A 56,976-nucleotide genomic window follows, 5' to 3' on the forward strand; every position below is an offset into this window, starting at 1 on the left:
ATCGTGCGCCTTCCGTCTTGTTGATCATGTCGTTCAGGGTGGCGACCCATGCGCCGTGCTCGGCCGCGCGGTCGGAGCGGAAGCCGGAGTCGATCAGCTTGTCGCCGTGCGCCCAGGTCACCACCAGCAGTCCGCCCTCGGTGAGGACCTTGCCCGCGATGCCCTTGTCGAGCCGGGCCTCGCGCAGCGCGGCGGCGGGGACGAAGAAGTCGGCCGCTCCGGGGCGTACGACGTCCAGTCCGGCGTCCGTCAGGGTCAGCTCGACCCGGCTGCGGGTGCCGAGGCCGTGCGCCACGATGCGGTCGAGCCACTGACCGGCGGTGGTGGAGCCGTGGTAGCGGCCCTCCATGGTCAGTCTCGCCTCGCCGGGCGTCTCCGGCGCGCTGGGCAGCTCCGGCAGGTCGCCCTGGAGGGTGCCGCGCCACTTCCAGCCCTCGCGCATCAGCCAGTAGACGAGCGCGACGAACAGTGCGAGACCGATGACCCAGCCGATCCGCGCGGCCCAGTCGGTCACTTCCGCCGATTCCTTCTCGGCGGCCAGCAGGATTACGGATGTCACGTGAGCTTCCCGTCGACGAGGGTGGCCTTGCCCCGCAGCCAGGTGTGCGTGACACGGCCCGGCAGCTCACGCCCCTCGTACGGGGTGTTGCGGCTGCGCGAGGCGAAGCCCGCGGGGTCCACGGAGCCACGGTATTCCGTGTCGACGAGGGTGAGGTTGGCGGGCTCACCTGCCGAGACGGGACGGCCGTGGCCCGTGGCCTGACCGATCCGGGCGGGCTTGAAGGACATCCGGTCGGCCACCCCGGCCCAGTCCAGCAGGCCCGTCTCCACCATCGTCTCCTGGACCACTGACAACGCGGTCTCCAGGCCGACCATGCCCATGGCGGCCGCGGCCCACTCGCAGTCCTTGTCCTCGTGCGGGTGCGGGGCGTGGTCGGTGGCGACGATGTCGATCGTGCCGTCGGCGAGGGCCTCGCGCAGCGCCAGCACGTCCCGCTCGGTGCGCAGCGGCGGGTTCACCTTGTAGACGGGGTTGTAGCTGCGGACCATCTCCTCCGTGAGGAGGAGGTGGTGCGGGGTGACCTCGGCGGTGACGTCGATGCCGCGCGACTTGGCCCAGCGCACGATCTCCACGGACCCGGCGGTCGACAGGTGGCAGATGTGCACGCGCGAGCCGACGTGCTCGGCGAGCAGCACGTCGCGCGCGATGATCGACTCCTCGGCGACGGCGGGCCAGCCGCCGAGCCCGAGTTCGGCGGAGACGACACCCTCGTTCATCTCGGCGCCCTCGGTGAGCCGGGGCTCCTGCGCGTGCTGGGCGACGACACCGCCGAAGGCCTTCACGTACTCCAGCGCCCGGCGCATGATCACGGCGTCGTGGACGCACTTGCCGTCGTCGGAGAAGACGGTGACCCCGGCCGCCGACTCGTGCATGGCGCCCAGCTCGGCGAGCTTCCTGCCGTCCAGGCCGACGGTGACGGCGCCGATGGGCTGCACGTCGCAGTAGCCGTGCTCCTGGCCGAGCCGGTAGACCTGCTCGACGACTCCGGCGGTGTCCGCGACGGGGAAGGTGTTGGCCATGGCGAACACGGCGGTGTAGCCACCGGAGGCGGCGGCACGGGTGCCGGTGAGGACGGTCTCGGAGTCCTCGCGGCCGGGCTCGCGCAGATGGGTGTGCAGGTCGACCAGGCCCGGCAGCAGCACCTTGCCGTCGGCGTCGATGACCTGATCGGCCTCCGCCTTCGGGATCACGCCGACCTCGGCGATGGTCTCGCCGTCGATCAGGACGTCCTGCGCCTCGCCGCCGAGCACCTTCGCACCACGGATCAGGATCTTGCTCATGGGTCTTACTTCTCCTCGTTGGTGCGGGCGTGGGTGACGGCGGGCTCGTTGCCGCCCAGCAGCAGGTAGAGCACGGCCATGCGGATGGAGACGCCGTTGGCGACCTGCTCGACGACGGTGCAGCGGTCGGAGTCGGCGACCTCGGCGGTGATCTCCATGCCGCGGACCATCGGGCCGGGGTGCATCACGATGGCGTGCTCGGGCATCCGCGCCATGCGGTCGCCGTCGAGGCCGTAGCGGCGGGAGTACTCGCGCTCGGTGGGGAAGAACGCGGCGTTCATCCGTTCGCGCTGGACGCGCAGCATCATCACGGCGTCGGACTTGGTGAGCGTGGAGTCGAGGTCGTAGGAGACCTCGCAGGGCCAGGTCTCCACGCCGACCGGCACCAGGGTGGGCGGGGCGACGAGGGTGACCTCGGCGCCGAGGGTGTGCAGCAGGTCGACGTTGGAGCGGGCGACGCGGCTGTGCAGGACGTCGCCGACGATGGTGATCCGGCGCCCGGACAGGTCCTGCCCGATCCCGGCGTCCCGGCCGACCAGGCGGCGGCGCATGGTGAACGCGTCCAGCAGGGCCTGGGTGGGGTGCTGGTGGGTGCCGTCCCCGGCGTTGATGACTGCGGCGTCGATCCAGCCGGAGTTGGCCAGCCGGTACGGCGCCCCCGAGGCCCCGTGCCGGATGACCACGGCGTCGACGCCCATGGCCTCCAGCGTCTGGGCGGTGTCCTTCAGGGACTCGCCCTTGGAGACGCTGGAGCCCTTGGCGGTGAAGTTGATGACGTCCGCGGAGAGCCGCTTCTCGGCGGCCTCGAAGGAGATCCGGGTGCGGGTGGAGTCCTCGAAGAAGAGGTTGACCACGGTGCGGCCGCGCAGGGTCGGCAGCTTCTTGATGGGCCGGTCCGCGACCCGGGCCATCTCCTCGGCGGTGTCGAGGATCAGGACGGCGTCGTCGCGGGTGAGGTCGGCGGCCGAGATGAGATGACGCTGCATCTGTCAGGCTCCGTAAGGCAGTTCGTTCGGGAGAACGGGAGATTTCGGGGCAGACGGGCGCGCCTCGGGGCGCACCGGGGCAGGCGTACGGCGGTGGCGTACGCCTCGGCTGCTACTGGGGGTCCGGCTTGGCGCCGAGCAGCACGGTGTCGCGACCGTCCTCCTCGGCGAGCTGGACCTTGACCGTCTCCCGCAGCGACGTGGGGAGGTTCTTGCCGACGTAGTCGGCGCGGATGGGCAGTTCGCGGTGGCCGCGGTCGACGAGGACCGCGAGCTGCACGGCGCGCGGGCGCCCGATGTCGTTCAGCGCGTCGAGGGCGGCGCGGATGGTGCGGCCGGAGAACAGCACGTCGTCGACGAGGACCACGAGACGGCCGTCGATGCCGTCACCGGGGATCTCGGTGCGGGCCAGGGCGCGCGGCGGGTGCATGCGCAGGTCGTCGCGGTACATGGTGATGTCCAGCGAGCCGCAGGGCACCTTGCGCTCGGTGATCTGCTCCAGCTTGGCGGCGAGCCGCTGGGCGAGGAAGACGCCCCGGGTCGGGATGCCGAGGAGCACCACGTCGTCGGCGCCCTTGGCGCGTTCGACGATCTCGTGGGCGATGCGGGTCAGCACCCGCGCGATGTCGGGGCCTTCGAGAACGGGCCGGGCGTCGGACGACGGCTGCGCGTCCTGCTGCCTGCCCTGCTCTTCCTGCTTGTCCATACGAAACGGACCTCCTTCTCCGCCTCACGGGACGGACCTTAAAGGACGTCGGGATTGCGCCATCCACGGTAGCAGGCCACCACGACACCCCTGACAGCGCCCCGGATCACCCCCTCGACCGCCCCAGAACCACCCGTTCGGCCCAACCGGCGACCGATACCACGGAAGCGTCGGTGCGGACCATTCGGCTTGACGCGAGAGAGTAACGCTGCGTAACCTCACAGTGAGTTACCAACTGCGCGGCATGGAAGACGGCCAGGCCGCGTCGACACAGTGTCCGGGGAGCTATATGTCCAGCGAATACGCCAAACAGCTCGGGGCCAAGCTCCGGGCCATCCGCACCCAGCAGGGCCTTTCCCTCCACGGTGTCGAGGAGAAGTCCCAGGGACGCTGGAAGGCGGTCGTGGTCGGTTCGTACGAGCGTGGCGACCGCGCCGTGACCGTGCAGCGCCTTGCGGAGCTGGCGGATTTCTACGGCGTTCCGGTGCAGGAACTGCTGCCGGGCACCACCCCGGGCGGTGCCGCCGAGCCGCCGCCGAAGCTGGTCCTCGACCTGGAGCGGCTGGCCACGGTCCCGGCCGAGAAGGCGGGCCCGCTCCAGCGTTACGCGGCGACGATCCAGTCCCAGCGCGGTGACTACAACGGCAAGGTGCTGTCGATCCGCCAGGACGACCTGCGCACACTCGCCGTCATCTACGACCAGTCCCCCTCGGTCCTCACCGAGCAGCTGATCAGCTGGGGCGTGCTGGACGCGGACGCCCGCCGCGCGGTCTCCCACGAGGAGGCCTGACCGCTCAGGTCGGCGCCCGGAGCACGCAGAAACGTACCGCCGGGGTGCTCGGCGGCCACGAGAACGCCGAAGGGGCCACAGCAGCACGCTGTGGCCCCTTCGGCGTCTTGTCTTCGGCTCGCGGCCGGCCCCGACCGGCCTGGATCAGTCCCCGGTGCGCCGCAGCGAGGGCTTGAGGTCCTTCAGCCGGCCCAGCAGACCGTTGACGAACGACGGCGACTCGTCCGTGGAGAACTCCTTGGCGAGCTGCACCATCTCGTCCAGCACGACCGCGTCCGGGGTCTCGTCGACCCAGATCAGCTCGTACGCGCCGAGCCGCAGGATGTTGCGGTCGACCACCGGCATCCGGTCGAGCGTCCAGCCGACGGCGTACTGGGCGATCAGTTCGTCGATCCGGGTCGCGTGCTCCGCGTAGCCCTCGACCAGCTGCATCGTGTACTCGCTCACCGGCGGCTGCCGGGTGTCGGTCCGGGACAGCCGGATCCAGTCCGCGAGGACCGTCAGGACGTCGGCACCGCGCTGGTCGCCCTCGAAGAGAATCTGGAAGGCGCGCTTGCGGGCCGTGTTGCGGGCAGCCACGGTTAGCTGTTCACCCGGCCGAGGTAGTCGCTCGTACGCGTGTCGACCTTGATCTTCTCACCGGTGGTGATGAAGAGCGGGACCTGGATCTGGTGGTCGGTCTCCAGGGTGGCGGGCTTGGTGCCGCCGGTGGAGCGGTCGCCCTGCACGCCCGGCTCGGTCTCCTTGACGGTCAGCTCGACGGCGGCGGGCAGCTCGACGAAGAGCACCTCGCCCTCGTGCTGCGCGACGGTCGCGGTGAAGCCCTCGACCAGGAAGTTGGCGGCGTCGCCGACGGCCTTGCGGTCGACCATGAGCTGGTCGTAGGTCTCCATGTCCATGAAGACGAAGTAGTCGCCGTCCATGTAGGAGAACTGCATGTCGCGCTTGTCGACAGTGGCCGTCTCGACCTTGACGCCGGCGTTGAAGGTCTTGTCGACCACCTTGCCCGAGAGCACGTTCTTGAGCTTGGTGCGCACGAAGGCGGGGCCCTTGCCGGGCTTGACGTGCTGGAACTCGACGACGGACCAGAGCTGGCCGCCTTCGAGCTTGAGCACCATGCCGTTCTTGAGGTCGTTCGTGGAAGCCACGGTTGCGGAATCTCCTGGACTGACGTGGACGACCAGAAGACACGCGCTACAGCGCGAGCAGCTCCTTGGTCGTGATGGTGAGTAGCTCGGGTCCGCCGTCCGCCTCGGGGCGTACGACGAGCGTGTCATCGATCCGGACACCGCCCCGGCCCGGGAGGTGGACCCCCGGTTCGACGGTGACCGGCACGCAAGCGTCCAGTTTACCCATGGCCGTGGGGGCCAACTGAGGGTCCTCGTCGATTTCGAGCCCCACACCGTGCCCGGTGAGCGGTTGGAGCCGCTCGGCGTGCCCGGCGGAGTCCAGCACCTGACGCGCGGCACGGTCCACGTCACGGAAGGCGGCGCCCGGCGCCAGCGCCTCACGTCCGGCGCGCTGGGCCGCGAAGACCAGGTCGTACAGCTCGATCTGCCAGTCCGCAGGGCTGGTGCCGATCACGAAGGTGCGGCCGATCTCGCAGCGGTAGCCGCGGTAGGCGGCGCCCAGGCAGACGGAGAGGAAGTCACCCTCCTCCACCCGCCGGTCGGTGGGCCGGTGGCCCCGGTGCCCGGCGTGCGGTCCGGTGGCGACGGAGGTCGGGAACGCGGGACCGTCGGCGCCGTGGTCGACCAGGCGCCGCTCCAGCTCCAGGGCGAGATGCCGCTCGGTGCGGCCCACCAGGATGGACTCGAGGAGTTCGCCCAGCGCCTGGTCGGCGATCTCGGCGCCGATCCGCAGGCAGGAGATCTCCTCCTCGTCCTTCACCACCCTGAGCTGCTCGACCGCGCCGCCCAGGTCGGCCAGGCGCAGCCGGGGCGCGACCGAGCCGATGGCACGGTGCCGGGCGACGGTGAGGTGGTGCTCCTCCACCGCGAGCGAGTCGGCGCCCTGGGCGGTGGCGAGGTCGGCGGCGGCGACGGCCGCGTCACCTCCGGGGCCGGGCAGGGCGTGCACCCGCAGCGCCTCGTCCGGTCGCCCCTGTGTGGGGCGGTCGTCCGGCGGGCCGACGCACACCAGCAGATCCTCGCGCTTGCCCAGCAGCAGGACGGCGTTCTTGGGCGCCGCGCCCGCGAGGTAGCGCACATTGGCGGGCCGGGTGACCAGCGCCGCCGCGCTGCCACCCGCGTTGCACCGGTCCCTCAGCCGTGTCCGGCGAGCCGCGTACACCTCTGACATGACCCGAGCGTAAGAGCTGAACGGTGCGGGCGCCGGTCGGGAACGGCCGAGTGGGGGGCACCCGGGGTGCCCGGGGCGGCTGGCGCCGCGTGGGACCCTGGGTGCGGCCCGGTCACCACTGCGGCGGGCTCGCGATCGACCTCGCCAGTACGTCGTCCAGCATCCGCGCGGTCGCCGGTATGTCGAGCTGGGAGTTGTCGATGATCGGCAGCCCCGAGCCGTACCAGCCCGCCATCCGGCCGTGGATGCGGGCCACCTCCTCGTCGCCGAGGCGGCGGTTGCCGGACCGTTCGGCGTTGCGCTCCAGGACGATGTCGAGTCCGGGCAGCAGCACCACGGGCAGCAGCCCGGGGCCGACGTGCCGCTTCCAGCCGCCGAGGCCGACGACCGGGCGGTCCGGGAAGACGGCGTCGTCGAGGATGCAGGAGATGCCGTTGGCGAGGAAGTTGCGCGCGGCGAAGCCGCAGGTGCGGCGGGCCAGGCGGTACTGCGCCTCGGAGTGCTCGTTCCACCCGGACTGGGGGTCGGCGAAGCCGGAGCGGACCCATTCGCGTACGTCGTCGAGGCTGATGTGGGCGGTGGGGACCCGGCGGTGGTCCGCCCAGTACTTGGCGACGCTGGTCTTCCCGGCGCCCGCGGGCCCGATCAGCAGCACCGCGAGGGTGGTGGTGACCGGGTCGGGCGCGGCCATGGCGGGCGGGGCGCTCGGCATGCCGACGGGACCGCCGGGCGGCAGCGGCACATGGCCGGTGGTGTCCGGGGTCGGCGGGCCCGGGAGCGGGGCCTGATGGGGTGGCGCCGCCGGGTGCGGTGGCCCCGGTGGGTGGGCCCCGGGCGGCGGCACGGGCGGCACCGGGTGGTGCGAGGCCGGGTGGTGGGGCGCGGGGTGGTGCGGTACGGGCGGGATCGGGGCCGTGGGCGCTCCGCTGAAGCCGGGGTCATGGGGCCCCGGGTGGTGCCCGGGGGGCGGTCCGGCCGGGGACCAGCCGACGGCTGGTCCGTGCCCCGGCTGGTGGGGCGGCGGCAGCTCGGACCCCGCTGCGTGCTGCATCCGCTCCCACTCCGTCTCGTGCACGTTCTCGTGCGGGTCAACTGGCGCCGATGGCGGGGTTGTGCTTCCGCGGTCCCGCTTCCTACCGAACGGTACCTTCCCCGGCCGTCCTTTGGTGAACGGCCGGGGCCGGACCGAAGTGCCCGACCCGGCGACCCGGTTGGGGCGGGACGGACACGGGCGGACCTACTCGGCGACTTCCCCGTACGCGGCCAGCAACACGGCCGGGTCCGGGCCCTCCAGGACGGTCGGCCTGGCGAGGCCGTCCAGGACGATGAAGCGCAACAGGTCGCCCCGGGACTTCTTGTCGACCTTCATGGTCTCCAGCAGCTTGGGCCACTGGTCGTAGCGGTAGCTCAGCGGCAGCCCGACGGCCTGAAGGACCGTACGGTGCCGGTCGGCGGTCGCGTCGTCCAGACGGCCCGCCAGACGGCCCAGTTCGGCGGCGAAGTGCATACCGACCGAGACCGCCGCGCCGTGCCGCCACTTGTAGCGCTCGTTCTTCTCGATGGCGTGCGCGAGGGTGTGGCCGTAGTTGAGGATCTCCCGCAGCCCCGACTCCTTCAGGTCGGAGGAGACGACCTCGGCCTTCACCCGGATCGAGCGCTCGATCAACTCGGCGGTGTGCGGCCCCGCCGGGGTGCGCGCGGCCTGCGGGTCGGCCTCGATCAGCTCCAGGATCGCCGGGTCGGCGATGAAACCGGCCTTGATGATCTCCGCGAGCCCGGAGACGTAGTCGTTGACCGGCAGCGAGTCCAGCGCCGCGAGGTCGCAGAGCACACCCGCGGGCGGGTGGAAGGAGCCCACCAGGTTCTTGCCCTCGGCGGTGTTGATGCCGGTCTTGCCGCCGACGGCCGCGTCCACCATGGCCAGCACGGTCGTCGGGACCGCGATCCAGCGCACCCCGCGCAGCCAGGTCGCCGCCACGAAACCGGCCAGGTCCGTGGTCGCGCCGCCGCCCACCCCGACGACGACGTCGCTGCGGGTGAACCCGGACTGACCGAGCGCCTTCCAGCAGTAGGCGGCGACCTCGGCGGTCTTGGCCTCTTCGGCGTTGGGCACCTGGATGGCGACCGCCTCGAAGCCCTGCTCGGCCAGGTCGGCCCGCAGCGCCTCACCGGTCTCGGCCAGCGCCTCCGGGTGGACGACCGCGACCCGCTTGGCCTTCTCGCCGATCAGCGCGCCGAGTTCACCGAGCAGCTGACGGCCCACCAGGACCTCGTAGGGGTCACTGCCCGCGGTGCCGCCGACCTGGATCCGGGTGACTGCCTCGCTCATGCTTCCTTCAACTCCACGGCGTTCAGGACCTCCTGGGTGACCTCTTCGGGCGTACGCCCGTCGGTCGGGACGACCGCGACGGCGATCTGCTCGTACAGATGCCGCCTGGCCTCCATCAGTTCCCGCCACTGCTTGCGCGGGTTGACCGCGAGCAGCGGCCGGGCGGCGTTCAGGCCGGTGCGCTTGACCGCCTCCTCGACGTCCATCGAGAGGTAGACGACCCGCGCCCCCGCCAGCAGCGCCCGGGTGTCGGCGTCCAGGATGGCGCCGCCGCCCAGTGCCAGTACGCCGTCGTGCTCGGCGAGCGCGGTGCGCACCGCCCGCTTCTCGACCGCCCGGAAGGCCGCCTCGCCCTCGTCGACGAAGATCTCCGCGATCGACCGGCCCTCGGCGGCGACGATGTCCTCGTCCGTGTCCCGGAAGCCGACGCCCAGGTGCTCCGCGAGCAGGAGCCCGACGGTGGACTTGCCCACGCCCATCGGCCCGACGAGGACGACCAGCGGCCCGGTCACCGGATCGCCAGGTTGTCGAGGTAGCCGCGGACGTTGCGGCGGGTCTCGGGGACGCTGTCGCCGCCGAACTTCTCGGCGACCGCGTCGGCCAGCACCAGCGCCACCATCGCCTCGGCGACGATCCCGGCCGCGGGTACGGCGCACACGTCGGAGCGCTGGTGATGGGCGGCGGCGGGCTCGCCGGTGGCGACGTCCACGGTCTTCAGGGCGCGCGGCACGGTCGCGATGGGCTTCATCGCCGCCCGCACCCGCAGCAGCTCGCCGGTGGTCAGACCGCCCTCGGTGCCGCCGGAGCGGCCGGTGGCGCGCCGGATGCCGTCGTCGGTGGTGACGATCTCGTCGTGCGCCTGGGAGCCCGGCACCCGGGCCAGGTCGAAGCCGTCGCCGACCTCCACGCCCTTGATCGCCTGGATGCCCATCAGCGCCGCCGCGAGCCGGGCGTCGAGCCTCCGGTCCCAGTGCACATGGGAGCCGAGACCGACGGGGACGCCGTAGGCCAGCACCTCGACCACGCCACCGAGGGTGTCGCCGTCCTTGTGGGCCTGGTCGATCTCCGCGACCATCGCCTTCGACGCGTCGGCGTCCAGGCAGCGCACCGGGTCGGCGTCGAGCCGCTCCACGTCGGCGGGGGTCGGGTAGACGCCGTACGGCGCCTTGGCCGAGGCCAGCTCGACGACGTGCGAGACGATCTCGATCCCGGCGGTCTCCTTCAGGTACGAGCGGGCCACCGCGCCCAGCGCCACCCGTGCCGCCGTCTCCCTTGCCGAGGCACGCTCCAGGATCGGCCGGGCCTCGTCGAAGCCGTACTTCTGCATGCCCGCGAGGTCGGCGTGGCCGGGGCGGGGGCGGGTCAGCGGCGCGTTGCGGGCCAGCTCGGCCAGCTCGTCCGGGTCCACCGGGTCGGCGGCCATGACCTTCTCCCACTTGGGCCACTCGGTGTTGCCGACCATGACCGCGACCGGCGAGCCCAGGGTCAGTCCGTGCCGGACGCCACCGATGAAGGTGACCTCGTCCCGCTCGAACTTCATCCGCGCACCGCGTCCATAGCCCAGCCGCCGCCTCGCCAGGTGGTCCGCCACCATCTCCGTGGTGATCGGCACGCCGGCGGGAAGGCCCTCCAGCGTCGCGACGAGTGCGGGACCGTGGGACTCCCCCGCGGTCAGCCAGCGCAACCTGCTCAACGGTGCTCCTCAGTGCTCGCGCCCTGGTACTGCCTCACGCACGCGCGTCCTCGCGTACGCCGCGGCGCGACCTGGGTGCGCGGCCCTGGCCCGCCACCTCCGATCCTCCCACGTCCGGACCCGTGTCCCGGCCGCCGGTCCATCAGGCGGGACGGGCCGGGCCCCGGCCGGACCCGCCGGACCGCCGCCACGGCGCGTCCGTCCCGGGGAAGTCTCCCCGCGGGTACCGCCCTAGCGCTCGGCGAGCGCGTGTTCGCCCGCCTTCCGCATCGCCTCCACCGGGGCCGGGCCGCGGCCGGTCATCTGCTCCACCTGGAGCACCGCCTGGTGGACCAGCAGGTCGAGGCCGCTGACGACGGCACCGCCGTGCGCCGACCAGCGCGCCGCGAGCGCGGTGGGCCAGGGGTCGTAGAGGACGTCGAAGAGGGTGGTGGGCGCCTCCGGTACGGCGGCGGCGAGCGCGTCGGTCGTACCGGCCGGGGTGGTGGCGACGACCAGCGGGGCGCGCAGCGCCCGGGCCGCGTCGGACCAGTCGGCGGTGCGGACCTCGACGCCGAGCCGTTCGCCCCACTGCCGCATCTCGGCGGCCCGGGCCGCGCTGCGGACATAGACGGTGACCGGGCCGGTGCAGATCCGGGACAGCGCGGCGAGCGCGGAGGACGCGGTGGCGCCCGCGCCGAGCACGGCCGCGGTGCCGACCTGTTCGATGCCGTGCTCGCGGAGCGCGGCGACCATGCCGGGGATGTCGGTGTTGTCGCCGAGACGTCGGCCGTCCTCGGTGAAGACGACGGTGTTGACCGCCTCGACCGAGGCCGCCGTCTCGCTGATCTCGTCCACCAGCGGGATCACCGCACGTTTCAGCGGCATAGTCAGCGACAGCCCCGCCCACTCGGGGCCGAGCGTGTCGAAGAAGCCCGGCAGCGCCGCCTCGTCGACGTCGAAACGGTCGTACGTCCAGCCGCTCAGCCCCAGCTCGTCGTATGCGGCGCGGTGCAGCACCGGCGAGAGCGAGTGGGCGATCGGCGATCCGAGCACGGCGGCCCGGCGGGCGGCTGGGGCCCCAATTGTCATGACCTGTCCTTGGCCGTTGTTCTCTAGCGCGAGGCGTTGAACTGCTCGACGAGCTTCTCGTGCTCGGCGAGCGTCTTGGTGAACTTGCTGGTCTTGCCGTCCAGCGAGATGAAGTAGTACCAGCCGTCGTCCGTCGGGTTGAGCGCGCCCCTGAGCGCTTCCTCGCCCGGGTTGTCGATGGGACCGGGCGGGAGTCCCTTGACGAAGTACGTGTTGTACGGGTTGTCGAACTGCTTGAGCTCCGCGATCGTCAGGTCGATCTTGCTCTGGTTCTTGATGTAGTTGTACGTGGAGTCGAACTCCAGAGAGCCGTAGGTCTCGGGGTTCCCGGCGTCGAGGCGGTTGTAGACGACCTCGGCCATCTTGCGGAAGTCGTCGTGGCTGGTGCCCTCGGCCTGCGCCAGGCTGGCCACGGTGAGCAGCTGCCAGGGGTCGTCGAGGCCCAGGCCCTTCGCCTTCTTCTCCAGGCCCAGTTCCTCGTACTTGTCGCTCGCGCGGCCGACCATCTCCCTCAGGACGGCCTCCGGCTTCTGCCCCTTGCTGGCGGCGTAGCTGGACGGGTAGAGGAATCCTTCCAGCGGATCCTTCACATCGGGGTGGTTCAGGGCCCAGTCGGGCAGCCCGAGGTTCTTGTACTCCTGCTTCGCGACCTTCGCCGTGGTGCCCTCGGACAGCTCCAAGCGCTCGTCGATCATCTTGTAGACCGCGACGTTGCGCGTGCCCTCGGGGACGACCAGGTTGTTCTGGCTCTTGGGGTCGAGCATCATGTCGACGGCGCTCGCCGCGGACATCTCCTTGCGCAGCAGATAGGCGCCCGCTTGGATGGAGTCGCCGTCCGCGTTCTGTGACTGCGCGGCGACGAAGGCGTCCACGCTCTTGACGACGCCCGCCGCCTTCAGCCGACGGCCGATCTCGTAGCCGGTCGCACCCTTGGGAATCTCGACGGCCACCTGCTCGTCCGTACCGTCCCCCGCGAAGTCCGGGGCCGAGCCGAAACGATCCTGGTAGAACTGGTAGCCGAAGTACGTGACCCCGGCGAGCCCTCCGCCGAACACAAGGGCGACCACCAGACAGGCGCAGCCGCTGCGGCTCTTCTTGTCCTTGCCGCCCCGCCCGCGCCGCTCCCCGCGCCCACGCCGCCCGCCGGACCCGTCGTCGGGGCCGTCACGGTCGTCGGCGTCGTCGTCCTCGTCGTCACCGCCGGCGAAGAAGGCGTGCTCGCCCTGGTCGGGACCCGGGTCCCAGTCGGTCTCCGGCTCCGGCTCGGCGCGCCGTCGGCTCGGCGGCTCCGGCGGCGGATAGGCGTCCGGCGTGTTGTAGAAGTCGGGCTGCTCACCGTTGTAGGCCGCGCTCTGCTGGGCGTACGGGTCGGCCGGGTCGCCGGGGTAGGGGGTCTGCGGGTGTGCGCCGGTGGACCAGCCGCCGTTGTCGTACTGCTGCTGCTGGTCCTGGCCGCCGTAGTACTGCTGGTTGTACTGGTCGTACTGCTGGTTGCCCTGCTGGTGGTGCTGCTGGTTGCCCTGCTGGTCGTACTGGTGCCCGTACTGCTGCGGGTACTGCTGCTGCGGCTGGGCGTAAGGATCCTGCGCGCCCTGGCCCCAGTCGCCGTACTGCGACTGCTGCGACTGCTGCGACTGCTGCGACTGCGGCTGCTGCGGGTAGTGCTGCGGCTGGCCGCCGTAGGTGGACTGCTGGCCCTGGTGAGCCTGCTGTCCGCCCCATCCGCCGTCCCCGTACAACGGGTCCTCCGGATCCCACGGTTCGGAGCCTTGGCCCCGGCCATACTCAGTCATCGATCCCCTAGAGCCGCGAGGCGGCGGTCACGCGGCTCCGGGTCCGGTGTCCGTCCCGCCTCTCCTGTGCGGCAGCTGTTCGAATGCCACCGCATCGCGCGGAACGTTACCGTATCGCGATCAGATGACCACTTCGACGCCCTCGCCCGGGGCTTTGCCTGACACCCGTTCGGATTCCAGTGCCTGCTGAAGGATGATCACAGCGGCGGCCTGGTCGATGACCGAGCGTCCCTTCTTCGACTTCACCCCCGAGGCACGCAGTCCCTGGCTGGCCGTGACGGTGGTCATCCGTTCGTCGACGAGCCGGACCGGGACCGGCCGGATGCCCCTGGCCAGCTCCTGGGCGAAGACCCGGACCTTGGCCGCGGCCGGGCCCTCGCCCCCCTTGAGGGAGCGCGGGAGCCCGACCACGACCTCGATCGGTTCGTACTCCTGCACGAGCTGGCGAAGCCTCCGGTGCGCGGCCGGGACGTCCCGGCCGGGCACCGTCTCCACCGGTGTGGCGAGGATCCCGTCGGGGTCGCAGGAGGCGACCCCGATCCGGGCGTCCCCGACGTCGATCGCGAGGCGACGGCCGCGGCGCATCCCGTGGCCGGTCCCGCCCGTCGGTCCGTCGGTGCTCACTTGGCCGTCTCGCCCACGAGCCGCTCGACCGCGTCGACGGCGTCACCGACGGCGGCCGGGTTCTGGCCGCCGCCCTGGGCGACGTCCGGCTTGCCGCCACCGCCGCCGCCGAGCGTCTTGGCGGCCGTACGAACCAGGTCACCGGCCTTCAGACCGCGCTCGCGGGCGGCCTCGTTGGTGGCGATGACCATCAGCGGCTTGCCGTTCACCACGGTGAACAGGGCGACCACGGCGGCCCGGCCGCCCTGGATACGGCCGCGCACGTCCAGGACCAGCTTGCGCAGGTCGTCGGCGGTGGTGCCGTCCGGCACCTGCCCGGTGACCAGGGCGATGCCCCGGACGTCCTTGGCGGACTCGGCGAGTCCGGCGGCGGCCTGGAGCACCTTCTCGGCGCGGAACTTCTCGATCTCCTTCTCGGCGTCCTTCAGCCTGCCGAGCATGGCGGACACCTTCTCCGGCAGTTCCTCCGAGCGGCCCTTGAGCAGCTCGGTGAGCTGGTTGACCACCGTGTGCTCACGGGCCAGGAAGTTGTAGGCGTCGACACCGACCAGGGCCTCGATACGGCGCACACCGGAGCCGATCGACGACTCGCCGAGCAGCTTCACCAGGCCGAGCTGGGCGGTGTTGTGCACATGCGTGCCGCCGCACAGCTCCTTGGAGAAGTCGCCGATGGTGACCACGCGGACCCGCTCGCCGTACTTCTCGCCGAACTCGGCGATGGCGCCCTGCCGCTTGGCCTCGTCGATGCCCATGACGTCGGCGCGGACGTCCAGGTCACGGGCGAGCACCTCGTTGATCTTCTGCTCGACGTCGAGCATGACCGTCTGCGGTACGGCGGACGGGGAGCCGAAGTCGAAGCGGAAGCGGCCGGGCTGGTTCTCGGAGCCGGCCTGGGCGGCCGTGGGGCCGAGGGCGTCGCGCAGGGCCTGGTGGGTGAGGTGGGTGGCGGAGTGGGCGCGGGCGATGGCCTTGCGCCGCCGGTCGTCGATCGAGGCGTGGGCCTTGGCGCCGACCGTGACCTCGCCGACCTGGACGACGCCCTTGTGGACGTAGACGCCGGGCACCGGCTTCTGGCAGTCACGGATCTCGATCACGGCACCGGAGTCCACCTTGATCCGGCCGGTGTCGCCGATCTGGCCGCCGCCCTCGGCGTAGAACGGGGTGCGGTCGAGGACGATCTCGACCTCGTCGCCCTCGGTGGCGGCCGGGGAGGACAGCCCGTCGACGAGGATGCCGACGACCGTGGACTCGCCCTCGGTGTCGGTGTACCCGATGAACTCGGTGGCACCGGCGGAGTCGGCGATCTCACGGTAGGCACCCATGTCGGCGTGGCCGGTCTTCTTGGCCTGGGCGTCGGCCTTGGCGCGCTCCCGCTGCTCCTTCATCAGGCGCCGGAAGCCGTCCTCGTCCACGGACAGGCCCTGCTCTGCGGCCATCTCCAGGGTGAGGTCGATCGGGAAGCCCCAGGTGTCGTGGAGCAGGAAGGCCTTGTCGCCGGGGAGCACGGTGGCACCGGCGGCCTTGGTCTCGCTGACGGCGGTGTCGAGGATGTTGGTGCCCGCCTTCAGCGTCTTCAGGAAGGCGTTCTCCTCGGCGAGGGCGACCTTCTCGATCCGCTCGCGGTCGGTGATCAGCTCGGGGTACTGCTGGCCCATCATGCCGATCACGACGTCGATGAGGTCCTTGACGACCGGCCCGGTGGCACCGAGGAGGCGCATGTTGCGGATGGCGCGGCGCATGATCCGGCGCAGCACGTAGCCGCGGCCCTCGTTGCCCGGGGTGACGCCGTCGCCGATGAGCATGGTGGCGGTGCGCATGTGGTCGGTGACCACGCGCAGGGAGACGTCGGAGGCGTGGGCGTCGCCGTAGCGGACGCCGGTCAGCTCGGTGGCCTTGTTGATGACGGCCATCGAGGTGTCGATCTCGTACATGTTCTGCACGCCCTGGAGAATCATGGCGAGCCGTTCGAGACCGAGTCCGGTGTCGATGTTCTTGCTCGGCAGTTCGCCGAGGATCTCGAAGTTGTCCTTGCCGGTGCCCTCGCCGCGCTCGTACTGCATGAAGACGAGGTTCCAGATCTCCACGTACCGCTCGTCGTTGACGGCGGGGCCGCCCTCGGCGCCGAACTCGGGGCCGCGGTCGTAGTTGATCTCGGAGCAGGGGCCGCAGGGGCCGGGGACGCCCATGGACCAGTAGTTGTCCTTCATGCCGAGGCGCTGGATGCGCTCCTTCGGCACGCCGACGACGTCGTGCCAGATGCGCTCGGCCTCGTCGTCGTCCTTGTAGACGGTGATCCAGAGCTTCTCCGGCTCCAGGCCGTAACCGCCCTTGTCCTGGGGGCTGGTGAGCAGCTCCCAGGCGAGCTTGATGGCGCCTTCCTTGAAGTAGTCGCCGAAGGAGAAGTTGCCGCACATCTGGAAGAACGTGCCGTGCCGGGTGGTCTTGCCGACCTCTTCGATGTCGGGGGTGCGCACACACTTCTGCACGCTGGTGGCGCGGTCGAAGGGCGGCTTGACCTCACCCAGGAAGTAGGGCTTGAAGGGCACCATGCCGGCGGGGACGAGGAGCAGAGTCGGGTCGTCCGCGATGAGCGACGCCGAAGGGACGACGGTGTGCCCGCGCTCCTCGAAGAAGCTCAGCCAGCGGCGGCGGATCTCAGCCGACTCCATCAGTGGTCCTCATTCCGGTTGTACGAGTACGTCGTCCGGTCGATGACGTACGTCTTCGTCTTGTTGCTGTTCTCGATGGCGGGGTACCGCCGGGCGGCCGGGAGTTGGGGGTCGACGGGCGCGTTCAGGCCGAGCGCCTCGCCGAGTTCGGCCTCCCGCTCGGCCATGTTGTGGCGGACGTCCAGCGCGAAGCCGACCGCGCGGTCCTTGAGGCGGTGACCGGCCTCGATCGCCTTGTTCGCCGCGCTGGCGGCGAGGCTCTCGGGGGTCAGCTGCCGCAGCTTGCGGTTGACCTTGGTGGTGGCCCACACCCCGGCTGCGACGCCGGTGCTGAACCAGAAGGTACGGCGGAACACTCGCTCTCAGTCCTTCTTTCCGCGCTGGTTGCGCCTGCCCCACCGCGCGGCCGGGACCGTACGGCCCACGATCACCGTACGACGGGCCGTCCGCTCGGGCGCGTCCTGCCGGCCGCCGCCGAGGGCCCGGCGCACGCCGTAGCCGAACGCCGCGACCTTGACCAGCGGGCCGCCGAAGGTGGAGGCGACGGTCGTCGACAGCGCGGACGCGTTCGACGTGACCTCCTGGACGTCCGAGGCGATCGCGTCGACCCGGTCGATCTGGGTCTGCGCGGAGCGCACCGCCGCGGAGGCGTCGGCCAGCAGCGGAACGGCCTGGTCGGTCACGTCCGCCACGAGCTTGGTGGTCGCCCTGAGCGTCTGGGCCAGCCTCGCCAGGGCCACGGCGAGGAAGGACACCAGGATCGCCCAGAAGACGGCCACCAGGATCCCGGCCACCTCTCCACCGGACACTGCGCACCCGCTCCCTGAAACGTACTGGGCATCTGCCTGAGCATCGAAAAAGTCGTGCACCGAGCCTATCGCGCCAGGGCTGCGCCTCCGTACCGGATTAGGTGGGGCGCGCGGGGCGGAGTCGCGCAAGCCGATTGTACGGACTGAATACGGTTCAGTACGCTCCGTGTTCCATGCGGGATCATCAGCGTGCCGAGGGCCCGAGGCCCGGCAACCTCCCCCTGGAGCTGGACGCGTTCGTGGGCCGGGCGGCCGAACTCACCGCGCTGGACCGGGCGCTCGACGCTTCCCGGCTGGTGACGGTGACCGGCCCCGGCGGGGTCGGCAAGTCCCGGCTCGCCGCCCGCGCGGGCGCCCGCCGCACTCCGCGCGACGGCGTCTGGCGCGCGGAGCTGTCCACGCTCAGGGATCCGGAGTTCGTCGCGTACGCCGTCGTGGAGGCCCTGGCCCTCACCGACCACACCGCGCGCCCGCCGCGTGAGACGCTCCACGACCATCTCGCGGACCGTGAACTCCTGCTGGTCCTCGACGGGTTCGAGCACCTGGTGGACGCCTGCGCCGCACTGGCCGCCGAACTGCTGCGCCGGGCACCCGGCCTCAAGGTGCTCGCGGTCGGCCGCCGGCCGCTGGGCGTGGCCGGAGAGCAGCTGTTCCCGCTGGCCCCGCTGGGCGAGGACGAGGGCGTGCGGCTCCTGCGGGAACGCGCCGCCCGCCAGGGCGTGACCCTCGACGACGACGATGACGTACGGCGGCTGTGCCGCAGGCTGGACGGCATCCCCCTCGCGCTGGAACTGGCGGCGGGACGGCTGCGGGCGCTGTCGCCGCGTCGGCTCCTGGAGCGGCTCGACGACCGGTTCCGGCTCCTGGACGGCGGCCCGCGCGACGGACTCCCCCGGCACCGGACCCTGCGCACGGCGATCGGCTGGAGCCACGAACTGTGCACACCACCGCAGCGCCTGCTGTGGGCGCGCCTGTCGGTGTTCGCCGGGACGTTCGACCTGGAGGCGGTCGAGTACGTGTGCGGCGGCGAGGACCTCCCCGCCCACGACGTCCTCGACGTCCTGGCACAGCTGCTCGACCAGTCGGTGCTCGGCCGCGAGGAGACCCCGGCCGGGGTCCGCTACCGCATGCTCGACACGGTCCGGGCGTACGGCGCCGAGTGGCTGACCGCGACCGGGGACGCCGAGCGGCTGCGGCGACGGCACCGCGACTGGTACCTGGGCCTGGCCACCTGGTGCGAGCTGGAGTGGTTCTCGCCGCGGCAGAGCGAGGTCGCCGCCCGGATCGACGCGGAGCTGCCCAATCTGCGGGGCGCCCTGGAGCACTGCCTGACCGAGCCGGACGGCGCGCACCTCGGCCAGTACCTGGCGGGCTCGCTCTGGTTCCACTGGGTCGGCTGCGGACGGCTCGCGGAAGGACGGCACTGGTTGCGGCGCTGTCTGGAGCCGGCCGGGGAGCCGACGGCCGGGGAGCGTTCCAGGCTGAAGGCGCTGTGGGTGCTCGGCTATGTGGCGGTCCTCCAGGGCGACCCGGTCACGGCACTGGGCGCCCTCCAGGAGTGCCGCGAGGAGGCCGAACGCGTCGCGAGCCCGACCGCGCTGGCGTACGCGGAGCACCGCACGGGATGTCTGGCGCTGGTCACGGACGACATGCCCCGCGCGGAGGCCCTGCTGCGCTCGGCGCTGGCGCGCTACCAGGACATCGGCGAGCTGAACAGCAATGTGCTGATGGGGCAGGTCGAGCTGGCGATGACCAGGGCGTTCCAGGGCGATCTCCCCGACGCCGTACGCCTGTGCGAGGACGTGCGCCGGGTCTGCGAGGACCACGGGGAGCGCTGGGCGCGCGGCTACGCGCTGTACGTGCTGGCGTACGCGGCCTGGCGCGAGGGCGATCTGCCCGGCGCCCGGGAACTGCTCACCGACTGCCTGCGGGACGCGCACGCCTTCCACGACCTGCTGGGCTCGGTGCTGGCGGTGGAGCTGCTGGCCCTGGTCACGGTGGCGGAGGGCGACGCCGCGGAGGCGGCGGTGCTCCAGGGCGCGGCGGCCGGGATGTGGCCGTCGGTGGGCCTGCCGCTGTTCGGCTCGGCCTACTACAACGCCCCGCACCAGCACTGCGAGGCACTGGCCCGGGAGCGGCTGGGCGACGAGCGGTACGCGCGCTGCGTACGGGAGGGAAGGCGGCTCGGCCGGGAGTCGGCCGTAGCGCGGGCCCTCGGCGGTCCCGGCGCCGGGTCCGGCAGGCCTCTCGTGCCGCGGGCGCCGCACGGGTCGGCGCGGCGGCTGCGGGGCCGGGCGGACCTGCACGAACCCGCCGCCCCGCGCACCCGGAAGGGCGGCGGGACGGCGGGCTGAGGTACCGCTGGAGTGCTGCGTCCTGCTGGGGTCAGCGGGCGTAGTACTCGACGACGAGCTGCTCGTCGCAGATCACCGGGATCTCCTTGCGGTTCGGCTCGCGGTCCAGGCGGAACGCCAGGGCCTTGAGGTTCACCTGGAGGTAGCGCGGGGTCTCGCCGTCGGGGGCGAAGCCGCCCTCACGGGCGATCTGGAAGAGCGTCTTGTCCTTGCTGCGGTCGCGGACCTGCACGACGTCGTCCGGGCGGACGCGGAAGGACGGCTTGTCGACCTTCTGGCCGTTGACGGCGATGTGGCCGTGGACGACCATCTGGCGGGCCTGGTAGATCGTGCGGGCGATGCCCGAACGCAGGACCAGCGCGTCGAGGCGACGCTCCAGCTCGATGATCAGGGCCTCACCGGTCTTGCCCTGAACCTTGGAGGCACGCTCGTAGGCGCGGACGAGCTGGCGCTCGGACACGTCGTACTGCGCGCGCAGACGCTGCTTCTCCAGCAGACGGACCTTGTAGTCCGAGTTCTGCTTGCGGCCGCGGCCGTGCTCACCCGGCGGGTAGGGACGGGCCTCGAAGTACTTGACGGCCTTCGGGGTCAGCGCGATACCGAGGGCACGCGACTTCTTGACCTTGGGGCGGGACTGGTTCGCCACTGTCTCTCATTTCCTAGTTCGGCTCGTCAGGGTGTTGAGGGAGGTCGCATCCGCAGCCGGGGAAACCCTCCGCGTCCCTTCGGGACGGGGTGGGCAGCCGCTCCCCTGGTCTGGGCACATACGTGCAGCACGCGAGTGGCCCACCGACCGGTTCCCGGAACTGCTGGGACGGTGGTGGGCGGCCCGCGACACCGTTCGCCGGTGCGCGACGCTCCTGGAGCCGATCCGGGGGGATCGGGTCTCCGGCTGGCTGTCCCGCTCTGACAGCACGGGACTCAGCACTTCGGAGCAGTCTACAGGGTGCTCAGGGCCGCTTCCGACCGAGGTTCTTGCGGGTCCACTCCACGGCGTCCGCGTATCTGGCCTCGGCGCCGTGCCGGGTCGGGGTGTAGTACTCGCGGTCCTTCAGGGCGTCCGGCGCGTACTGCTGGGCGGCGATGCCCTCGGGCAGGTCGTGCGGGTAGACGTACCCCTGCGCATGCCCCAGCTTGGCGGCGCCCTTGTAGTGCCCGTCCCGCAAGTGCCGCGGCACTGGCCCGGCCAGCCCCTTGCGTACGTCGTCCAGGGCGGCGCCTATCGCGGTGGTCGCGGCGTTGGACTTCGGGGCGAGCGCGAGGGCGATGGTGGCGTGGCTGAGGGTGAGGGCGGCCTCGGGGAAGCCGATCATCGCGACGGCCTGGGCGGCGGCGACGGCGATGGGCAGCGCGTTCGGGTCGGCGAGGCCGATGTCCTCGCTGGCGGAGATCATCAGACGGCGGGCGATGAAGCGGGGGTCCTCCCCGGCCTCGATCATCCGGGCCAGGTAGTGCAGGGCGGCGTCGACGTCGGAGCCGCGGATGGATTTGATCAGGGCGCTGGCGACGTCGTAGTGCTGGTCGCCGTCGCGGTCGTACTTCACCGCCGCGCGGTCGACGGTCTCCTCCAGCGTCGTCAGCGCGATCTCGGTCTCGCCCTTGTCGAGGGCGGCCCCGGCGGCGGCCTCCAGGGCGGTCAGGGCGCGGCGGGCGTCGCCGCCCGCGATGCGCAGCAGGTGCTCCTCGGTGTCCTCGGGGAGGGTGACGGCGCCCTTCAGGCCGCGCTCGTCGGTGAGGGCGCGGCGCAGCAGGGCGCGGACGTCGTCGTCGGTGAGGGGTTCGAGAGTGAGCAGCAGGGAGCGGGAGAGCAACGGGGAGATCACCGAGAAGTACGGGTTCTCGGTGGTCGCGGCGATCAGCGTGACCCAGCGGTTCTCCACGGCGGGGAGCAGGGAGTCCTGCTGGGCCTTGCTGAAGCGGTGGATCTCGTCGAGGAAGAGGACGGTCTCCTTGCCGTAGCCACCGGTGGCGCGGCGGGCGCCGTCGATGACCGCGCGGACCTCCTTGACGCCCGCGGTGATCGCGGACAGCTCCACGAAGCGTTTGTTGGTGGCCTTGGAGACGACGTACGCGAGGGTCGTCTTGCCGGTGCCGGGCGGGCCCCAGAGGATCACCGAGGAGGGTCCCGCCGGGCCCGGGCCGCCCTCGCCGACCAGGCGGCGCAGGGGTGAGCCGGGCTTCAGCAGGTGCTGCTGGCCCACGACCTCGTCGAGGGTGCGCGGGCGCATCCGTGCCGCCAGGGGGCTGCTGGACGGCTCCTTCTCCTGGCGGTCTTCGGCTGCGGCGGTGAACAGATCGGGCTCCACGTCCAAAACCCTAAATCACCGCACTGACAACCCGGTCCCGGCCGTCAGCTCAGCCAGAAGTCCCACCACCGGGTCAGGATGAGCATCCCGATGATGCCGATGTGGAGCACCGGCATCACCCAGGTGAACTCCCCGAAGAAGCCCCTGAGCCAGCCGGGCGCCGGGAGGAAGCCGTTGCGGATGTTGAAGGAGGTCACGTACCAGAACATGACGATGGTGGCGACCCACGCCAGGCAGCACCACAGGCACAGCGCGTTGATCCGGTACAGCGACTGGAACGTCAGCCAGGCGCAGAAGACGACGCCGAAGAGGGTGCCCGCGTTGAAGGTGAGCCAGTACCAGCGCGGGAAGCGGGCCCGCGCGAGCAGGGCCATGCCGACGCCGATCACGATGCCGTAGGCGACCAGGCCGAGCATCGGGTTGGGGAAGCCGAAGACGGAGGCCTGGTCGCTCTCCATGACGCTGCCGCAGGACACGACCGGGTTCAGGCTGCAACCGGGGGTGAACGTCTCCCCGGCGACCTTGGCCTCGAGGATCTTGAACTTGTCGATCGTGATGACCCAGGCGGCGAGCAGCCCGGCGGCGCCGGTGATCACCAGCAGCAGGGCGAACGCCCGGCTGCCGCCCTCCGCCCGCCGCTCCTCGGCGGGGGGCCGCGGCTCGGGTCCCGTGGAGACGTCCTGCACTGTCGTCTTGCTCATCACGCCGATTCCGTCGCTAGGGGGTGGGGGCCTGCTTTCCGGCACGGGTCATTGTGCCGTACACGGCTGTGTCCTCACCGTTCGATCGGCATAAGGACATACGGCCGATCCCACCCCCCGGGCGTCAGCCGAGCCGCGACTCCAGCTCCGCCACGATCTCGTTCACGCCGATCGCCGTCTGCTCGCCGGACTCCATGTCCTTGAGCTGGACGACGCCTTCGGCGAGATCGCGTTCCCCGGCCACGATGGTGTAGCGCGCGCCGCTGCGGTTGGCGTTCTTCATCGCGCCCTTGAGCCCCTTGGCGCCGTACGAGAAGTCCGCCGCGATGCCGTTCTTGCGCAGTTCGGTGACCTTGCCGAACAGGACACGGCGGGCCTCCTCCCCGAGGGGGACGGCGAAGACGCTGGTGGTGGCGGGGAGTTCGAGGGTGATGCCCTCCGCCTCCAGGGCCAGCACCGTGCGGTCGACGCCGAGGGCCCAGCCGACGGACGGCAGCGCGGGGCCGCCGATCATCTCGGAGAGGCCGTCGTAGCGGCCGCCGCCGCCCACCGCGGACTGGGAGCCGAGGCCGTCGTGGACGAACTCGAAGGTGGTGCGGGTGTAGTAGTCCAGGCCGCGCACCAGCCGCGGGTCGTCCTCGTAGGCCACGCCCGCCGCCGTGAGCAGTTCGCGGACCTCCTCGTGGTACGCCTTGCAGGCGTCGCAGAGGTAGTCGCGCAGCAACGGTGCGTCGGTGAGCTGCTTCTGGACGTCGGGGCGCTTGTCGTCGAGGACGCGCAGCGGGTTGATCTCGGCGCGGCGCAGGGTGTCCTCGTCGAGGTCGAGACCGCGCAGGAAGTCCTGGAGCGCGCTCCGGTACACCGGGCGGCACTCCTTGTCGCCCAGGCTGTTGAGCAGGATGCGGAAGTCGCGCAGCCCCAGGGAGCGGTACGCCTGGTCGGCCAGGATGATCAACTCGGCGTCGAGCGCGGGGTCCTCGGCACCGATCGCCTCGGCGCCGACCTGGGAGAAGTGGCGGTAACGGCCCTTCTGGGGGCGCTCGTAGCGGTAGTACGAGCCGGAGTACCAGAGCTTGACGGGGAGGTTGCCCGCCTTGTGCAGGTTGGCCTCCAGGGCGGCGCGCAGCACGGAGGCGGTGCCCTCGGGCCGCAGGGCGAGCCGGTCGCCGCCCTTGGTCTCGAAGGCGTACATCTCCTTGGTCACGATGTCGGTGGACTCGCCCACCCCGCGCGCGAACAGCTCCACGTTCTCGAAGCCGGGCGTCTCGATGTAGCCGTAGCCGGAGTTGCGCAGCGGCGCGGCGATCGCCTCGCGCACCGCCAGGAACTTGGCGCTGTCCGGCGGGATCAGGTCGTACGTGCCCTTGGGGGCCTTGAAGGTGCTCACGGGAGTCTCTCGTCACATTCCTCGTCGGGGAGCCTGGTCAGCCGCTCCCTGGCCGTCGGCCACCTGCCGCAGGTACGGGTTGGTGGCGCGCTCCCGGCCGATGGTCGTCTGGGGGCCGTGCCCGGACAGCACCACGGTCGAGTCGTCGAGCGGCAGGCACACGCGGGCCAGCGAGTCGAGCATCTCGGCCATGTCACCACCGGGCATGTCGGTGCGTCCGATGGAGCCGGCGAACAGCAGGTCGCCCGAGAACATGATCGGCGGGATGTCCGCCGCCTCGGGCAGGCCGAAGGTCACCGACCCCTTGGTATGGCCCGGCGCGTGGGCGACCGACAGCTCCAGACCGGCCAGTTCCAGCCTGACGCCGTCGGCCAGCTCCTTGACGTCGTCGGGTTCCCCGACGGTCAGCTCGCCCATCAGCGGCATCCCGATGGAGCGGCCGACGGCCTTCTCCGGGTCGCTCATCATGTAGCGGTCCGCGGGGTGGATCCAGGCCGGCACGTCGTGCGCGCCGCACACCGGGACGACGGAGGCGACATGGTCGATGTGGCCGTGGGTGAGCACGACGGCGACCGGCTTGAGGCGGTGCTTGGCGACGGCCTCCTCGACGCCCGGGGCGGCCTGGTGGCCGGGGTCGATGATCACGCACTCCTCACCGGCGGCGGGGGCGACGAGATAACAGTTCGTCCCCCAGGCCCCGGCGGGGAACCCGGCAATGAGCACGATCGTCCTTCGTTGTGTCGGTTCGAGTGGCTTGTGAATGGGCTGCGCCTGAGGTCAGAGCCTACCGGCGCTGCCGATTACTCAGCGAACCCATATACGGTACGGGGCACACACGCGCGCGGTTGACCCCGAGGCGCGCAAACCGTCGACGTACACCAGACGCACGAGGAGTAGACCCGGTGGTCAGCCAGGAACAGCGGCGGCGTCAGCTCGCCCGGGAGAAGTTCTTGCGGCAGCAGCAGCGGCGCACCCAGGCACGACGCAAGACACGCACACGCAACGCGGTGATCGCGTCGGTGCTCGGCGTGGTTCTGGTGGGCAGCCTCGCGCTGTACACGACCGGGACCCTCAAGGGCGACGACGACAAGAGCAACGCGGGCGCGGAGGTCACTCCGAGCGCCGAGCCGACCAGCAAGGCGCCCGACCCGTGCGACAAGCCCGCCAAGGGTGACGTCGAGTCGATGAGCTGGAAGAAGGAACCGGCGATCAGCATCGACAAGTCGGCGAAGTACACGATGAAGCTGGCCACGACGTGCGGTGACATAGACATCGACCTGAAGGCGTCGGCCGCCCCGCACACGGTGAACTCGTTCAACTTCCTCGCCGGGAAGGGCTACTTCGACCACACGACGTGCCACCGGCTCACCACCAACGGCATCTACGTGCTCCAGTGCGGCGACCCGACGGGCAGCGGCACCGGCGGACCGGGCTACACCATCCCGGACGAGAACCTGAAGGACGAGAGCCTCAAGGACAACGTCTACCCTGCGGGCACGGTCGCGATGGCGAACACTGGGCAGAAGGACAGTGGTGGCAGCCAGTTCTTCCTGGTGTACCAGGACAGCCAGTTGCCGCCCAACTACACACCGTTCGGTACGGTTTCGGAGTCCGGCATGGCCGTGCTGAAGAAGATCGCCGACGCGGGTGAGAACACCGGAGCCGGTGACGGGGCACCGAACGCGACCGTTGTGATCAACGAGGCCACGGTCAGCGAATCCTGACCGCCAACTGCGTAATTTCGGTCGCGCGGGATGCGGACAGGCAACCCGCCGGTCGCCTATGTTGGCCGTGACGAAACTGTGGACGATGCCCAGGGGTGCCGACGCCCCCCGCAGGCATCATGTGGAGGAGGCGCTGTGAGCAGCGACCCGTGGGGCCGCGTCGACGAGACGGGGACCGTGTACGTGCGTACGGCCGACGGCGAGCAGGTCGTCGGTTCCTGGCAGGCAGGCTCCCCCGAGGAGGCGCTGGCCTACTTCGAGCGCAAGTACGAGGGCCTGGTTGTCGAGATCGGCCTCCTCGAGAAGCGAGTGCAGACCACCGACCTGTCGGCGAAGGACGCGCAGGTCGCCATCGCCCATCTGCGCGAGCAGGTCGACGCGCACCACGCCGTGGGCGATCTGGACGCGCTGCGGGCGCGGCTGGACAAGCTGGTCGAGCTGGTGGACAAGCGCCGCGAGGAGCGCAGGGCGCAGCGGGCACGGCAGACCGACGAGGCCCGCCAGGCCAAGGAGGCGCTGGTCACCGAGGCCGAGGAGCTGGCCCGGTCCGACCAGTGGCGGGTCGCCGGTGAGCGGCTGCGGGCGCTGGTGGACACCTGGAAGGGGCTGCCGCGTCTCGACCGCAAGTCCGACGACGAGCTGTGGCACCGGTTCTCGCACGCCCGGTCTGCGTTCTCCAAGCGTCGCAAGGCGCACTTCGCTCAGCTGGACGCGCAGCGCGAGGAGGCCCGGCGGACCAAGGAGCGGCTGGTCGCCGAGGCGGAGTCGCTGTCCGGTTCGACGGACTGGGGCCCCACGGCCGCCCGCTACCGCGAGCTGATGTCGGAGTGGAAGGCCGCGGGCCGCGCCCAGCGCGAGCACGAGGACGACCTGTGGAACCGCTTCCGCGGCGCCCAGGACGTCTTCTTCGCCGCCCGCAGCTCGGTCTTCGCCGAGCGGGACGCGGAGCAGGCGGAGAACCTGAAGCTCAAGGAGGAGCTGGCCGAGGAGGCCGAGAAGATCCTCCCGGTCACCGATCTGAAGGCCGCGCGTGCCGCGTTCCGCTCGGTCAACGAGCGCTGGGAGGCCATCGGCCACGTCCCGCGCGACGCCCGCCCCAAGGTCGAGGGCCGGATGCACGCCGTGGAGCGGGCCATCCAGGAGGCCGAGGAGGCCGAGTGGCGCCGGACCAACCCGGAGGCACGCGCGCGTGCGGCGGGGCTGACCGGTCAGCTCCAGGCCGCCGTGGACAAGCTGACGGCGCAGATCGAGCAGGCGCGCGCCCAGGGCAACAACGCCAAGGCCGACAAGCTGGAGCGTGAGCTGGAGGGCCGCCAGGCGCTGCTGGACCAGGCGCTGAAGGGACTCCAGGAGTTCGGCGGCTAGACACGGCATACCGAAAGGAACGGGGCTCCCCGCATCGGGGAGCCCCGTTCTTCGCTGTCCTGTCTACGTCCGGTTGCGCGCCGAGGTCACCCGGTAGACGTCGTAGACGCCCTCCACGCCCCGGACGGCCTTCAACACATGGCCGAGATGTTTCGGGTCGCCCATCTCGAAGGTGAACCGTGAGGTGGCGACGCGGTCACGCGAGGTCTGGACGGCCGCGGAGAGGATGTTGACGTGCTGGTCGGACAGGACACGGGTGACGTCCGACAGCAGCCGGGAGCGGTCCAGCGCCTCCACCTGGATGGCGACCAGGAACACCGAGGACTGGGTGGGCGCCCACTCGACCTCCAGGATCCGCTCGGGCTCCCGGGACAGTGACTCCACGTTCACACAGTCGCTGCGGTGAACCGATACGCCGCTACCGCGGGTGACGAAGCCGATGATCGGGTCGCCGGGCACCGGCGTACAGCAGCGGGCCAGCTTCACCCAGACGTCCTCGACGCCCTTGACGATGACGCCCGGGTCGGCGCTGGAGCGGCGCTTGCGGCTCCGGCCGCGGGACGGCGGGACCGCCTCGTCGATCTCCTCGGTGGCCGCCTCCTCGCCGCCGAGCGCCTGCACCAGTTTCTGCACGATGTTCTGCGCGGAGACATGGCCCTCGCCGATCGCCGCGTACAGCGCGGAGATGTCCGAGTAGCGCATCTCGTGCGCCAGCGTGACCAGTGAGTCACCGGTGAGGATGCGCTGGATCGGCAGGTTCTGCTTGCGCATCGCGCGGACGATGGCGTCCTTGCCCTGCTCGATCGCCTCGTCGCGGCGCTCCTTGGAGAACCACGCCCGGATCTTGTTGCGGGCCCGGGGCGACTTGACGAAGCCGAGCCAGTCGCGGGACGGCCCGGCACCGGCCGCCTTGGAGGTGAAGACCTCCACCAGGTCGCCGTTGTCGAGCGTCGACTCCAGCGGTACGAGCCTGCCGTTGACCCGCGCTCCTATGGTGCGGTGACCGACCTCGGTGTGGACGGCGTAGGCGAAGTCGACGGGGGTGGCGCCGGCCGGGAGCGCTATGACATCGCCCTTCGGGGTGAAGACGAAGACCTCGTTGCGGGAGAGGTCGAAGCGCAGCGACTCCAGGAACTCGCCCGGGTCCTCGGTCTCCTTCTGCCAGTCCAGCAGCTGCCGCAGCCACGCCATGTCGTTGATGGCGGCGTTGTCCTTGCCGGCCTTGCCGGCAGGTCCCTTGGGCACGTCGGTGCGCACCTTGGAGGCGCCGGCCACGGCCTCCTGCTTGTACTTCCAGTGCGCGGCGATGCCGTACTCGGCGCGGCGGTGCATGTCGAAGGTGCGGATCTGGAGTTCGACCGGCTTGCCGTTGGGCCCGATGACCGTCGTGTGCAACGACTGGTACATGTTGAACTTGGGCATCGCGATGTAGTCCTTGAACCGGCCGGGGACCGGGTTCCAGCGCGCGTGCACGGTGCCGAGGGCGGCATAGCAGTCGCGCACGGTGTCGACGAGGACGCGGATGCCCACCAGGTCGTAGATCTCCGCGAAGTCCCGGCCGCGGACGATCATCTTCTGGTAGACGCTGTAGTAGTGCTTGGGCCGTCCGGTGACGGTCGCCTTGATGCGGGCGGCCCGCAGGTCCTGCTGGACCTCGTCGGTCACTATGGCCAGGTACTCGTCACGCTTCGGTGCCCTTTCGGCCACCAGCCGGACGATCTCGTCGTACATCTTGGGGTAGAGGATCGCGAAGGCGAGGTCCTCCAGCTCCCACTTGATGGTGTTCATGCCCAGCCGGTGGGCGAGGGGCGCGTAGATCTCCAGGGTCTCGCGCGCCTTCTTCTCCTGCTTCTCGCGCTTGAGGTAGCGCATGGTGCGCATGTTGTGCAGGCGGTCGGCGAGCTTGATGACCAGGACGCGGGGGTCCTTGGCCATGGCCACGACCATCTTGCGCACGGTCTCGGCCTGCGCGGCCTCGCCGAACTTGACCTTGTCCAGCTTGGTGACGCCGTCGACGAGGAGCGCGACCACGTCGCCGAAGTCGCGGCGCAGGTCCTCCAGGCCGTACTCGGTGTCCTCGACGGTGTCGTGCAGCAGGCCCGCCATCAGGGTCGCCGGGTCCATGCCCAGCTCGGCGAGGATGGTGGTGACGGCGAGCGGGTGCGTGATGTACGGGTCGCCGCTCTTGCGCTTCTGGCCGCGGTGCCAGCGCTCGGCGACCTGGTAGGCGCGCTCGATCTGGCGGAGCGTCGACGTCTCGATCTTGGGGTCGTTGCTGCGCACTATCCGCAGCAGTGGCTCCAGGACGGGGTTGTACGGGTTGGCGCGCTGGACGCCGAGGCGGGCGAGACGGGCGCGGACGCGGTTGGAGGAGCCGGTGCGGACGGGCTGGGCGGAGGCCGGGCGGATGGGGGGCGTGGCCGCGGGTCGCTGCGGTGGGGACGGCTTGGGGCGCGGCTCGGCGGGCTTCGCGGAGGCGGCCGGGGCGTTCTCCACCGCCCCGCGGGCGTCGCTCTTGGCGTTCGGCGCGGGCGTGGCCGCGGGGCCCGGGGCTGGCTCGGGCTTGGCGGCGGTCAGGTGCTGGGCCTCGTCTGGCAAGAGGGCTCCTCGTGCGCGATCCGGGTCCCCCGGTCAGGCTCCGGAGACCCCATGGTAGCGATCCTGCGCTCCAGGATCGCCTTCAGGCCAATGTGAGGGCCGTCTACCCGAGAAACGCGAGGGGTGTCCGATGGATTCCTCCGGGGGTGCGCCGCGTACCGGAAAAGGGTGCGCGCCCAGCGGTGGGGCTCGGTGCTGGGCGCGCGGGTGGAGCCGGTCTCAGATGGTGAGGAGGGACTCCAGGGGGGCTCCGGCCAGAGAGGTCTCCAGGCGGGGGCGGCCACCGAGGAAGCTCAGCTCCATCAGCACGGCGACGCCCGCGACCTGGGCCCCGGCACGGCGGATCAGTTCGAGGGACGCCTCGGCGGTGCCGCCGGTGGCGAGGACGTCGTCCACGATCAGCACCCGGTCGTCGGCGGTCAGGTCCTCGGCGTGGATCTCGATCTCCGCGGAGCCGTACTCCAGGTCGTACGCCTGGCTCAGCGTCGCTCCGGGGAGCTTGCCCGCCTTGCGTACGGGGATGAAGCCGACGCCCGCGCGGACGGCGACCGGCGCTCCCAGGATGAAGCCGCGGGCCTCCAGACCGACGACCTTGGTGGCGCTCTGGCGCACGGCGATCTCGGCCAGGGCCTCGGTCAGCGCGCCGAACGCCGTCGGGTCCGCCAGGAGCGGCGTGATGTCCTTGAACATCACGCCCGGCTCCGGGTAGTCGGCCACGTCGCGGATACGGCTGAGCAGCAGCTGCTCGATGTCGGTCATCGGCGCTTCCCCGAGGGACGGCCGCGGCCCCGGCCCCGGGACGCGGGCTGGTTACGGGGGCCGACGACCGCGGGCGCGACGTCCTCGGGTTCGTCGTCGTAGCCGTCGTCGGAGGCGGGGGTGCTCGGCGCGGTGGCCGGTTCACCGCCCTGCGCCCGCTTGGCGAGCACGCGCTTCTTCAGCGCCTTCATGTCCGGCTGGAGTTCCTTGAGGTCCGCGACGAGCGGCGTGGCGATGAAGATCGACGAGTACGCACCGGCCGCCAGACCGACGAACAGCGACAGCGAGATGTCGTTGAGCATGCCGCCGCCGAGGACACCGCCGCCGATGAACAGCAGGCCCGCCACCGGCAGCAGCGCCACCACCGTGGTGTTGACCGAGCGGACCAGGGTGCTGTTGATCGAGCGGTTGGCGATGTCGCTGTAGGTCCAGCGGGTCTGTTTGCCGATGTCCTTCGTCTGCTCCTTGAGGCTGTCGAAGACGACGACCGTGTCGTAGAGCGAGTAACCGAGGATCGTCAGCAGACCGATCACGGTGCCCGGGGTGACCTCGAAGCCCACCAGGGCGTAGACCCCGACCGTGATGGTGATGTCGTGGATCAGGGCGACGAACGCGGCGACCGCCATCCGCCACTCGAAGGCGATCGCCAGATAGATCACCACCAGCACCAGGAAGATGCCCAGGCCCTGCCAGGCCTTGTTGGCGATCTGGTCACCCCAGCTGGGGCCGACCAGCTCGGCGTTGATCTTCTCCTCGTCGACCTTGAGGTCCTCGGCGAGGGTCTCCTTGATCTGGTCGGACCTGCTGGTGTCCGTGCCCGCGATCTGGATGCGCAGGCTGCCGTTGCCGAGCTTCTGGACGATCGCGTCGTGGCCGGAGGCCTCTTCGGCGTACTCCTGGGCCTGGGAGACCGAGACGGACGTCTTCGGGGTGGTGAAGACGGCGCCGCCCTGGAACTCGATGCCCATGTTCAGGCCGCGCACCGCCAGGCCGACGATGGCCGTGATGGTGATCAGGATCGAGATGCCGTACCAGAACTTGCGGTTGCCGACGAAGTCGTAACCGACCTCGCCACGGTGGAGTCGGGCGCCGAGGTTGCCGAGCTTCGACATCTCACGCCTCCTTCGGGTCGACGGGGACGGCGGGGCGGCGGGTGCGGCGCAGCGGGGGCTTGGCGCCCAGGGCCTTCGGGTCCAGGCCGGACCAGCGGTTGCCGCTCGCGAAGAACTTCCGGCGCGCCATCAGCGTCAGCAGCGGCTTGGTGAAGAGGAAGACCACCACGACGTCGAGCACGGTCGTCAGACCGAGGGTGAACGCGAAGCCCTGGACCTTGCCGACGGTGACCACGAAGAGCACCGCGGCGGCGAGGAACGACACGAAGTCGGAGACCAGGATGGTGCGCCTCGCGCGCGGCCAGGCCCGCTCCACCGCGGGGCGCAGCGAGCGGCCCTCGCGGATCTCGTCCCGGACCCGTTCGAAGTAGACGATGAACGAGTCCGCTGTGATGCCGATGGCGACGATGGCACCGCAGACGGCCGGGAGGTTCAGCGCGAAGCCGATGGCCGGGCCGAGCAGCGACATGATCACGTAGGTGAGTGCTGCGGAGACCAGCAGCGAGGCGATCGCGATGAAGGACAGACCGCGGTAGTAGATCACCAGGTAGAGCACGACGAGCGCGAGGCCGATGGCGCCCGCGATGAGGCCCGCCTCGAGCTGGTCGCCGCCGAGGGCCGCGGTGACCGTGGTGACGCTGTCCTCCTGGAAGGTCAGCGGCAGGGCGCCGTAGGAGAGCATGTTGGCGAGGCTCTGGGCCTCGTCCTGGGTGAAGCTGCCGGAGATCTCCGCGTTGCCGCCGGTGATGGACTGGCTGACGTACGGGCTGGAGACGACCTCGCCGTCCAGGACGATGCCGAACTGGTTCTGCGGCGACTGGTTCTGCGCGAGCTGGCCGGTGATGTCGGCGAACTTCTTCGCCCCGGCGGAGGAGAAGTCCATCTGGACCTTCCAGCCGGCGCCGCTCTGGGTGTCGTAGACGGCCTGGGCGTCGTCGACCTCGGTGCCGTCGACGGCGGCCGGGCCGAGCAGGTACTTGTACCAGACGCCCTGGATCTCGCCGCATCCCACGGTGGAGTTCTCGGGCTTGGCGCCCTCACCGGCCTCGGTGCGGACGTCCTCCTTCGAGCAGTCCAGGGCGGCGTACTCCTCCTGGACCTTGCTGTCGGAGGCGGCGCCCTCGTCCGTCGCGGCGGCCGAGTCGCTCGCGGACGGGGTCGGGTCGGCCTTCAGCGCGTCGGTGACGGCGCGGCCCTGGGTGGTGGCGGAGCCCGACGGGGTCGCCTCGGCGCTCTCGGTGCCGGTGGCGGTCTCACCGTCGGTCGGGGACGCCGACGCGGAAGGGCTGGCGGTCCCGGTGGCGCCGTCGGAGGCGCTCGGCGAGGGGCTCGCCGCGGCGCCGCCGCTGGGCTCGGTGGCCAGGACCGGCCGGAAGTACAGCTTGGCGGTGGTGCCGACCTGTTCCCGGGCCTGCTTGGAGTTGGTGCCCTTGGGAATGTTGACGATGATGTTGCGATCGCCCTGGGTCTGGACTTCCGCCTCGGAGACACCAAGACCGTTGACACGGCGCTCCATGATGGAGACGGCGGTGTCCATGTTGGTCTTGTTGATCGCCGACTCGTTGCCGTCCTCGGGGACGGCGCGGAGGGTGATGCTCGTGCCGCCGGCCAGGTCGATGCCCAGACGCGGGGTGGTGTGCCCGGAGGCGAACATGCCCGCGGTGAGCCCCACGATGGCGATCAGAATCAGGACCAGCGAGCGCACCGGCTTGCTCTGGGCGCTCGCGCTCCGGCCCTTTTTAGGTGCTGCCACCTTCTCGTACTCCCTCTCGGGCCGCCGCGCGCCGGGTCTGCGGGCGGGCGGCCATGCCATGGTGTCGGGATCCCGTGCGAGACGCGCGTGTCCCGGGGCGCACGGGCCTGACCCACGCGCCCCGGGACATCACTACTTCGCTTCGGAGTCGCCGTCGGTCTTCTTCGGCTCCTCGTCCGACTTCGCGACGGCGGCGTCGGACGGCTCCCCGGCCGTGTCCTTCTTGCCGAGGTCGACGGACTTGTCGGCGGAGGCGTCGTCGTCCGGGGCCGCGTCGGCGGTCTCGTCGGATTCGGTGAGGGAGGAGGCGTCGTCCGGGACCACGTCGGCGTCGGACTTCAGGTCGTGCTCGATGCCGTGCACGATGCGGTTGTACTCGTCGTCGGTGAGGACGGCACCGATCGCGTTCTTGGCGAACAGCAGCTCCACGCCCGGTCCGGCGTCGAGGAGGACCGTGTCCTCGCTGACCTCCTTGACCGTGGCGTACATGCCCCCGATCGTGCGGACTCCGGAACCGGGCTGCATCTGGTTCCGCATGTCGGCGGCCTGCTGCTGCTTCTTCTTGGCCGACCGCGTCATCAGGAACATGGCCCCGATGAGCACGATGAACGGGAGGAGGGTCACGAGACTCACGGGTCGGAACTTCCTTCACACGACCGCGTTGGTGAGCGGCCTGATGGTTGGGGGTGTGCTTGCCGCCATGAGGGAGGCGGCATCGGCGGAGTCTAAGCGAGTCCGCGTGCATGGAACAACGCTCAGCATGGCACCGGGGTTCCTGACCGGGCCAATGGCCGCACCGTCACGTCCCGAACAAGTCCTGTTGTCCGTTTCCCGCACCGCCCTGAGCGGGAGCGGTGAGGCCGAGATGCGCCCATGCGGCGGGGGTGGCGACCCGGCCGCGCGGGGTTCGGGCCAGTAGCCCTTCGCGGACGAGGAACGGTTCGGCGACCTCCTCGACGGTCTCGCGCTCCTCCCCCACCGCGACCGCGAGCGTGGACAGGCCGACGGGGCCGCCGCCGAACAGCTTCAGCAGCGCCTCCAGGACGGCGCGGTCCAGCCGGTCCAGGCCGCGGGCGTCGACCTCGTAGACCGCGAGGGCGGCCGCGGCGATCTCCTGGGTGATCAGGCCGTCCGCCTTGACCTGCGCGTAGTCGCGGACCCGGCGCAGCAGCCGGTTGGCGATCCGGGGCGTGCCCCGGGAGCGGCCCGCGATCTCGGCGGCGCCGTGCGTGTCGATCTCGACGTCGAGCAGGCTGGCCGAGCGGTGGATGACCTTCTCCAGCTCGGCGGGCTCGTAGAACTCCATGTGCGCGGTGAAGCCGAAGCGGTCGCGCAGCGGGGGCGGCAGCAGGCCCGCGCGGGTGGTGGCGCCGACCAGGGTGAACGGCGGCAGCTCCAGGGGGATGGCGGTGGCGCCGGGGCCCTTGCCGACGATGACGTCGACACGGAAGTCCTCCATCGCCATGTACAGCATCTCCTCGGCGGGCCGGGACATGCGGTGGATCTCGTCGAGGAAGAGGACCTCGCCCTCCTGGAGGGAGGAGAGGATCGCCGCGAGGTCGCCCGCGTGCTGGATGGCTGGTCCCGAGGTGATCCGGATGGGGGCGCCCATCTCGGCCGCGATGATCATGGACAGGGTGGTCTTGCCGAGGCCGGGGGCGCCGGACAGCAGGACGTGGTCGGCGGTGGCGCCCCGCGCGCGTGCCGCCCGCAGGACGAGGTCGAGCTGTTCGCGGACCTTCTCCTGGCCGATGAACTCGTCCAGGTCCTTGGGGCGCAGCGCGGCCTCGACGGCCTGGTCCTCGCGGTCGGCGGACGCACCGACGAGCCGCTCGGCGGCGGTGTCGGGGGTGTCGTCCCAGTTCATGTGGTGTGCCTCGGTTCTCGGTGCGGGCGGGGCGGGCGGGCGCCAGTGGGCGCTAGCGGGCGCGGTTGAGCGTCTGGAGGGCCGCCTTGAGGAGCTGCCCCACCTGGGGGGTGCCGTCGGCGGCCTCCGCCTGGGGGGCCACGGCGGTCACGGCCTCGTCGGCCTCCCGGGTCGCGTACCCCAGGCCGATCAGGGCGGCGTGCAGCTGGTCGCGCCAGCCCTGGGTGACCGGCGCGCCGACGGCCGGGGCGCCGACGGGTTCGCCGAGGCGGTCCTTCAACTCCAGGAGGAGCTTCTGGGCGCCCTTCTTGCCGATGCCGGGGACGGCGGTGAGGGCCTTCTCGTCGCCGGTCGCCACGGCTCTGCGCAGGGCGTCCGGGGAGTGCACCGCCAGCATGGCCTGGGCCAGCCGGGGGCCGACGCCGCTGGCGGTCTGGAGCAGCTCGAAGGTCTGCCGCTCGTCGTCGTCCGCGAAGCCGTACAGGGTCAGGGAGTCCTCGCGCACCACGAGGGAGGTGGCGAGTCTGGTCTGCTGGCCGGTGCGCAGCCCGGAGAGGGTGTTCGGGGTGCACTGGACGGCGATGCCGATCCCGCCCACCTCCACCACCGCGGAGTCCGGGGCGAGGGCGGCGACCGGGCCGCTGACGAAGGCGATCATGCCGTACGGCCTTTCGTTGCGTGGGCGTTGTGCAGGGCGACGGCCTGCTGGAGCCGGTTCTGCGCGGGGGCGCGCCAGATGTGGCAGATGGCGAGGGCGAGGGCGTCGGCGGCGTCCGCGGGCTTCGGGGGCGCGCTGAGTCTGAGGAGCCGGGTGACCATGGCGCCGACCTGGGCCTTGTCGGCGCGGCCGCTGCCGGTGACGGCGGCCTTGACCTCGCTCGGGGTGTGCAGGGCGACGGGGACGCCGCGGCGGGCGGCGCAGAGCATGGCGACGGCGCTGGCCTGGGCGGTGCCCATGACCGTGCGCACGTTGTGCTGGCTGAAGACGCGCTCCACGGCGACGAATTCCGGCCGGTGTTCGTCGAGCCACTGCTCGATGCCCCGCTCGACGGCGACGAGGCGGTCGCCCAGTTCCGCGTCGGCGGGCGTGCGTACGACGCCCACGCCGAGCATGGTGAGCGGCCTGCCCGCGACCCCCTCGACGACACCGACACCGCACCGGGTCAGTCCTGGGTCCACCCCCAGTACGCGCACCGCGCCCCCTTCTCTCGATTTCTCTCGATCGCCTGTTTGTGCAGGCTATCCGGTGCCACCGACAACGCGACGGGCCGACGGGTGTGTCCCGTCGGCCCGTTCGAGCGAGAGCGTCGGCTCAGGCGTCGACCTTCTCCATGATCTCGTCGCTGACGTCGAAGTTGGCGAAGACGTTCTGCACGTCGTCGCTGTCCTCCAGCGCGTCGATCAGCTTGAAGATCTTCTTGGCGCCCTCCTCGTCCAGCTCGACCTGCATGGTCGGGACGAAGTTGGCGTCGGCGGACTCGTAGTCGATGCCCGCGTCCTGGAGGGCGGTGCGGACCGCGACCAGGTCGGTGGGCTCGCTGAGCACCTCGAAGGACTCACCGAGGTCGTTGACCTCCTCGGCACCCGCGTCCAGGACGGCCATGAGGACCTCGTCCTCGGTCAGCTCGCCCTTGGGGACGATCACGACGCCCTTGCGGTTGAAGAGGTACGACACCGAGCCGGGGTCGGCCATGGAGCCGCCGTTGCGGGTCATGGCGACGCGGACCTCGGAGGCGGCGCGGTTGCGGTTGTCGGTGAGGCACTCGATGAGCACCGCGACGCCGTTGGGGCCGTAGCCCTCGTACATGATCGTCTCGTAGTCGGCGCCACCCGCCTCGAGGCCGCCGCCGCGCTTGATCGCGGAGTCGATGTTCTTGTTCGGCACCGACGACTTCTTGGCCTTCTGCACGGCGTCGTAGAGCGTCGGGTTGCCGTCCAGGTCGACGCCGCCCATGCGGGCCGCGACCTCGATGTTCTTGATCAGCTTCGCGAAGAGCTTGCCGCGCTTGGCATCGATGACGGCCTTCTTGTGCTTCGTCGTGGCCCATTTAGAGTGGCCGGACATCTGCCTGTCTCCTTCGCGTAACCCATCCAATGACGAACGTCAGCGATCCTACAAGGACTCCGGCGTCCGGCTCGCGCGCACCATGTCGACGAACAGGGAGTGCACGCGGTGGTCCCCGGTCAGTTCGGGGTGGAACGACGTGGCCAGCGCGTTGCCCTGGCGGACGGCGACGATGTGCCCGTCGTGCTCGGCGAGCACCTCGGCGGCGGCACCCACGGACTCCACCCACGGGGCGCGGATGAAGACGCCCTCCACGGGGTCGCCGTCGACGCCCCGGACGTCGACGGCCGCCTCGAAGGACTCGTTCTGCCGTCCGAAGGCGTTGCGGCGCACGATCATGTCGATGCCGCCGACCGTCTCCTGGCCCGAACGCGGGTCGAGGATCTTGTCGGCGAGCATGATCATGCCCGCGCAGGTGCCGTAGACGGGCATGCCGTCCCGCACGCGCGCGCGGAGCGGCTCCATCAGACCGAAGAGGACGGCCAGCTTGGAGATGGTCGTGGACTCGCCGCCGGGCAGCACCAGGCCGTCCACCTCGGCGAGTTCCTCGGGGCGCCGCACCGGCCTGGCCACGGCGTCGGCCGCGGCCAGGGCGACGAGGTGCTCCCGTACGTCACCCTGGAGTGCGAGCACCCCGATCACGGGAGCGGTCATCACCAGCCCCGGTTCGCGTAGCGCTCGGTCTCGGGGAGGGTGTCGCAGTTGATGCCGACCATGGCCTCGCCCAGGTTGCGGGAGGCGTCGGCGATGATCTTCGGGTCGTCGTAGAAGGTGGTGGCCTTCACGATGGCCGCGGCGCGCTTGGCCGGGTCGCCGGACTTGAAGATGCCCGAGCCGACGAAGACGCCCTCGGCGCCGAGCTGGCGCATCAGCGCGGCGTCCGCCGGGGTGGCGACGCCACCGGCGGAGAAGAGGACCACCGGGAGCTTGCCCAGCTCGGCGACCTCCTTGACCAGCTCGTAGGGGGCGCGCAGCTCCTTGGCGGCGGCGTACAGCTCGTTGTTGTCGTAGCCGCGCAGCCGGGCGATCTCGTTCTTGATCTGGCGCAGGTGGCGGACCGCCTCGACGACGTTGCCGGTACCGGCCTCGCCCTTGGAGCGGATCATGGCCGCGCCCTCGGCGATCCGGCGCAGGGCCTCGCCCAGGTTGGTGGCGCCGCAGACGAACGGCGTGGTGAAGGCCCACTTGTCGGAGTGGTTGACCTCGTCGGCCGGGGTCAGGACCTCGGACTCGTCGATGTAGTCGACGCCGAGGGACTGGAGCACCTGCGCCTCGACGAAGTGGCCGATGCGGGACTTGGCCATCACCGGGATGGAGACGGCGTTGATGATGCCCTCGATCATGTCCGGGTCGGACATCCGGGCCACGCCGCCGTCCTTGCGGATGTCGGCGGGGACCCGTTCCAGGGCCATGACGGCGACGGCGCCCGCGTCCTCGGCGATCTTCGCCTGCTCCGGCGTGACGACGTCCATGATCACGCCGCCCTTGAGCTGCTCGGCCATACCGCGCTTCACGCGCGCGGTGCCGGTCTCGGGGGTCTGGTTCTCGGAGAGCGTGCTGGACACGGAATTGACCTCACTGAAGGGAAAGAGGGCTGCTGCAAGCACTGAGGAAACGTGAGGCGCCCAGTCCACAGCAAGGGCCAATGAGGAAGCGGTGGCTCGTTTTCCAAACGGCGGTGTCCGGAATACGACGCTCAGGCGGCCCTCTCCAGCAGTGCCGCGGGCGGTTCGTCGTCCATTTCGAAGGCCAGCGGGAACGGGGCGTGCCCGGCCAGCCGGAACCAGCGCACCTTGCGGTGCCGCCGCAGGGCGCGTGCCGCGCGCACCGCGTCGTTGTGGAAGCGCCGGGCCATCGGCACCCGGCGGACCGCCTCGGCCAGCTCCCGCGCGGCGGCCTCACCGCCCGGCGCCGCCCGGACCTCCTCCAGTTGCCCCGGTTCGGCGAACACCGCCCGCAGGGCCTGGCTCAGCTCGCTCTCGGCGACCTCCCGCTGCTCCTCCTCGGCCTGCCGGGCCGCGTGGGCGGCCTCGTACAGCACGATCGACGCGGCCGGGTCGAGCACCCCGGAGGTGGCCAGTTCCTGCGCCACGGAGGCCCGCCGCAGCAGCTGGGCGTCCAGTGCCGCGCGGGCGGCGTCGATCCGGGCGTGCAGGCGGTCCAGGCGGCCCGCGGTCCAGCTCAGGTACAGGCCGATCGCCACCAGGGCGACCAGGATCCAGATGAGGGTTGCGGTCACGGGCGGCAAGGCTATACCCCTGCGCCGGTCGGGGTTCCCCTCCGGGGGCCGCCGCCCCCGGACCCCCGCTTCGGCCCGGAACGGGCCCCGTCCTCATACGCCGGACGGGCCCCGTCTTCAAACGCCGGACGGGCCGGTGTCCGACGCTTCAGTCCCTCGCGAGGCCGAACCGCGCCCGCAGCCCCGGTGTCCGGTCGTCCGCCGCGACCGCCGCCGCGCCCGCCGTGACCGTCTCGTAGACCGAGAGGATGTCCGCGCCGACCGTGGACCAGTCGAAGCGCCGCACATGCGCGCTGCCCCGCTCCCGCAGCTCCGTGCGGCGCCCGGGGTCGGCCAGCAGCCGCAGGGCCGCCACGGCCAGGGCGTCCGCGTCCTCGTTGGCGAAGAGTTCGCCCGCCGCCCCGTGGTCCAGGACCTGGGCGAAGGCGTCCAGGTCGGAGGCGAGGACGGGCGCGCCCGCCGACATCGCCTCGACGAGGATGATGCCGAAGCTCTCGCCGCCGGTGTTGGGGGCGACGTACAGGTCGACGCTGCGCAGCAGCCGCGCCTTGTCCTCGTCGCTGATCATGCCGAGGAACTCGACGCGGGAGCGGAGGTCCTTCGGGAGCGACTCGACGGCCTCCTCCTCGTCGCCGCGGCCCGCCACCAGCAGCCGGGTCGCCGGGCGTTCGGCGAGGATGCGCGGGAGCGCCTTCATCAGTACCGGCAGGCCCTTGCGGGGCTCGTCGATCCGGCCGATGAACCCGATGGTGTCGCCCTGCCACTCCGGCTTGGGCTCGGCCTTCGCGAAGAAGTCCACGTCGACGCCGTTGGGGATGACCACCGCGTCGCCGCCGAGGTGCTCGACCAGGGTGCGGCGGGCGTACTCGCTGACCGCGATCCGGGCGCTGATCTTCTCCAGCGCGGCCTGGAGGATGGCGTACGCGGCGATCATCGCGCGGGAGCGCGGGTTGGACGTGTGGAACGTGGCCACGATCGGGCCCTGCGCCGCCCAGCAGGTCAGCAGGCCCAGCGACGGCGATGTCGGCTCGTGGATGTGGATGACGTCGAAGGCGCCGTCGTGCAGCCAGCGCCGTACCCGCGCGGCCGACAGGAAGCCGAAGTTCAGCCGGGCCACCGAGCCGTTGTACGGCACCGGGACCGCGCGGCCCGCCGAGACCACGTACGGCGGCAGCGGGGTGTCGTCGTCGGCCGGTGCCAGGACGGAGACCTCGTGGCCCAGGCGGATGAAGTACTCCGCCAGATCACGGATGTGGAACTGGACGCCGCCGGGGACGTCCCAGGAGTACGGGCAGACGATGCCGATCCTCACGAGGGTCCCTTCGCGGGGTCTCGCACGGGATCTCGCGCGGGGTCGAGGTCCGCGAGCCACAGCCTTTGCAGCATGTGCCAGTCCTCCGGGTGCTCGGCGATGCCGGTGGCGAAGGCGTCCGCCAGGGCCTGTGTCATCGAGGACGTCTTCTCGGCCCGGGTACCTGACTCGGGTACCTCGACCGGCGGGTGGACCCGGCCCCGCATGACCGGTGAGTCGTCGTACCAGAGTGTCACCGGCAGCAGCAGCGCGCCGGTCTGCTGGGCCAGCAGGGCCGGGCCCGCGGGCATCCGGGCCTCGGCGCCGAAGAAGTCGACCGTGACACCGGAGGCGGAAAGGTCACGGTCCGCGACCAGACAGACCAGGCCGCCGTCGCGCAGCCTGCGGGCCAGCGTGCCGAAGGCGGTGCCGCCGCTGTGCGGGAGGACCTCCATGCCGAGGCCCTCGCGGTAGGCGACGAAGCGGTCGTACAGCGTCTCGGGCTTCAGCCGCTCGGCGACCGTGGTGAACGGAGTCCTCAGCTCGGTGGTGACCCAGGCGCCCGCGAGGTCCCAGTTGGCCAGGTGCGGCAGGGCGAGGATCACGCCCTTGCCCGCGGCCAGGCCGTCGGTCAGGTAGTGCACGTCCTTGGGGGCGAAGCCGCCCCTGACGCGTTCGGCGCTCCACGCCGGGAGCCGGAAGGACTCCATCCAGTACCGCAGGTAAGAGCGCATGCCCGCGCGGGTCAGCTCGGCCAGGCACTGCGGGGAGGCGTCGGGCACCACGCGCGCGTAGTTGCTCGCCAGCCGCCGCACGCCCTTGCCGTTCTGCCGCCACGCGACGTCGGCGACGGTCCGGCCGAGCCGTACGGCCACCGGCTCGGGCAGCTTCTTCACCGTGCCCCAGCCGAGCCCGTACAGCGCGTCCGTCAGGCGCTCCTGGGCACTCATGTCGCCGCTCCGCTCCCCTGCGACGGCTTCCCGGCGCTCTCCCGCGCGGCGGTCCCGGCGGCCGCCTCCGCCTCGGCGGACTCGCGGCGGACCGTGACGACCCGCTGGACCAGCGTGACGAGGCTGCCGACGGCGACGATCCACAGCGCGATCGGCAGCAGGTACTGGATGCCGGGTACCCCGAACTTGTGCAGGCCCGCGAAACCGGCCGCCACCAGCGAGATCACCAGCCGTTCGGCGCGCTCGACCAGCCCGTTCACGGCGACCGGCAGACCGATCGACTCACCGCGGGCCTTGGTGTACGACACCACCTGACCGCTGGCCAGACAGAAGATCGACACCGCGCACAGGACGATGTCGTCCCCGCCGCCCGCGTACCACAGGGCGAAACCGCCGAAGATCGCGCCGTCGGCGACCCGGTCGAGCGTGGAGTCCAGGAACGCGCCCCAGCGGCTGGAGCGGCCCAGCTGGCGGGCCATGTTCCCGTCGACCAGGTCGGAGAAGACGAAGAGCGTGATCACTACCGTGCCCCAGAAGAACTCTCCCCTGGGGTAGAAGACCAGTGCGCCCGCCATCACACCGGCGGTGCCGATCAGCGTGACCGTGTCGGGGCTGACGCCCCGCCGGATCAGAAACGCGGCGAACGGTGTGAGGACACGCGTGAAGAAAGCACGCGCGTACTTGTTCAGCATGGCCTTCCCGAGGGTCAGGGTCGCCGCGCGGCCCCTGCTGGCCACCGGCTGGCCCATCGTAGCCACGCGCGCGTGCCGGTGACGGACGGGCACCCACAGCCCGCGCGGGCGACGGCACCGACCGCCCCGGGCCGGTCCCGAAAGTCCGTTTCCCGTCCCTCGTATGGACGCACCGTGACAGGAGTGGAAAGCTCGAAGAATCGCGGGCGTCGCCGGAGCCGCCCAGCACGCGGTTGCCGCGTGTCCGCGCCCCAGGGACCTCACCGTGCACGGGAGGCAAGGAAATGGGCGACAAGGCGAACGCACACCCCGGAGCCGCCGGCAGGGCAGTGGCGGCCGACCACCCCGCGTCCGTACGGAATGTGGTGCTGGTCGGCCACTCCGGATCGGGCAAGACGACACTGGTGGAGGCCCTCGCGCTGACCGCGGGGGCGGTGAACCGGGCGGGCCGGGTGCAGGACGGCGGCACCGTCTCCGACTACGACGAGATCGAGCACCGCCAGCAGCGCTCGGTGCAGCTCTCCCTGGTGCCCCTCGAATGGGACGGCATCAAGATCAACCTCCTCGACACCCCCGGATACGCCGACTTCGTCGGGGAGCTGCGGGCCGGTCTGCGAGCCGCGGACGCGGCCCTCTTCGTCGTCTCGGCGTCGGACGGCGTGGACGGCTCGACGCGCATGGTGTGGGACGAGTGCGCGGCCGTCGGCATGCCGCGCGCCATCGTCGTCACGCACCTGGAGGCGGCCCGCGCCGACTACGAGGAGATGACGGGGTTCTGCGCACAGGCCTTCGGCGCCGACGACCCCGACGCCGTGCTGCCGCTGTACCTGCCGCTGCGCGGCCCCCAGGCACCCGACGGCCACGCGCCGGTCACCGGACTGATCGGACTGCTGTCCAAGCAGCTGTTCGACTACTCCACCGGGGAGCGCAAGGAGTCCGAACCCTCCGGGGACCAGCTGCCGCTGATCGAGGAGGCCCGCAACCGGCTCATCGAGGGGATCATCGCCGAGAGCGAGGACGAGACCCTCATGGACCGCTATCTCGGCGGCGAGACCATCGACATCAAGACACTCGTGGACGACCTGGAACGGGCCGTCGCCCGCGGCACCTTCTTCCCCGTCCTCGCCGCCGCCCCCGCGGCCGAGGGCGCCCGCCAGGGACTCGGCACGGTGGAACTGCTGGAACTGATCACCGGCGGCTTCCCGACCCCCTTCGAACACCCGACGCCCCGCGTCACCACCCTCGACGGCGAGGAACGCCGGCTGAAGCCGTGCGACACCGACGGTCCGCTGGTCGCCGAGGTCGTCAAGACCTCCTCCGACCCCTACGTCGGCCGGATCTCCCTCGTCCGCGTCTTCTCCGGCACCCTGCGCCCCGACGAGACGGTGCACGTCTCCGGGCACGGGCTCGCCGACCGCGGCCACGAGGACCACGATGTCGACGAGCGGATCGGGGCCCTGTCCACGCCCTTCGGCAAACAGCAGCGCCCGGTCACCCACTGCGTCGCGGGCGATCTCGCGTGCGTGGCCAAACTGAGCCGCGCCGAGACCGGCGACACCCTGTCCGCCAAGGACGACCCGCTGCTGATGGAACCCTGGGAGATGCCCGACCCGCTGCTGCCGCTCGCCATCCAGGCGCACAGCAAGGCCGACGAGGACAAGCTCTCCCAGGGGCTGGCCCGGCTGGTCGCCGAGGACCCCACCATGCGCCTGGAGCAGAACCAGGACACCCACCAGGTCGTCCTGTGGTGCCTGGGCGAGGCGCACGCCGACGTCGCCCTGGAACGGCTGCGCAGCCGCTACGGCGTCCAGGTCGACGTCGTACCGCACAAGGTCTCCCTGCGGGAGACGTTCGCCGCCAGGTCCGGCGGGCGCGGGCGCCATGTGAAGCAGTCCGGCGGCCACGGGCAGTACGCCATCTGCGAGATCGAGGTGGAACCGCTGCCGGGCGGCTCCGGCATCGAGTTCGTGGACAAGGTCGTCGGCGGCGCGGTGCCACGGCAGTTCATCCCCTCGGTGGAGAAGGGCGTACGAGCCCAGGCCGCCAAGGGCATCGCCGCCGGACACCCCCTCATCGACGTCCGCGTCACCCTGCTGGACGGCAAGGCGCACTCGGTGGACTCCTCCGACGCCGCCTTCCAGACGGCGGGCGCCCTCGCCCTGCGGGAGGCCGCCTCCGACGCCCGGATCCACCTGCTGGAACCGGTCGCCGAGGTCAGCGTCCTGGTCGGCGACGACTACGTGGGCGCCGTGATGAGCGACCTGTCCGGACGGCGCGGCCGGGTCCTGGGCACCGAGCAGACACCCGGCGGCCGCACCCTCGTACGCGCCGAGGTCCCCGAGATCGAGATCGGCCGGTACGCCGTCGACCTGCGCTCGCTGTCCCACGGCACCGCGCGCTTCAGCCGCCGGTACGCGCGCCACGAGCCGATGCCCGCGCAGGTCGCGGAGAAGGTCAGGCAACAGACCGCCGACAGCGCCTAGTCGGCACCCGGCCGTCCCCGACTGGCCGGATCGGAACGCTCCCCTCCGGGGTCGGCGGGCGGCTTCGGCCGTCCGCCGACCTGATGTCGGTGCCTGCGGATACTCTGAGAACCTGATCAACAGGTGTGCGAGGCACGGAAGTCGGGAAGTCCGCAGGAGCGACAGTGCGGCGATGGGGGGCGGGACATGTCCGTTGAGAGCGGTTATGCGGACTTCTTCGGGCCGCAAGTGCCGCGTACCGGGGACACGGACCAGACGGCGACCTACGCCCTGGCCTCCGCGGCCTACCGGGACGACCCGCCCGCCAAGATCCTCGAGGCCAACAGCGAGTGGCACGAGTCGAAGGTGTCCGAGGGCCAGAAGTGGGCCAGGATCTTCCGGCCCAACCTCGGCGAGGCCTACGCCACCGCCGTGGTCAACCGCATGCTGGGCTCCGGCCGCAAGCCGCTCATCCAGTCCTTCGGCGCCGAGCCGCAGGTCGTCGTCGAGCACTGCCTGGCCGCCAACCGCATCCGCAAGGAGCGGGACAACCGCCTGACCATCGTCATGGTCGTCTGCGGACTGCTGTTCCTGCCCGGACTGCTGATCTGGCTGCTGGTCTTCACCCTGCGCGGCACCGTCGCCAAGCGCGACGACAAGCGGGCCTCCACCCTCGCCACGACCCTCCTGGTCGCCGTGGGCGCCCTCGCCGTGATCTTCCTGATCCGGATGCCCTTCACCGGCTTCTGGGCCTGGTACGCCCGCGCGGCCGTGGTGATGCCCGTCGTCGGCTGGTTCTGGGCCAAGCAGATCTGCGAGCGCACCGCCAGGGACCTGCGCGAGCGGTGGGACGGCCTGCTCTCCGGCAGCAGCGTCGGCGCGAAGGTGCCCGAGGCGGTGCCCAGCAGCCCCGGCGAGACCGCCGCCGAGCAACTGCGCCAGTCCCTCGCCCAGCTCAACGCCGAACAGCAGTCCAACTCCGTCTTCTACGCCGGGCCCAAGGGCATACTCGGCATGGGCACCCGCTGGGGCAGCTGGCAGCTCGCCGAGGACCTGGTCCCCGCAGACCCCGACCGGGAGATCCACCCCTTCCGCAGCTGGGACGTCATACGCTCCATCCACGACCAGCTCCGCATGCTGGAACGCGGCCCGCTGAACACCGGCGGCTTCCCCAAGCCGTCGATACGGCACTGGATCGTCACCCCCGTCGACGAGAAGGCGGACGCGGTCGCCCGGCCCGAGGGCACCGACGTGGAGGCCTACCAGGTCAAGCCGCACGCCATACAGGAGATCTGCAACAAGCAGCAGTTCGGCAGCGGCGACCGGCACTACCTGGGAGTGCAGTGGGTCCTGTGGGACGGCCAGCTGGTGATCACCATGCTGATCACGGTCACGGTGCTCTACGAGACCCTGCGCATCGAGGTCACCGGGCACGCCCTGGGCCGGGTGCACCCCCTGTTCTCCGGGAAACCGGCAGCCAAGGAGAAGTCCGTCCAGAAGTCCCTCAAGCGCTGGGAGAGCCGGACCATCAAGCTGCCCCTCGTCGACACCGACGAGGTCGTCCGCCTCGCCGCCCGGGCGCCGCTCACCTGGTACCCGCCGCTGCTGAACTGGCTCGGCGGCACCCTCACCCTCCCCGAGCCGTTCGGGCTGCGGCACGTGTGGGCCGACAAGCCCTGGCGGCACCGCTTCATGGCCGACGACGCCCTGCGCGCCGCCACGCCGGTCCTGCGGGTCGTCCACGCCGCCGCGATCAAGGTCCTCAAGGAGAACGGCGTCGACACCGAGAAGTTCGGCTCCCGCTCGGCCTCCCTCAGCGGAGCCGTACAGGAGGCGGCCCCGAAGAAGGCCGACCTCTACGACGCCTGACCCCACCCCCCGCCGGTGCGGCGAGCGCGCCTCACCGCACCGGCCAGGCCTCCGCCAGCATCTTGCGGGTGTCGGCCAGCAGCTGCGGCAGCACCTTGGTGTGCCCCACCACCGGCATGAAGTTCGTGTCCCCGCCCCACCGCGGCACGATGTGCTGGTGCAGATGCGCGGCGATCCCCGCGCCCGCCACCGTGCCCTGGTTCATCCCGATGTTGAAGCCGTGCGCCCCGGAAGCCGCCCGCAGCGCCGTCATCGCCTGCTTCGTCAGCTCGGCCAGCTCCGCGGTCTCCGCCTCGGTCAGGTCGGTGTAGTCGGCGACGTGCCGGTACGGCACGGTCATCAGATGCCCGCCGTTGTACGGGTACAGATTCAGCACCGCGTACACCAGCTCACCCCGCCGGACGATCAACCCGTCCTCGTCCGACTTCGCCGGAATCGAGCAGAAGGGGCAGCCGTCGTCGGCGCCCGGACCGGTCGGCTTGTTCTCGCCCTGGATGTACGCCATCCGGTGGGGCGTCCACAGGCGCTGGAACGCGTCCTGCGTCCCCACTCCGATCTGCTGCTCCGGCTCACTCGTCATGCTAGGCAGCATATGGCGTCGCCCGAACGGGCCGTGTCGCCGGGCACCGGGAAATACCCCCGGGTAAAGCTGGACCGATGGACCACGACAGCCGCGAGGCCCGCTGGGAACGCCGCACCGACGGCCCCCTCACCGCTGCCTCGCTGCTCTTCCTGGCCACCTACGCGGTCCGGGTGCTCGCCGAGCCCTCACTGTCCGAGCCCGGCCGCATCACCTGCGATGTCGCGATGCTGGCCGCCTGGGCCGTGTTCGTCGTCGACTACGGCGTCCGCTGGCGGTACAGCGGGCAGCGCCTGCGCTTCGTACGGACACACCCGCTGGACACCCTCGTGGTGATCCTGCCGCTGCTGCGGCCGCTGCGGTTCGTCAAGACCTACGAGCGGGTGAAGCGACGCCGCGGGCAGCCCCGGCTGCCCCTGTACGGCCGGGTGATCTTCTACTCCGGGACGTCCGCCCTGCTGCTCGGCTTCGCGAGCGCGCTCGCCGTCTACCGCCAGGAGCGCGGCGCACCCGGAGCGAACATCCGCACCTTCGGGGACGCCCTGTGGTGGGCCTGCTCGACCCTGTCCACCGTCGGCTACGGCGATGCCACTCCCGTGACACCGATGGGGCGGGTGATCGCCGCGGTCATGATGGCGGGCGGCCTGGCCCTGCTGGGCGCGGTGACGGGGTCGTTCTCGTCCTGGCTGCTCCAGGTGTTCTCGCGCGAGGACGACGACAGGCCCCCGGGGGGATCCCCGGGGGCCTGAGACCCGCGTCGGCGGGAACGGCTACACCTGGACGCGGCGCTCCACCACGTCGACGAGCTTCGCCAGCGCCTCGTCGCTCGGGATGCCGTTCTCCTGCGAACCGTCCCGGTAGCGGAACGACACCGTGCCCGCGTTCATGTCGTCGTCACCCACGATGATCATGAACGGCACCTTCTGCTTCTGAGCGGTGCGGATCTTCTTCTGCATCCGGTCCGAGGACGAGTCGACCTCGACCCGCAGCCCCTTCTTCTTCGCCTCGGCGGCGAACTTCTCCAGGTACTCCACGTGCGCGTCCCCGACCGGGATGCCCACGGCCTGCACGGGCGCCAGCCACGCCGGGAAGGCACCCGCGTAGTGCTCCAGGAGCACCGCGAAGAACCGCTCGATCGAGCCGAACAGTGCGCGGTGGATCATCACGGGCCGCTGCTTGGAGCCGTCCGCCGCGGTGTACTCCAGGTCGAACCGCTCGGGCAGGTTGAAGTCGAGCTGGATCGTCGACATCTGCCAGGTGCGGCCGATGGCGTCGCGGGCCTGCACGGAGATCTTCGGCCCGTAGAACGCGGCGCCGCCCGGGTCGGGCACCAGCGGCAGCCCCTGCTTCTCGGCGACCTCGCGCAGCGTCTCGGTCGCCTCCTCCCAGGCCTCGTCCGACCCGACGAACTTCTCCGGGTCCTTGGTGGACAGCTCCAGGTAGAAGTCGGTCAGACCGTAGTCGCGCAGCAGGTCCAGCACGAAGGTGAGGAGCTTGTCCAGCTCCCCGGACATCTGCTCACGGGTGCAGTAGATGTGCGCGTCGTCCTGGGTGAAGCCGCGCGCGCGGGTCAGACCGTGCACGACACCCGACTTCTCGTACCGGTACACGGTGCCGAACTCGAACAGCCGCAGCGGCAGTTCACGGTAGGACCGCCCGCGCGCGTCGAAGATCAGGTTGTGCATCGGGCAGTTCATGGGCTTGAGGTAGTAGTCCACGCCCTCGTCGAGCTGCATGGGCGGGTACATGCCCTCGGCGTACCAGTCGAGGTGGCCCGAGGTCTCGAAGAGCTTCCCCTTGGTGGCGTGCGGGGTGTAGACGAACTCGTAGCCCGCCTCCTCGTGGCGGCGCCGCGAGTAGTCCTCCATGACCCGGCGGATGATGCCGCCCTTGGGGTGGAAGACGGCGAGGCCGGAACCGATCTGCTCCGGGATGGAGAACAGGTCCAGCTCGGAGCCCAGCCTGCGGTGGTCGCGCTTCTCGGCCTCGGCGAGGAACTCCAGGTGCGCCTTCAGCTCGTCCTTGGACGGCCAGGCGGTGCCGTAGATGCGCTGGAGCATCGGGTTCTTCTCGCTGCCGCGCCAGTAGGCGGCGGCGTTCCGCATCAGCTTGAACGCCGGGATCGCCCGGGTCGAGGGCAGGTGCGGGCCCCGGCACAGGTCCTTCCAGCACAGCTCGCCGGTCTTGGCGTCCAGGTTGTCGTAGATGGTCAGCTCACCGGCGCCCACCTCGACGTCCGCGCCGTCGTCGGCGGAGGCGGAGCCCTTGAGGCCGATCAGCTCCAGCTTGTACGGCTCGTCGGCCAGCTCCTCGCGGGCGGCCTCGTCGGTGACGACGCGGCGGGAGAAGCGCTGCCCCCGCTTCTGGATCTCCTGCATCTTCTTCTCGATGGCCTTGAGATCCTCGGGGGTGAACGGCTTCTCGACGTCGAAGTCGTAGTAGAAGCCGTCCTTGACGGGCGGGCCGATGCCCAGCTTGGCCTCGGGGAACAGCTCCTGCACGGCCTGCGCCATGACGTGCGCGGTGGAGTGGCGCAGGATGTTCAGGCCGTCCTCGGAGGAGATCTCGACGCCCTCGACCTCGTCGCCCTCGGACACCTGGTAGGCGAGGTCCTTCAGCTCGCCGCCCACACGCGCGGCGACGATCGAGCGCTCACCGGCGAAGAGGTCGGCGGCCGTAGTGCCCGTCGTCACCACGCGCTCTTCCCGCTCGGAATCGCGTTGGATGATCACACGGACGTCTGACACCGGTCTCTCCTGACTGAAGGCGAATGCGAGCGCCGTACCCGAGCGCGCGCCGTAGCCGGAATCGTACCGACCCGCCCCCTCCGATCGCTAAACGGTTACCGACCGTCCTCGCCTCCGCACGCCTCCTCGAAGAAGTCGAGATCCTCCTGGAGCGACTTGAGCAGCCGGTCCCGCTCCGCCTCGTCCACCTGTACGGGTACGACCCCTCCGGCGCCGGTCAGCCGACGGAAGCCGCCCCGGCTCTCCAGCCGCCCGTGCACCCGCACCGGCAGTCCGACCAGATGGGCGTGCCCGGCGAGACGGTAGTCCTCCTCGCCGAGGGTGAGGCGGACGTGCGGCACCTCGGCCCCGGCCAGTACCCGCAGCCGTACGGTGCCCGCGCCGCGCGGCTGTGACCTGCGCATCCGTACGACGGCTCCGGTGACCCGGACCGGTACGGAGGGTTCGGCGCGCAGATAGCGGGCTCCGGCCTCGCGCAGCACGGGCAGGTCGCCGGGTGAGAACTCGACGGGTCCGGCGCCGGGCGCACAGCCTTCGGGGACCCCGGCGGCGGGCGCCCACCGCACGGCGATCCGGGCGCCCTCGGTGCCGTGCACGAGGGCGGTCAGCGCCTGGGTGAGTTCACGGCTGACGCCCGCCTCGACGGCGCTGTCGAAGGCGTCCATGCCGCCGGTGGCACGCCGGTAGTCGATGGCCTCGCGGGCGGCGTGCAGGGCCTGGTGCAGCCGTACGGCGAGGGGCCGCCCGGCGGGCACGGGCACGAAGGCGGTGAGCCGGTGCCCGCCGGGTGCGGCGCCCACCAGCACGCTGTCCAGCAGGGCGGCGGCGGGGCGGCGGTGCCGGGCGCCGTGGTAGCCCGCACGCGCGCGTGTCGCGAGGGCCGCGGCGAGCAGCACCTGCCGGGCGGCGGCGCGCAGTTGTTCCTCGGCGGTCCAGGGGGTGCTCCCGGCGGGCCCGGCCGGGGCGTCGCGCCACCAGTGGACCTCGTCGCTGGGGACGGTGAGGGCGACGAGGACATCCCGCGCGGAGGGCGCCGTACTGCGGGCGAGCGCGTCGAGGGCCTCGCCGAGCAGGTCGTCGCTGTCGGGGAAGGCGCGGCTCTCGGGTACGAGGAGGCTGGTACCCCGCGCTCCGGGTCCGGGCGGGGTCCAGCGGCCGTAGCGTCCGGTGGCGCCGCCGCGGCGCTGCCAGCCGTGCCGGTGCAGCAGGGCGGCGAGCACGGCGGGGTCGATCCCGCGGGGGTCGGGAGGACGGTTCCAGGGGGCGTCGATGGGGTGGGGCCGCGCGGGTTCGTCGAGGGGGCGGTGGGTCATGGTCTGCCTCCCGTTCCGACCCGCGTCATGATCTCGCACAGGGCCCGGTCGTCGAAGATCCGCGCGGTCGGTATCCGCACGGTGGTGCGGGTGCGGCCGGTGATCGGGTGACCGGCGAGGTTGACCCAGTAGCAGCAGTGTCTGAGGTCGAGCCGGTCGTGGCCGGCGCGCAGCCAGTCGTCCCGGGAGCGCGGGACGAGCATCACGACGAGGATCTTGTGCACCGAGACCGGGGTGCGGGCGAGTTTCGCCAGGTGGTCGTTGTCGAGGGTGAAGGAGAAAGTGCGGCCCGGCGGGTTCGGGGGGATCTGGTACGTCGCCTTGAGCTGCACCTTGATGGTGACCTCGTCGTCGACGGTGTGGCCGGGCGCGCTGTGGCTGACGTGCCAGTCGATGCCGTTGTCGGGGAAGGGCTGGGACAGCGAGCACCCGGCCGCGGCGGCGACGGCGTGCAGATAGCCCACCTGCAAGGTCTCCATGCAGGCGGTGGTGGCGAGTGAACCGCGAGGGGGGCCCGTGCGTTCGGGCAGCAGCCCGCCCCGCTCGGGCTGCGCTACCGCCATGACCGGACAGCCTTCCGAGCCCAGGTGATCGTCAAGTGCCGGGCCGCGTCCGCAGGGTGGCGACGATACCGCTGAACTGCGGCGACCCGTACTCCTGTTGTCTCCTCGCGGCGTACGGCGCAAACGGCCCGGGTATCACCGAGACGGCGGTGGACGGGGCGTCAGCCGCCGTGGGCGATCGAGGAGTTGTGGTCGTATGACGTGCTGGTACGAGGGCCCCCTGGCGGCGTTCGACACGGAGACGACGGGTGTGGACGTGGAGGCGGACCGGATCGTCTCGGCGGCCGTGGTGGTCCAGGACGTTCCGGGTGGCCGGCCGCGGGTGAGCCGCTGGCTGGTGAACCCGGGGGTGCCGGTGCCCGCCGCGGCGACGGCGGTGCACGGGCTGACGGAGGACCATCTCCAGCGCAACGGCCGCTGGCCCGCGCCGGTGATGTACGAGATAGCGTCGCTGCTGGCCGAACACGCCGGCGTGGGACGGCCGTTGGTGGTGATGAACGCGCCGTTCGACCTCACGCTGCTCGACCGTGAGCTGCGTCGGCACCGGGCGTCGTCGCTGGACCGCTGGTTCGAGTCGGCGCCGCTGCTGGTGCTGGACCCGCGGGTGCTCGACAAGCACCTGGACCGCTACCGCAAGGGCCGCCGCACGCTGACGGACCTGTGCGCGCACTACGGCGTGGTCCTGGACGGCGCGCACGACGCGGCGGCGGACGCGCTGGCCGCGCTGGAGGTCGTACGGGCGCTGGGGGCACGGTACGCGGCGCGGCTGGAGCGGCTGTCCCCGGGGGAACTGCACACCCTCCAGGCGGTGTGGCACGCGGCGCAGGCCCGGGGCCTTCAGGCGTGGTTCGCCCGCAGCGGCACGGAGGAGGCGGTGGACCCGGCGTGGCCGCTGCGCCCGGACCTGCCCGCTGCGGCGGCCTAGGGAATGCAAAAAGCCGGTCCGCTGCGGCGGACCGGCCTTTCCCGGTGGGCGATACTGGGTTCGAACCAGTGACCTCTTCGGTGTGAACGAAGCGCTCTCCCACTGAGCTAATCGCCCGGGAACGCACTGAACCATACAGGCCCGGCCGGGTTTCCTTCAAACCGCTTGCAGGTGGGCGGCGAGGCCGCGCCGTCCGGCCCGCATCATCAGCCAGTGGTTGGCCCGGAACACCGGCCGTCCCGGCACGGCCAGCCGTCTGAGCAGTGGCTTGCCGACGTCGACGACCTGTTCGTAGCGGGCGACGCAGCCGGGGCCGTCCGGGGCGACCGTCCAGCGCGCCCACCCCTCGATGTCCCCGCTCACCACGGCCTCCAGCACGCCCGCCGCCGCGTCCCGCCGCACCTCTCGCGCGGTGAAGGTCATGTCGTACGGCAGCAGGGAGCGGATGTGGATGACGCCGCTGGTGTCGTCGACGCGGTCGACCCGGCGGACCTGGCGCCACCAGCGGGGGTACTCCTCGGCCCGCATCAGCGCGTCGTACACGGCGGCGGGCGGGGCGGGCAGGGGCCAGACACTGAGGAAGCGGTAATGGTTCCAGTCCATGTACTGGGTCTGCCCGCCAGGGAACGCACGGAACGCCGGGCCGGATCTGAGTACGGGCTGAGTACCCGCACTCAGGCCGTGTGACGTGACGGGGACCACACTCGCCGGTATGACGCACATCCCGTCCCCGGCCGAGGAACTGCGCCTCCTCGACGCCGAGCTGTACCGACTGGACGCCCGCCGCGCCCAGTTGCTGAACCGGCGCGCATGGCTGGTCACCCAGCTGCGCCCGGTGTGGCCCGCGCCCACGGCTCCCGCCGCCCCGCGTGCGGAGGCCTCGGCGCCCGGTGTGCAGAACGTGCTGCTGCTCCTCGGCGGTGTTCTGCTGACCCTGGCGGCGACCGCGTTCACGCTGGTCAGCTGGGGGCACCTGGGGATCGCGGGGCGGGCCGCGGTGCTCGGCGGGGTGACGCTGGCCACGCTCGCCGCGCCGCTGCCGCTGCTGCGGCGGGGGCTGCGTTCGACGGGCGAGACGGTGGCGGGCCTCGGGCTGGCGCTGACGGTGCTGGACGCGTACGCGCTGTACGAGGCCGGGTTCGGGTCGGCGGACGGCACCGGGTACGCGGCGGTGGCCTCGGCGGTGCTGGCGGCGGGGTGGGCGGGTTACGGCCGTCTCCTGGCGGGCCTGGCCGGGCCGGGGCTGCGCCTGCCCCTCCCGGCGGCACTGGTGGCGGCCCAACTCCCCCTGCCGCTCGCCGCGGTGGCCTGGGGCGCCGATGCGTACGGCATCACGGGCGCGCTGCTGCTCACCGCGGCGTGCGACGCGGCGCTGGCGCTCCGGGTGCCCGCCGGTGCCCCGCGCGTGACCGTGACGGCCGGCGCGTACGGCATGGGCGGCTGGGGCGTACTGGCGGCCGGGTTGCTGTCCTGGACGGCGCCCGGTCCGAGCGCCGCCGCCCGTGCGGCGGCGCTCCTCTTCCTCGCCGCGGCGGTCGCCCTGGGCACGGCCTGGCGGGCTCCCGGTGTGGCGCTGGGCAACGCGGTGGCCGGGGGGCTGCTCGTGACGGCTGGTGTGTCGGCCGTTCCGCACGCCGTGCTGCCGGACGCGTGGACGGTCCCGGTGCCTCTGGTCTGCGGTGTCGCGCTGCTCGCGGTGCTCCGCGTGGAGCGGGTGCCGGAGGGGGTGCGGGCCGGGCTGGCCTGGGCCTCCGGCGCCGTACAGGGTGTTGCCGTGCTGTGGGCGCTGCCGGTCGTGGCGGTGGTGCTCCTCGGGCCGGTCGACCAGGTGACCGAGGTGTGGTCGGGGGCGCCCGGTGATGCGCGGGAGGCGGTGACGGGCGTGCTGCCGTGGCCGCCGGACGCGGCGCTGGCGCCGGTCGTCCTGGCCGTGGTCGCCGGGACCTTGGCGCTGGCGGTCCGCGGCGACGAGTGGCGGCCCCGGGCCCTCGCCGCGGCGACGGTCCTCGGCTGGGCGGCCGTACTGCTGCTGCCCGCGACGCTCCGGCTGCCGTACGCCGCGGCCCTCGTGGTGCTGTCCGTGGTCGCGGCGGCGCTGCTGGCGGTGCGGCGGACGGTGGCGACGGTGCTCGCGCTGCTCACCTCGCTCGGTCTCGCCCTGCTGTCCCTGGCCACCGAACCGGCCACCCTGCTGGTGCTCGCGTTCCTGACGGCCCTGTTCGCGGTGGCCGCCCGGCTGCCCGTGCCCGCCGCCACGGCGGTGGGGTACGCCGCCGCGCTCGCCTGCGCCACCGGGGCCGCGGCGGGCTGGCAGCCGCAGCACACCGCGCTGCTGGTGCTGCTGGTCCCGGCGGCGGCCGCGCTGTGGGCGACCCGGGTCGAGGGCACGACGAGGGTGACCGTCGAGGTGGCGGGGGCTGTGGCGGGAGTGGTCGCCGTCGGTCTCGCGGTCGCCGATCCGCCGGTGCTGGCGCTGGTGCTGGCCCTGGCCGGGGTCATCGCCGCGGCCACGGCCGTGCGCGCCGACCGCCGCGAGGCCGGCTGGGCGGCGGCGGCCCTGTTCGTGCTGGCCACCTGGGTGCGCCTGGCGGCCTGGGAGGTGGAGACGCCCGAGGCGTACACGCTGCCGGCCGCCGTCCCGGCCCTGCTCGTCGGCGCCTGGCGCAGGCGGCGCGATCCGCGGGCCTCGTCCTGGATGGCGTACGGCCCCGGTCTGGGCGCGGGACTCATGCCCAGCCTCCTGGCGGCCTGGGGCGACCCGCACTGGCAGCGGCCGCTGCTGCTGGGTGCGGCGGCGCTGCTGGTGACGCTGCTGGGCGCCCGGCACCGGCTCCAGGCGCCGCTGGTGCTCGGCGGCTCGGTGCTGCTGCTGGACGCCCTGCACGAACTCGCCCCGTACCTGGTCCAGGTCGCGGGCGCGCTGCCCCGCTGGGCGCCTCCCGCCCTCGCCGGACTGCTGCTGCTCGCCCTGGGTGCGACGTACGAGCGGCGGCTCAGGGACGTCCGGCGGTGGCGGGAGGCGCTGGGCAGACTGGACTAGGGCCTGGCCGCCTACGACGGCATCCTGTGGCCGAGCAGTGCCAGGTTCTCGATGGCGGCGAGGCCGTACAGCGCGGTGTCGTTGGTGGACACCCAGGCGGCCTCGCTGCCCTCGACCAGGGCCATGGGGCCGGTGACCCGCTCGGTCTTCCAGGGTGCGGACTCCTGGTAGCCGTCGGAGTTGTAGAACTTCTCCCAGGCCCGCTGGGCGAGCTTCTCGTCGCCGGTCTGGACGGCGGCGTAGGCGTCGAGGCGGGAGTGGCCCTGGAAGAGGATCAGGCTGCCGAAGTTGACGCCGTAGCGTGCGGCCTGTTCGGTCTTGGAGGCGTTGAAGTAGCGGCAGTAGTCGTAGTACGCCTCGTTGAACTCCGGCATGTCGACGAGGTCGATGAGTTCGGCGCACAGTTCGTTGAGGCCGAAGACGGCGGACAGGTGGGAGACGCCGACGACCGGTTCGGTGGCGACGGCGAACCTGCCGGTGTCGAGGTCGTACAGGCCGGTGCCCTGGACGAAGCCGTTGGGCTGGGCGGCGATGGTCTCCATGGTGGACAGCACGCGCGCCTTGGCCTTCTCCCACTTGGGGCCCTTGCGCTCCCACTCGGTGAGCCAGGCGGAGACCAGGCCGCTCCAGTCGGTGCCGAAGCCGATGGACAGGGCGTGCCGGTCGGGGGTGTAGGGCTCGGTGCGGATCTTGCGGATCGG

At 71.5% G+C, this 56,976-nt stretch carries 53 protein-coding genes and 1 tRNA gene (3 of these 54 running past the window's edge); 9 read left to right on the top strand and 45 right to left on the bottom strand.

The genetic code is table 11. From position 1 onward, the window contains the following. Positions 1–2: a 2-nt sliver of a glutamine-hydrolyzing carbamoyl-phosphate synthase small subunit gene (carA, locus tag KBY47_RS17300; RefSeq protein WP_210922032.1), read on the bottom strand. Its footprint begins 1,141 nt before the window's first position; only 2 of the gene's 1,143 nt are visible here; the start codon is cut by the window's left edge — 2 of its three bases fall inside, at positions 1–2; its stop codon lies beyond the left edge, outside the window. Beyond that, on the bottom strand, positions 1–559 hold the 5' portion of the coding sequence (locus KBY47_RS17305; protein ID WP_210922033.1) for a hypothetical protein. The gene continues 2 nt to the left of window position 1, outside the view; 559 of the gene's 561 nt are visible here — the first part of the coding sequence; the start codon lies at positions 557–559; only part of the stop codon is in view: it crosses the left edge, with 1 base visible at position 1. The genes carA and KBY47_RS17305 overlap by 4 nt, the downstream gene beginning before the upstream one ends. Beyond that, positions 556–1,842 (bottom strand): dihydroorotase, encoded by a 1,287-nt coding sequence (locus tag KBY47_RS17310; RefSeq protein ID WP_210922034.1) that lies wholly within the window; start codon positions 1,840–1,842, stop codon positions 556–558. Before KBY47_RS17310 ends, KBY47_RS17305 begins: the two co-directional genes overlap by 4 nt. 5 nt (positions 1,843–1,847) lie before the next feature. Further along, positions 1,848–2,828, bottom strand: coding sequence for an aspartate carbamoyltransferase catalytic subunit (locus KBY47_RS17315; protein ID WP_210922035.1), 981 nt, complete (start codon positions 2,826–2,828; stop codon positions 1,848–1,850). Between the two features lie 112 nt (positions 2,829–2,940). Next, a complete protein-coding gene (pyrR, locus tag KBY47_RS17320) occupies positions 2,941–3,534 on the bottom strand; it encodes a bifunctional pyr operon transcriptional regulator/uracil phosphoribosyltransferase PyrR (RefSeq protein WP_210922036.1) in 594 nt (197 codons plus the stop codon). Positions 3,535–3,823: 289 nt separating this feature from the next. On the opposite strand from pyrR, the gene bldD reads away from it, so the two are divergent. Next, positions 3,824–4,324: a transcriptional regulator BldD gene (gene bldD / locus KBY47_RS17325; protein ID WP_210922037.1), complete on the top strand. Its 501-nt coding sequence runs from the start codon at positions 3,824–3,826 to the stop codon at positions 4,322–4,324. Positions 4,325–4,468: 144 nt separating this feature from the next. On the opposite strand, the gene nusB is transcribed toward bldD, so the two are convergent. The 13 genes from nusB to KBY47_RS17390 all read right to left on the bottom strand — a co-directional run bounded on the left by nusB (position 4,469) and on the right by KBY47_RS17390 (position 17,613). Beyond that, positions 4,469–4,903, bottom strand: a complete 435-nt coding sequence (nusB, locus tag KBY47_RS17330; protein ID WP_210922038.1) for a transcription antitermination factor NusB — start codon at positions 4,901–4,903, stop codon at positions 4,469–4,471. Positions 4,904–4,905: 2 nt separating this feature from the next. Beyond that, complete coding sequence (gene efp / locus KBY47_RS17335; protein ID WP_210922039.1) at positions 4,906–5,472, bottom strand: elongation factor P; 567 nt, start codon at positions 5,470–5,472, stop codon at positions 4,906–4,908. 46 nt (positions 5,473–5,518) lie between these two features. Next, positions 5,519–6,625 carry an aminopeptidase P family protein gene (locus tag KBY47_RS17340; protein ID WP_210922040.1) on the bottom strand — a complete coding sequence of 369 codons (1,107 nt, stop codon included), beginning with the start codon at positions 6,623–6,625 and terminating at the stop codon, positions 5,519–5,521. A gap of 112 nt (positions 6,626–6,737) precedes the next feature. Beyond that, a complete protein-coding gene (locus KBY47_RS17345) occupies positions 6,738–7,676 on the bottom strand; it encodes a Pro-rich N-terminal domain-containing protein (protein WP_210922041.1) in 939 nt (312 codons plus the stop codon). Between the two features lie 186 nt (positions 7,677–7,862). Next, the gene (gene aroB, locus KBY47_RS17350) at positions 7,863–8,954 is read right to left on the bottom strand and encodes a 3-dehydroquinate synthase (RefSeq protein ID WP_210922042.1); all 1,092 of its coding nucleotides are present in this window, start codon (positions 8,952–8,954) and stop codon (positions 7,863–7,865) included. Beyond that, positions 8,951–9,466 carry a shikimate kinase gene (locus tag KBY47_RS17355; RefSeq protein ID WP_210922043.1) on the bottom strand — a complete coding sequence of 172 codons (516 nt, stop codon included), beginning with the start codon at positions 9,464–9,466 and terminating at the stop codon, positions 8,951–8,953. The genes aroB and KBY47_RS17355 overlap by 4 nt, the downstream gene beginning before the upstream one ends. Next, on the bottom strand, positions 9,463–10,647 hold the full coding sequence (gene aroC / locus KBY47_RS17360) for a chorismate synthase (RefSeq protein WP_210922044.1): 1,185 nt from the start codon (positions 10,645–10,647) through the stop codon (positions 9,463–9,465). The genes KBY47_RS17355 and aroC overlap by 4 nt, the downstream gene beginning before the upstream one ends. A 231-nt stretch (positions 10,648–10,878) precedes the next feature. Then, entirely contained in the window at positions 10,879–11,718 is an 840-nt protein-coding gene (locus tag KBY47_RS17365; RefSeq protein ID WP_210922045.1) for a shikimate dehydrogenase, read from the bottom strand. 23 nt (positions 11,719–11,741) lie between these two features. Then, a complete protein-coding gene (gene mltG, locus KBY47_RS17370; protein WP_210922046.1) occupies positions 11,742–13,511 on the bottom strand; it encodes an endolytic transglycosylase MltG in 1,770 nt (589 codons plus the stop codon). A 120-nt stretch (positions 13,512–13,631) separates the two neighbouring features. Then, a complete protein-coding gene (gene ruvX / locus KBY47_RS17375) occupies positions 13,632–14,096 on the bottom strand; it encodes a Holliday junction resolvase RuvX (protein WP_210922093.1) in 465 nt (154 codons plus the stop codon). A 35-nt stretch (positions 14,097–14,131) separates the two neighbouring features. After that, the gene (gene alaS, locus KBY47_RS17380) at positions 14,132–16,804 is read right to left on the bottom strand and encodes an alanine--tRNA ligase (RefSeq protein ID WP_210922047.1); all 2,673 of its coding nucleotides are present in this window, start codon (positions 16,802–16,804) and stop codon (positions 14,132–14,134) included. Next, positions 16,804–17,160, bottom strand: a complete 357-nt coding sequence (locus KBY47_RS17385) for a hypothetical protein (protein ID WP_210922048.1) — start codon at positions 17,158–17,160, stop codon at positions 16,804–16,806. Before KBY47_RS17385 ends, alaS begins: the two co-directional genes overlap by 1 nt. Before the next feature lie 6 nt (positions 17,161–17,166). After that, a complete protein-coding gene (locus KBY47_RS17390; protein WP_210922049.1) occupies positions 17,167–17,613 on the bottom strand; it encodes a DUF948 domain-containing protein in 447 nt (148 codons plus the stop codon). A 173-nt stretch (positions 17,614–17,786) separates the two neighbouring features. Here KBY47_RS17390 and KBY47_RS17395 point away from each other — a divergent pair, with 173 nt between their 5' ends. After that, the gene (locus KBY47_RS17395; protein WP_210922050.1) at positions 17,787–19,967 is read left to right on the top strand and encodes an AAA family ATPase; all 2,181 of its coding nucleotides are present in this window, start codon (positions 17,787–17,789) and stop codon (positions 19,965–19,967) included. A gap of 31 nt (positions 19,968–19,998) precedes the next feature. Here KBY47_RS17395 and rpsD read toward each other — a convergent pair whose 3' ends face one another. From rpsD to KBY47_RS17420, 5 genes are all read right to left on the bottom strand, one after another. Next, positions 19,999–20,613 (bottom strand): 30S ribosomal protein S4, encoded by a 615-nt coding sequence (gene rpsD, locus KBY47_RS17400; RefSeq protein ID WP_210922051.1) that lies wholly within the window; start codon positions 20,611–20,613, stop codon positions 19,999–20,001. Positions 20,614–20,917: 304 nt separating this feature from the next. Beyond that, a complete protein-coding gene (locus tag KBY47_RS17405; protein ID WP_210922052.1) occupies positions 20,918–22,273 on the bottom strand; it encodes a replication-associated recombination protein A in 1,356 nt (451 codons plus the stop codon). A gap of 44 nt (positions 22,274–22,317) precedes the next feature. Continuing rightward, a complete protein-coding gene (locus KBY47_RS17410) occupies positions 22,318–22,974 on the bottom strand; it encodes a vitamin K epoxide reductase family protein (protein ID WP_210922053.1) in 657 nt (218 codons plus the stop codon). Between the two features lie 124 nt (positions 22,975–23,098). Then, positions 23,099–24,361: a histidine--tRNA ligase gene (gene hisS / locus KBY47_RS17415; RefSeq protein WP_210922054.1), complete on the bottom strand. Its 1,263-nt coding sequence runs from the start codon at positions 24,359–24,361 to the stop codon at positions 23,099–23,101. A 12-nt stretch (positions 24,362–24,373) separates the two neighbouring features. After that, positions 24,374–25,084 carry an MBL fold metallo-hydrolase gene (locus KBY47_RS17420; RefSeq protein WP_210922055.1) on the bottom strand — a complete coding sequence of 237 codons (711 nt, stop codon included), beginning with the start codon at positions 25,082–25,084 and terminating at the stop codon, positions 24,374–24,376. Positions 25,085–25,263: 179 nt separating this feature from the next. Here KBY47_RS17420 and KBY47_RS17425 point away from each other — a divergent pair, with 179 nt between their 5' ends. Next, positions 25,264–26,085: a peptidylprolyl isomerase gene (locus tag KBY47_RS17425; RefSeq protein ID WP_210922056.1), complete on the top strand. Its 822-nt coding sequence runs from the start codon at positions 25,264–25,266 to the stop codon at positions 26,083–26,085. A gap of 135 nt (positions 26,086–26,220) precedes the next feature. Continuing rightward, the gene (locus KBY47_RS17430) at positions 26,221–27,450 is read left to right on the top strand and encodes a DUF349 domain-containing protein (RefSeq protein ID WP_210922057.1); all 1,230 of its coding nucleotides are present in this window, start codon (positions 26,221–26,223) and stop codon (positions 27,448–27,450) included. Between the two features lie 63 nt (positions 27,451–27,513). On the opposite strand, the gene KBY47_RS17435 is transcribed toward KBY47_RS17430, so the two are convergent. From KBY47_RS17435 to pgsA, 15 genes are all read right to left on the bottom strand, one after another. Then, the gene (locus KBY47_RS17435) at positions 27,514–30,048 is read right to left on the bottom strand and encodes a bifunctional (p)ppGpp synthetase/guanosine-3',5'-bis(diphosphate) 3'-pyrophosphohydrolase (RefSeq protein ID WP_210922058.1); all 2,535 of its coding nucleotides are present in this window, start codon (positions 30,046–30,048) and stop codon (positions 27,514–27,516) included. Positions 30,049–30,267: 219 nt separating this feature from the next. Then, positions 30,268–30,807, bottom strand: coding sequence for an adenine phosphoribosyltransferase (locus KBY47_RS17440; RefSeq protein ID WP_210922059.1), 540 nt, complete (start codon positions 30,805–30,807; stop codon positions 30,268–30,270). Next, positions 30,804–31,919 (bottom strand): protein translocase subunit SecF, encoded by a 1,116-nt coding sequence (gene secF / locus KBY47_RS17445; protein ID WP_210922060.1) that lies wholly within the window; start codon positions 31,917–31,919, stop codon positions 30,804–30,806. Before secF ends, KBY47_RS17440 begins: the two co-directional genes overlap by 4 nt. Position 31,920: 1 nt before the next feature. After that, positions 31,921–33,672, bottom strand: a complete 1,752-nt coding sequence (secD, locus tag KBY47_RS17450; RefSeq protein WP_210922094.1) for a protein translocase subunit SecD — start codon at positions 33,670–33,672, stop codon at positions 31,921–31,923. 132 nt (positions 33,673–33,804) lie between these two features. Then, a complete protein-coding gene (yajC, locus tag KBY47_RS17455) occupies positions 33,805–34,305 on the bottom strand; it encodes a preprotein translocase subunit YajC (RefSeq protein ID WP_210922061.1) in 501 nt (166 codons plus the stop codon). A gap of 166 nt (positions 34,306–34,471) precedes the next feature. Beyond that, the gene (ruvB, locus tag KBY47_RS17460; protein WP_210922062.1) at positions 34,472–35,539 is read right to left on the bottom strand and encodes a Holliday junction branch migration DNA helicase RuvB; all 1,068 of its coding nucleotides are present in this window, start codon (positions 35,537–35,539) and stop codon (positions 34,472–34,474) included. 52 nt (positions 35,540–35,591) lie between these two features. After that, entirely contained in the window at positions 35,592–36,197 is a 606-nt protein-coding gene (gene ruvA / locus KBY47_RS17465) for a Holliday junction branch migration protein RuvA (RefSeq protein ID WP_210922063.1), read from the bottom strand. Beyond that, the gene (ruvC, locus tag KBY47_RS17470; RefSeq protein ID WP_210922064.1) at positions 36,194–36,733 is read right to left on the bottom strand and encodes a crossover junction endodeoxyribonuclease RuvC; all 540 of its coding nucleotides are present in this window, start codon (positions 36,731–36,733) and stop codon (positions 36,194–36,196) included. The genes ruvA and ruvC overlap by 4 nt, the downstream gene beginning before the upstream one ends. A gap of 118 nt (positions 36,734–36,851) precedes the next feature. Next, a complete protein-coding gene (locus KBY47_RS17475) occupies positions 36,852–37,604 on the bottom strand; it encodes a YebC/PmpR family DNA-binding transcriptional regulator (RefSeq protein WP_210922065.1) in 753 nt (250 codons plus the stop codon). Between the two features lie 48 nt (positions 37,605–37,652). Further along, positions 37,653–38,258 carry a pyridoxal 5'-phosphate synthase glutaminase subunit PdxT gene (gene pdxT / locus KBY47_RS17480; RefSeq protein ID WP_210922066.1) on the bottom strand — a complete coding sequence of 202 codons (606 nt, stop codon included), beginning with the start codon at positions 38,256–38,258 and terminating at the stop codon, positions 37,653–37,655. Then, complete coding sequence (gene pdxS / locus KBY47_RS17485) at positions 38,258–39,169, bottom strand: pyridoxal 5'-phosphate synthase lyase subunit PdxS (protein WP_210922067.1); 912 nt, start codon at positions 39,167–39,169, stop codon at positions 38,258–38,260. The genes pdxT and pdxS overlap by 1 nt, the downstream gene beginning before the upstream one ends. Before the next feature lie 131 nt (positions 39,170–39,300). Further along, entirely contained in the window at positions 39,301–39,843 is a 543-nt protein-coding gene (locus tag KBY47_RS17490) for a hypothetical protein (RefSeq protein WP_210922068.1), read from the bottom strand. Positions 39,844–39,991: 148 nt separating this feature from the next. Then, the gene (locus tag KBY47_RS17495; RefSeq protein ID WP_210922069.1) at positions 39,992–41,155 is read right to left on the bottom strand and encodes a glycosyltransferase family 4 protein; all 1,164 of its coding nucleotides are present in this window, start codon (positions 41,153–41,155) and stop codon (positions 39,992–39,994) included. Beyond that, a complete protein-coding gene (locus KBY47_RS17500; RefSeq protein ID WP_210922070.1) occupies positions 41,152–42,084 on the bottom strand; it encodes a phosphatidylinositol mannoside acyltransferase in 933 nt (310 codons plus the stop codon). Before KBY47_RS17500 ends, KBY47_RS17495 begins: the two co-directional genes overlap by 4 nt. Next, a complete protein-coding gene (gene pgsA / locus KBY47_RS17505; protein ID WP_210922071.1) occupies positions 42,081–42,833 on the bottom strand; it encodes a phosphatidylinositol phosphate synthase in 753 nt (250 codons plus the stop codon). The genes KBY47_RS17500 and pgsA overlap by 4 nt, the downstream gene beginning before the upstream one ends. 227 nt (positions 42,834–43,060) lie before the next feature. Between pgsA and KBY47_RS17510 the strand changes: the two genes are divergently transcribed. Beyond that, complete coding sequence (locus KBY47_RS17510; protein ID WP_210922072.1) at positions 43,061–45,259, top strand: elongation factor G-like protein EF-G2; 2,199 nt, start codon at positions 43,061–43,063, stop codon at positions 45,257–45,259. Between the two features lie 186 nt (positions 45,260–45,445). Next, a complete protein-coding gene (locus tag KBY47_RS17515; RefSeq protein ID WP_210922073.1) occupies positions 45,446–47,107 on the top strand; it encodes a hypothetical protein in 1,662 nt (553 codons plus the stop codon). A gap of 31 nt (positions 47,108–47,138) precedes the next feature. On the opposite strand, the gene KBY47_RS17520 is transcribed toward KBY47_RS17515, so the two are convergent. Next, complete coding sequence (locus KBY47_RS17520; RefSeq protein ID WP_210922074.1) at positions 47,139–47,699, bottom strand: HIT domain-containing protein; 561 nt, start codon at positions 47,697–47,699, stop codon at positions 47,139–47,141. A gap of 65 nt (positions 47,700–47,764) precedes the next feature. Between KBY47_RS17520 and KBY47_RS17525 the strand changes: the two genes are divergently transcribed. Continuing rightward, positions 47,765–48,436 carry a potassium channel family protein gene (locus KBY47_RS17525; protein ID WP_210922075.1) on the top strand — a complete coding sequence of 224 codons (672 nt, stop codon included), beginning with the start codon at positions 47,765–47,767 and terminating at the stop codon, positions 48,434–48,436. A 21-nt stretch (positions 48,437–48,457) separates the two neighbouring features. Here the strand turns inward: KBY47_RS17525 and thrS are convergent, their stop codons facing one another. From thrS to KBY47_RS17540, 3 genes are all read right to left on the bottom strand, one after another. Continuing rightward, positions 48,458–50,434, bottom strand: a complete 1,977-nt coding sequence (gene thrS, locus KBY47_RS17530) for a threonine--tRNA ligase (RefSeq protein ID WP_210922076.1) — start codon at positions 50,432–50,434, stop codon at positions 48,458–48,460. Between the two features lie 95 nt (positions 50,435–50,529). Further along, positions 50,530–51,747, bottom strand: coding sequence for a hypothetical protein (locus KBY47_RS17535; protein WP_210922077.1), 1,218 nt, complete (start codon positions 51,745–51,747; stop codon positions 50,530–50,532). Beyond that, entirely contained in the window at positions 51,744–52,310 is a 567-nt protein-coding gene (locus KBY47_RS17540; protein WP_210922078.1) for a DUF4365 domain-containing protein, read from the bottom strand. The genes KBY47_RS17535 and KBY47_RS17540 overlap by 4 nt, the downstream gene beginning before the upstream one ends. Positions 52,311–52,506: 196 nt before the next feature. Here KBY47_RS17540 and KBY47_RS17545 point away from each other — a divergent pair, with 196 nt between their 5' ends. Then, positions 52,507–53,235 carry a 3'-5' exonuclease gene (locus KBY47_RS17545; RefSeq protein WP_210922079.1) on the top strand — a complete coding sequence of 243 codons (729 nt, stop codon included), beginning with the start codon at positions 52,507–52,509 and terminating at the stop codon, positions 53,233–53,235. Between the two features lie 45 nt (positions 53,236–53,280). Here KBY47_RS17545 and KBY47_RS17550 read toward each other — a convergent pair. Both KBY47_RS17550 and KBY47_RS17555 read right to left on the bottom strand, forming a co-directional pair. Beyond that, a tRNA-Val gene (locus tag KBY47_RS17550) sits at positions 53,281–53,352 on the bottom strand. A 39-nt stretch (positions 53,353–53,391) separates the two neighbouring features. Then, positions 53,392–53,838 (bottom strand): SRPBCC family protein, encoded by a 447-nt coding sequence (locus KBY47_RS17555; protein ID WP_210922080.1) that lies wholly within the window; start codon positions 53,836–53,838, stop codon positions 53,392–53,394. 109 nt (positions 53,839–53,947) lie between these two features. Between KBY47_RS17555 and KBY47_RS17560 the strand changes: the two genes are divergently transcribed. Then, positions 53,948–56,275: an SCO7613 C-terminal domain-containing membrane protein gene (locus KBY47_RS17560; protein WP_210922081.1), complete on the top strand. Its 2,328-nt coding sequence runs from the start codon at positions 53,948–53,950 to the stop codon at positions 56,273–56,275. Positions 56,276–56,286: 11 nt separating this feature from the next. Here the strand turns inward: KBY47_RS17560 and KBY47_RS17565 are convergent, their stop codons facing one another. Continuing rightward, a protein-coding gene (locus KBY47_RS17565) for a Tat pathway signal sequence domain protein (RefSeq protein ID WP_210922082.1) crosses the window boundary here: on the bottom strand, positions 56,287–56,976 show its end. It continues 2,052 nt past the right edge of the window; only the last 690 of its 2,742 coding nucleotides appear in the window; its start codon lies off the right edge, out of view; its stop codon occupies positions 56,287–56,289.

The sequence above is a fragment of the Streptomyces sp. B93 genome, from assembly GCF_018070565.1.
In the GTDB taxonomy this organism is placed as follows: Bacteria; Actinomycetota; Actinomycetes; order Streptomycetales; family Streptomycetaceae; genus Streptomyces.

Bases quoted from the DNA above. Each gene is read 5' to 3' on its own strand.
- KBY47_RS17520 (WP_210922074.1), bottom strand. From the start codon at position 47,699: ATGCTGCCTAGCATGACGAGTGAGCCGGAGCAGCAGATCGGAGTGGGG.
- KBY47_RS17515 (WP_210922073.1), top strand. From the start codon at position 45,446: ATGTCCGTTGAGAGCGGTTATGCGGACTTCTTCGGGCCGCAAGTGCCG.
- KBY47_RS17510 (WP_210922072.1), top strand. From the start codon at position 43,061: ATGGGCGACAAGGCGAACGCACACCCCGGAGCCGCCGGCAGGGCAGTG.
- pdxT (WP_210922066.1), bottom strand. From the start codon at position 38,258: ATGACCGCTCCCGTGATCGGGGTGCTCGCACTCCAGGGTGACGTACGG.
- mltG (WP_210922046.1), bottom strand. From the start codon at position 13,511: ATGACTGAGTATGGCCGGGGCCAAGGCTCCGAACCGTGGGATCCGGAG.
- KBY47_RS17500 (WP_210922070.1), bottom strand. From the start codon at position 42,084: ATGAGTGCCCAGGAGCGCCTGACGGACGCGCTGTACGGGCTCGGCTGG.
- KBY47_RS17410 (WP_210922053.1), bottom strand. From the start codon at position 22,974: ATGAGCAAGACGACAGTGCAGGACGTCTCCACGGGACCCGAGCCGCGG.
- KBY47_RS17535 (WP_210922077.1), bottom strand. From the start codon at position 51,747: ATGACCCACCGCCCCCTCGACGAACCCGCGCGGCCCCACCCCATCGAC.
- ruvB (WP_210922062.1), bottom strand. From the start codon at position 35,539: ATGAACTGGGACGACACCCCCGACACCGCCGCCGAGCGGCTCGTCGGT.
- KBY47_RS17340 (WP_210922040.1), bottom strand. From the start codon at position 6,625: ATGTCAGAGGTGTACGCGGCTCGCCGGACACGGCTGAGGGACCGGTGC.
- aroB (WP_210922042.1), bottom strand. From the start codon at position 8,954: ATGAGCGAGGCAGTCACCCGGATCCAGGTCGGCGGCACCGCGGGCAGT.
- secF (WP_210922060.1), bottom strand. From the start codon at position 31,919: ATGTCGAAGCTCGGCAACCTCGGCGCCCGACTCCACCGTGGCGAGGTC.
- KBY47_RS17545 (WP_210922079.1), top strand. From the start codon at position 52,507: ATGACGTGCTGGTACGAGGGCCCCCTGGCGGCGTTCGACACGGAGACG.
- ruvA (WP_210922063.1), bottom strand. From the start codon at position 36,197: ATGATCGCCTTCGTCAGCGGCCCGGTCGCCGCCCTCGCCCCGGACTCC.
- KBY47_RS17345 (WP_210922041.1), bottom strand. From the start codon at position 7,676: ATGCAGCACGCAGCGGGGTCCGAGCTGCCGCCGCCCCACCAGCCGGGG.
- KBY47_RS17315 (WP_210922035.1), bottom strand. From the start codon at position 2,828: ATGCAGCGTCATCTCATCTCGGCCGCCGACCTCACCCGCGACGACGCC.
- KBY47_RS17540 (WP_210922078.1), bottom strand. From the start codon at position 52,310: ATGGCGGTAGCGCAGCCCGAGCGGGGCGGGCTGCTGCCCGAACGCACG.
- KBY47_RS17310 (WP_210922034.1), bottom strand. From the start codon at position 1,842: ATGAGCAAGATCCTGATCCGTGGTGCGAAGGTGCTCGGCGGCGAGGCG.
- ruvX (WP_210922093.1), bottom strand. From the start codon at position 14,096: ATGCGCCGCGGCCGTCGCCTCGCGATCGACGTCGGGGACGCCCGGATC.
- KBY47_RS17475 (WP_210922065.1), bottom strand. From the start codon at position 37,604: ATGTCCGGCCACTCTAAATGGGCCACGACGAAGCACAAGAAGGCCGTC.
- KBY47_RS17365 (WP_210922045.1), bottom strand. From the start codon at position 11,718: ATGACAATTGGGGCCCCAGCCGCCCGCCGGGCCGCCGTGCTCGGATCG.
- KBY47_RS17555 (WP_210922080.1), bottom strand. From the start codon at position 53,838: ATGGACTGGAACCATTACCGCTTCCTCAGTGTCTGGCCCCTGCCCGCC.
- KBY47_RS17560 (WP_210922081.1), top strand. From the start codon at position 53,948: ATGACGCACATCCCGTCCCCGGCCGAGGAACTGCGCCTCCTCGACGCC.
- pyrR (WP_210922036.1), bottom strand. From the start codon at position 3,534: ATGGACAAGCAGGAAGAGCAGGGCAGGCAGCAGGACGCGCAGCCGTCG.
- KBY47_RS17395 (WP_210922050.1), top strand. From the start codon at position 17,787: ATGCGGGATCATCAGCGTGCCGAGGGCCCGAGGCCCGGCAACCTCCCC.
- KBY47_RS17525 (WP_210922075.1), top strand. From the start codon at position 47,765: ATGGACCACGACAGCCGCGAGGCCCGCTGGGAACGCCGCACCGACGGC.
- bldD (WP_210922037.1), top strand. From the start codon at position 3,824: ATGTCCAGCGAATACGCCAAACAGCTCGGGGCCAAGCTCCGGGCCATC.
- pgsA (WP_210922071.1), bottom strand. From the start codon at position 42,833: ATGGGCCAGCCGGTGGCCAGCAGGGGCCGCGCGGCGACCCTGACCCTC.
- alaS (WP_210922047.1), bottom strand. From the start codon at position 16,804: ATGGAGTCGGCTGAGATCCGCCGCCGCTGGCTGAGCTTCTTCGAGGAG.
- KBY47_RS17440 (WP_210922059.1), bottom strand. From the start codon at position 30,807: ATGACCGACATCGAGCAGCTGCTGCTCAGCCGTATCCGCGACGTGGCC.